This window comes from Microbulbifer sp. VAAF005 (assembly GCF_030012985.1).
Lineage (GTDB): Bacteria > Pseudomonadota > Gammaproteobacteria > Pseudomonadales > Cellvibrionaceae > Microbulbifer.
On the sequence record NZ_CP120233.1, the window covers coordinates 2,287,059 to 2,344,729 of the forward strand.

Consider the following 57,671-nt stretch of genomic DNA (forward strand, 5'->3'; position numbering starts at 1 on the left):
GATTTTTCTCAGTGGATCTGGCCTCATCAGATTCACGTGATTTTAACGACTTACTCATGCAGCTAAACAGCGGTCAGGCTTCGCCAATGATTGGGGATTCAACCCTACTGCCAGCTGCTTTTATCGACACTTCAGAGCCACGAATAGACAGGCAATTTGGGCTGGGATTTTCCGCTCAATTGTCCAAGCTGCCGGTTGGCGAGTGGAGTGGTCCAGTCCGCTCGACCTTCGGCGATCACCTGGTCCTCCTTGAGGAAATCAAGTCCACCCAGCTACCGGCATTGGCTGAAATACGCAGCCGCGTACTAAATGATTGGCAATCCCAGGCGCAAAAGAAGATTCTGCAGGAGCAGTATCTCCAGTACCGTAAAAACTACGAGGTCACTGTCCACAAGCCGGATAACTTCTCAGCCGAGGTTGCCGTCAAGTGATGCACATCCGGCCACTCCTGTTCATTCTACTCCTCAGCTTTACTCCAATACTATCTGCCCACGAACTGCGCCCGGCTTACCTGGGCATCACTCAAGTTAATGCACAATTATTTAAAGTACTTTGGCGATTGCCCGCACAAGGCGATCTTCGCCTCGCTCTGAATGTCCATTTGGACCAAGCTGCCTCCCCCTAAGCCAACCCAGAGCGCAAATAAGTAACGGCTACTACACAGAGTACTGGACCATCCATCACCCCAGGGAGCTACAACAGCTGTCGATTCATATCGATGGCCTACAGAGCACTATGACCGATGCGCTAGTGCGGATCTCCTGGTTAGATGGGCGTGAGCGAGTTATCCGACTGACACCAGACCAGCCAGAATGGACCCTTGACCAACCCACTAGCGAGTTCCAAGTCGCTCAAACTTACTTTGTGCTGGGCGTTGAACATATTCTTCTCGGTGTCGATCACTTGCTGTTCGTTTTGGCTCTGATCTTACTCAAACAAAGCCTTCGCCAGCTGATCGGTACTATCACTGCTTTCACTACCGCCCACAGTATTACCTTGGCAGCTGCCGTACTGGGCTATATCCATCTGCCGTCGGCGCCAGTGGAGGCGATTATCGCCCTCAGTATTTTACTGGCAGCCAGAGAAGCTGTACGCCAGGGGCATGGTGTTTTCAGTTTGACCAGTCGCTACCCTTGGGCAATTGCCTTTGCTTTTGGACTTTTACACGGTTTGGGTTTTGCCGGTGTACTGGGGGAAATTGGGCTTCCCCAGGGGACTATTCCCCAGGCATTACTGACTTTTAATCTCGGTGTGGAAGTGGGGCAATTAGTATTTATCACTGCTGTTCTTACAGCAATCAACTTGTATCAAAAGCTCCTTAAACTCTGGCTAGGGTATGCCATTCGGAACCGCGAACAATACTCTTTCGGGGAGGGTGGAGGTATCGGAATACCAGTCGCTACGGTGGTCGCGTATACGCTGGGGGCCATTGCCTGCTACTGGGTGATTGAGCGCAGCCTGCTTATTGTTTTCCCATAACAGAGAACATTAACCGGCGCCCTGCAAATCACGGGCACCGGTTAATTTAAGGCTCAGTCCTGAAACAAGAGTTCCAGTGGGTAGCCGGTAAAAGGCTTGGTTTTCTCAATCACCAAATGAGAAGTCATACGGGAAATCGCCGCCTCTTCATTGGCCAACAACTGCTCTGAGACTCGATTAAAATCTGCTGCGTCTGGGCAGACGAAATGCAGCATATAGTCGAACTCACCAGACATCTTCACACAGGAAACAATCTGTGGAATATCGCTAATAATACGGCGAAAGTTCTCACTGGTACGGGCATCCTGCCGCTTAAGCGCAACGTTTACATAAAACTCTGCATGCCGAACTTTATCCAGGTTTATCTCGGCAAAGAACTCGCGGATATAGCGCTCACTGGTCAGGCGTTTAACCCGGGCCAGGCAGGCACTTTCCGATAATCCAATTTTTTCACTCAAATTCAGGTTACTTGTACGTGCGTTTGATTGCAGGGCCTGCAAAATACGCAAATTATGCCGGTCAATTTTCACGGAGCTATTTTCTTTTGAATCTGAAAGGGGGCAAGGATAGCGGTATTCGCCGGTGGCATAAACATTACAGCCACCGGCATGGGAAACTTGTCATCACTTCAAAGGCGATTTTGGCGACAACCAGCCTCCCGGCAAAGGCCTAACCGGCCTGGCGGTTACCACTGGTGACGAACTGTTCAATGCGATCCAAGGCCCGCGACAACTCGGCCTCATCAGCCGCCAGGGTGAGGCGAACATGATTCACTGAACTGCTACCAAAGGGCGCGCCAGGCAGTACCGAGACCCGCTCAGCATCCAAAAGGGCTTCAGCGAAGGTTTGCCCGGAGCTGGATACCTTGGAGACATCCACCATAACAAACATCCCAGCCTCAGGGCTGTAGCAACTCAAGCCAGGTATCTGGCCAATCCTCTCAACAATCAGGTCTCGACGCTGCTGATAGGCATCCCGCATCTGCTTCACGAAGTAGCTATCAAACTCCAAGGCAAAGGCTGCAGCCTCCTGGATGAACTGAGGGCATCCAAAAATTGTCGCCCCTGCAAAAGCAATCAAACGATCTACCAGGGGACCACGAGCCACTGCCCACCCCAGGCGCCAGCCACTCATGGCGTGGGATTTGGACAAGCCATCAACCACAACAATATTATCCAGCGACTCCGCTGCTGTACGCAGAGAGGTGTGGCGGCGGGCAAAGGTGATCATTGAATAAACTTCATCACACACCAGCCAAATATTGCGCTCGCGGCAGTATGCCGCCAACTCGCGCAATTGTTCAGGGGTAGCCATCGCGCCAGTCGGGTTTACCGGCGTATTGATCATAACGACCTTGGTCTGCTCGCTGATGGAGGCCTTGATAGCGTCGACATCAAAAGCGAAATTAGTCTCCGCCGGGCAGGTCACCCGTTTTACTGAGAGGCGCAAGGCATCACAAATGGGAACATAGCCGATATACATCGGCTCGGGAATTACTATCTCCTCACCGGGGTTTAGCAGGCAGGCAAGTACTGCGTAGATAGCGTTAGTTCCACCGGGGAAAACAACAACATCATCCGGATTACAGGGGTGGGGAGAGACCTTGCTCTCGATGTCCGCGATAGCCCTGCGCAACATTGGCTCCCCGGCCGCAGGGGAATAGTGGGTGCGCCCCACTCCCAGGCGAGCGCGGGCAAAGTCGAGGATCGGCTCGGGGGTGTCAAAGTTGGGATCACCTACACAGAGAAAGATGACATCCTCCCCTTTATTGGCGAGATCGTGAGCCCGGTCACTCACAGCCCAAACATTGGCGTCCTCACCATTCAAAGCCTCACTTTGCAAGCTGAACCTGGGGATAAAATTTGTCACGTTTTTCACTATTTAGCAGCCATTTATAGGGGCTAAGGTAACAACCATCGGAGTAATCGGTGCCGCTATATGACCGTCAATTTCGCATTAGAGGGAGCTTTTCTCAGGTATTCCCGCAGATAATGCGGGGGCCAGTGTGTTCGCGTGGATCGCGACTAGAAATAGATTTTCAGTCTCAGTTACTCAGGTCGATCCTGGCGCCCCAGAGAGAGCGAGTAATGAGTAAAACTTAAGCAAGGTATCACCCCATCCCACCCCATCCCACCGCATTTGAACACTATTAACCGGAGCCAGGAAAATCCCAGGGCTATGGACAAAGCTTCATTACGATGTTCTTTTTTGATATCCCGTCCGCTCCCCATGCCCCTTTCACCTGACTCGCAGCAATCTCCCTCAAGTTTTCGCTGTATTTAGATTAACTTTAATCTTCAAAGATAGAGGGCAAACTCCAATCCCGGTATAGGTGCAAAACTGGCCCCTTAGCGCCTCTGGATATACTTAGTGTTAACCAGCTTTGATCTTCCGAGACTATCTATTACGGCTTGATTGCGTGTTATCGTTAACACCTAAAAACCAATAAGTAAATTTAAATCATGGATAAGATGAAACAATTACTAACCTTACTTTTGCTCTCCTATTCACTTACGGCAATCGGCACTGAAATTTCTCAGGAAAGGAAGTTGGAGCTTATTAATTCTATCGAGAAAAAGATTGCCTCCAACTATGTCCTGCAAGAAAACCTGGAAGCGATTCACTCTTCATTAGATAAAGTTGCAGAGTCAGAGGCATTCAGACAAGCCACTGATACAGAGTCAGTGGCTGGAATTATTAAATCCGCCTTAACAAAGCATGATAAACACTTTGGCGTAAGCTGGGATGATCCAGAATCTCCCCAACAGCAGCCGAAACACGAGGATTGGTTTAGTAAGCTCAGTAGAAAAAATTCTGGATTTACCTGAGTCGAAGTTTTAGAGGGTAACATCGGCTATATTGATTTCTGGGGGGTTGACCATGTTAACGAGGAGTCCCAAGGTCGAGTGGCTGCAGCTATAGTGTTAATCCAGGATACTAGCGCTATTATTTTGACCTGAGAAAGAATAGTGGTGGTAATGGCTTTATGGGCGGCCTTATCAGCGGTTATCTTTTTGATAAACCCACCCACCTCAATAGCATCCACTGGAAGCCAGCAGGCAATATTACAGAGATTTGGAGTCAGGAAAAGGTTCAGGGTAAAAAGGTAGCAAATACCCCGGTATATATATTAACCAGTAGCGATACCTTCTCAGCAGCAGAGGCCTTTGCGTACTATTTAAAGCACCTGGAGCGTGCAACCATTATTGGAGAGGCTACCAAAGGTGGAGCAAATCCCTGGCAGTACTTCCCCCTTGAGAATGGCTTTAAAATAGCAATCCCTATCGCCAAGGCAGTCAATCCGATTACCAAAACTAACTGGGAGGGGACTGGTGTAAAACCAGATATCGAGACATCCCGGGAGAAAGCATTTTCAACAGCCTATAGGCTCGCCTTACAAGAGGCCAAAATCTCTACTGCACACCCGGAACATTTAAAAGAAATCCAGCAAAAGCTACAAGATTTCGTTAGCCTTTAAATTACCTCACTCTCCTTACAATAAGTATTCAGTCTATTAAATCAGGAGGGAGGCCTAGCCATTAGCTTCCCTTCCCAGATTAATTTAATATCTTACAAACAAAAAACGGCGTTTAAAAATTTTGAAGAACAGTCATTTACATTAAAATCCTATTGTAAACCTCATCTTATTCGTATTATGAGGCAAGTCAGATGTTTCAGTTTACCCAAATTCGTAGACATATCCCTGAGGATCTTGAGGACAGCTTTGCTCGACTCCCTCCAGATGAATATTTAAAATCCCAATATTCATATCGTTATCGAACATATTGCTCAGGATTATATCGTGGCAACTCAATCGAATGGAGCTCTAGTACCATTTTCATGCAAAGTAAAACGATTAACAAATACCTCGGGGATATAGAGCGTCACTACCCCGCACTGGAACCAAGTGCTAGAATATTTTCGCAGAACATTGTAAGGCACCTAGTATCCAGCCAATATATACCGGCAAACGAGTATCAGGTCGGATGCCACCAGATAAGAGTTCGTGCTACAGATGAATTCAACGCTTATCCCACCCCTGAAGGTTTTCACCAAGATGGGTTTGACTATGTAGCGATTAATTGTATTAATAGGAATAATGTCAATGGAGGCGAGTCATTCATCAGCAGCTTGGATGAAAATGAAATTATATTTCATGGCACACTAACCCCAGGAAAAGCTTTAGTTTTGAACGACAGGTCACTCAAACACTACGTAAGCCCCATCACCCCTCTTTTTCCAGGGGAGGCTGTTAGAGATGTTGTGGTAATTACATTACACAGCAATACAATCAATATATAAAAATATGAAGTTTACCCAATCTAGATCACATGGAATTATTTTTAGATTCAAAAGACTGGCCATCCAAATCAGTCTACCTTTATCTCTATACCTAACACTAGCTTATATATTTAAAGCCCCATAAGAAACGGAAGTCCTAGAAATATATCTAGTAGGATTATGTTTAATCCCAGTGCTGACCACACTCTGGCTATTAATATTTAACTCAGGAAAAGGAAAGGTAGACGAGTATAGCCTTGAGTTCACGAATAGTCACATCATCTATAGATCACTCTATGGCAATATAATCATTCCAATGTCAGATAAACTTTCAATTAAAACACACGGCAAACCACCTAACTCCATTTCCATAACGGGACACAACCACTCAGCCCATGTTGATTTAAACCTATTTTCATCACAACAGAGAAAGGAAATTCTTAAACAATGTCATTTTCTAAAAAATAACTGTCAAGATTAACCTTAGATACCACCACCTTCACTGTCTAGAGCCATAACTGCATAAACTCATTAAGGCTCACACTTCTCAATTACAAGAAGTTGATTTTTATCATACAATCTGGAGTTAGCTCTCAGATGGTTAGCATACCCTATCAATTCACCTAGAGCATTAACAAAAAACCTTTTGACTTTTAGATTTACATTTTTATAGTCATCAACAGATTGGAAAGCCCCACTTTCAAAATCAACAAAAGCTCTCTTTAAGTCTGAACTTGAAATACTCTGGGCCATTCGTACCCCTGAGAGAGTTACAATATAGGTACCTTCATCATACTGGCCAATATATAGGGAGCTACATCTCATGGCCCCATTCTCTATATCGTAAAACCCCTCCTCCATATCTAAAAACTGTTTGTAATCACCAAGAATTGTTTTAACCTCATTACAAATATTTTGATCTATTAGAGGCAATAAATCTAATTCTTTCTTATCAACCCCTTGTGTAACAAGCCCATACTCAATTACTGAGCAAAACTTCGCAACCTCTTCTTTATGGATTAAAGACAGCTCTCCATCATCCCCCACTTGAATAGAAAAGGAAAAACTAAACTGATTTAGAAAATCCACTTTCGACAGGAGATGGGAGTTTCCTTGGAACGAGGTTAACCAAGTGCCAAATGCATTAGGATACTCAACCAAGTAGATGCCCGGTTCCACTTCTGCCAAATCAAGTATAAAGCTACAATCGATTGGCTGCCGCTCTGAAGGAGAGCCTGACTTCATTTTAAATATATCTTTTCTTCGTACTTCAAATTTTTGTGAGAACACTCAAATAAATTCTCTTATTAACTTAATATCCGCATCAAGATGCTTGCAAGACCATATAGTAAACCACCAGATAGCGTAGACATTTACCCGTGGCAACCAACAACAAAAACCAAACCAAGCGAATTCTTAGAATACCAGCCATTACAGTAAGGGGATCACCAATAATAGGCACCCAGGAAAAAAACAGGGAGAATACCCCATATTTTTTAAATCTCTGTTCAGCCTTTACAAATTCCTCTTCAGACATTCTCAACCATTTCTTGATCATGCCCAAGCTGGCCCAGTAGCCTAATGCATAATTGAGAAGAGAGCCCGCTACATTCCCAGTAGTGGCGACTATTATCAGGGCCCAAGGGGAGAGGCCCTGGAGCAATAGACCAGTCATTACAATTTCTGAGCTTAGCGGCAGAATGGTCGCTGCCAGGAATGCTGATACGAAAAGCCCCAAAAATCCAAACTCAAGAAAGTACCCCATAATGACGACTCATGCCTAGCTAAACTCGGCATTCCTTCTATCTATACTTATAATTGCGCCACTATAATCGAAAAAAGGGGACATCCCAACAACCCCCCTCATCAGTGTTAGCGATACTAGTCACAAGCCTCTACTTTTTATATTCACCCTTGTTAACACATTTTAGAATTCATAACCTTACACAGACTTACTTAGGCCCAAGTACAGACCCGCTCACCCGAAGTCGAAATCAGTGTCCATCCCATAATCCTCCAGCCACCTTTCAGTTTTGCTATCGACAAGATATTGCAGGCAGCTTTCCTACTCCTTTCTTTTGATTTGGATCGCTGAAAAACAACAAGCGATGTTGCTGAGCCATCTTCTGAAACATAAATTTTCTCTATATATAATCCAGAAAATGGATATGTCTCTAGATCCATAGTTTTACGCAGCTGGCCGATAATTACGGGGATTAAATCGGGATGATTAGACAACCCCGGCTGCTCACCGATAAAAAATAAAGGGGATTGAGCAAAGTACTTCTTCAAACTACTCGGCGGAGATGAACTATTAAATGTGCTGTAAAAATTTTTAATAAGATCAGAGACTTCACTGCGCGAGCTTGCATAAATCTCAGATGAAAAGACAATAAATACGACAACCAACAGCGCCATAGCAATTTTCATGGCTACCACTTCCTATTTTAAGGAGTTTCTGAGTAACTCTGCAATTAGAGGGGACTGACTAAAGGTTGAAGTATAGTTATGCTATTAATTCGCCTGGACTAAAGAAGGGAATCTTACAATCACCAGACGGAGTTATCCTGTGCCAGAGGTAATAGTGGAGAGAAGTATTTACTGCCCTTATTGCGGTGAAATCATAAAAATACTGGTTGATTCATCAGTTTTGCCTCAACAGTACACTGAGGACTGCCAAGTTTGCTGTAGACCTATCGTTTTCTTTGTGGAACTCGATTTAAATGGCGAGCTATCTATCGTGGCTCATACTGAGGATGAAGCGTTCTAAGTCGCATTGTCGCACTCAAATTCACTTCAAATTGGCAAAAACTTCAATGGCTCGCTTCCGTCCAGCCCCCACATCGCAAATCACTTGAGGATAGCCTTGAGTCGGCGGTGGATCGTGTATGGCTTTGTCGCTCAGCTCCTTTAGCTCAGGTACAAATTTTCGGATAAAATCTCCATTGGGATCAAAACGTTGCGACTGACTATAAGGATTAAATACACGGAAATAGGGTGCAGCATCAGTACCCGTGGAGGCAGTCCACTGCCAGCCCCCATTGTTGGAAGCAAAGTCTGCATCAATTAAGCGCTGCATAAAGTAGCGCTCACCCCAGCGCCAATCTATCAGCATATTTTTACTGAGAAATGAAGCTACTATCATACGCAATCGATTATGCATCCAGGCAGTCTCATTTAACTGTCGCATCGCTGCATCAACTATCGGAACCCCAGTCTCCCCCAAAGTCCAACGCTCAAACTGATCCTTATTGTAGGACCAGGGGATTTGGTCAGTTTCCTGCTTGAATGGCCTCCCTTTACTCAGACGGGGAAAGTCCACCAACAAATGGGTATAAAACTCCCGCCAGATTAATTCGCTAATCCAACAGGCCGCCCCATCATCTCCACCCAGCCAACGCCCCTCATTCATATCCAACGCCATTGCTATACATTGGCGAATCGAAACAGCACCACTATTTAGGTAGGGGGATAAGCAGGAGGTACTATCAAGTGCTGGAAAGTCTCTCTCTGCCTGATAAGCAGATATTTTTCCACCGAACTTCTTGAGCCGTTTCAGTGCCGCCTTTTCTCCTGCTTGCCAACCTTTAATCAGGCCTGCATCGTCGATCTTATCTATCGAGTATGTCGACAGTTGCGTTGGAATCTTTTGGCTCAATTTCTGCCCTTCAGATAAAGAAAGCCACTTTCGCCAATGTGCTTCATTTTCCCGGGTAGAAATTTTCCGAGGCTTAGGCAAGGTTTTTACTTCACTATCGGCACACAATTGAATCAGTGCACGCTTGAAGGGGGTAAACACCTTGTAGGGTTCCCCTCCGCCGGTTCTTACTGCTCCCGGTGGAAGCAGGGTGCGGTCACTATAGAATTGAACCTGGACCCCCTCATTTGTCAGTAAATCTTTTACTGCATTATCACGGCGCAACTCATTGAGTGGATATTCAGCATTCGCATAGAGAGCATTGATATTCAGGCGCTCAACTATTTGCTGAAGAACCCCTGGAACCTGAGCAAAAGTAGGAACTTCAACGAAGTACAGCGGTATATTGCGCTCCTCTAATCCATCTTGTAATTCACGCAAACAGGCGATACGAAAAGTCACCAGCGGATTGCCTTCATCCTGGCTCTGCCAGGTATCCGGACAGGCAATAAATACAGCAGCCACCTCCTTACATTGCACACTGGCTTGGTAAAGTGCTGAATTATCATTGAGGCGTAAGTCACTGCGTAGCCATACCAGGCCACGCGGCAAAGTCACTGGGCGGCTCATAGCTTTAAAGACTCCCGCAATTGTGTAACTGCACTCTCTGTATTTCCGGCAAGTACTTTTGTTAAAGGGAGTAGGTTCAGTTCAGTCAAAGCCAAACGCTGCACTTCAATAAAATCACCCGCAAGCCACAGAGGATCAGTCATCCCCTGAACAGCACTTGGTAGCTCACGTTCAAGAATACTTTTCGGCAGAGCCTTGTGGCTATAGCACAGTACTCCCTGAGCACCCAGTTTTTTGACTGTACTTCCAAGCTCCAATAATCCCGCAGGATAAGTCAGGGTAATGACCTCTATTCCCGCGGCAAGGAGTACCGCAATAAACATCTGTATAAATGCCTGTTGGCCCTGAATGCCAATTTCCAGTAAAAGAACACGGGGCTTCGCCTGGGACTTGTCTTTGTCCAGGTTTTTCCTGGCCATACCATTAGCCAGAAGTAGCTGTTCCTTTAACAGAGGCCAGAAAAATATCTGCGCTCCATGGGCTTCAGGTAGGCGAAATCGCTCAAGCCGCACATGCAAAGGTTTCAGCCAGTGCTCCAACAGCAAAGCGGCAGGGAATGAGGAAAACCATTGATCGAGACGGCGGCGCAGCTGGGGTTCTGCAAAGTCTCTGAGAAGACTGGAGGTTTCATCCAGCATAGCCTGCCAATTGTTTTTTCCATCGCCTGTAGTCGCTGGCAACCCCAATTTGTCCTGCTCTCGCGCTAACAAGTTTCGCACTTGACCAATGGAAACGCCCCTGGCGAGGCATTGCAGGACCTTTTCAATCTGCTCGACTTCCTCTTCACTATAAAGGCGATGCCCTTTGCTGGTGCGCATGGGTTTTAGTAAACCATAGCGGCGCTCCCAGGCCCGTAAGGTCACGGGGTGCACCCCGGTCCTCCGAGCTATCTCACGAATCGGAAAATAGTTTTTTTCAACAACTTCTGGGTCGGACATGACGCTCATTATCGAAATTCACATAAACCTAATTCAGCCGGCTCGGCAGCGAGCAAGACTTGGCTGTGGATAAAGTGGTGTGGGCTTCTCGGCAAGTAATGACGGAGCATAGTAAGCACCGCCGAAATCGGTTTATGCCCTTGCCGGTACTCCTCGATAAGCTGGGCTAATTCAGCCCGCTCTTCCCGGCTTAAATAGCCCTTTAAATGCCCCTGGCTGTGCATCAGCGCATTGGTTCGATCCTTGCGCGATGCATGTTGGGAGAGAATATCCATAATCCGCCCACGAATTTCATAAGCGAACTCTTCGGGGGTCACCGCACGAGAGTTGGAAACAAACTGACCCAAGGCACGGGTCAGAGGCTGGCTATGGGCTAGCAAGAGGTACTTATAAGCGGTGTAAAACTCAATAACTTTAGCGGGTCGAGGATCCGGCGATACATAGCGATGCCAGGCATCGTAAGCAAATACTCGGGTTAAAAAGTTCTCGCGAATATCGCTGGCATTCAGTCGCCCTACTTCCTCCATAGGGAGGTGGGGGAAATTCTCTCTCACACGCGCAGCAAATAGACCTGCCGAATGCGCCAGTACACCGCGACCATCTTCTTTGTAATGGGGGGTAGTACGCACACCGCAGCTGGGAGACTTTTGCATCAGGATAAAACCGCGCAACTGCTCGACCTCCGGACTTATCTCGTCTGCGTAAGCTTCAAGGTCCTCTGTCACATCGATATTGGTGTCATCGCGCCCAACTGCGCGCAGGCGATCACTGACAATCAGGTGAATTGGCGGGCGGGGCACTCCCAAGCCTATTGCCACTTCCGGGCAGTAAGCTTGCAGATCAAAGCAATTACCCAGCAGCTGAGTGCAGACTTTGCTGTGCTTATGGCTACCGTTATATCGAACTGGATCACCCACGGCACAGCGGCTGATACCAACGGGAATCTTATGCGGCAGGAATTGAATATTCATAGTCACAAAGTGTGCAGGTAATGGCCTACCTTTTTTATAGTCTGCCACTAAAACTTATACAAGCTTTGCCTTTGTATAAGTTTTTGAAAATCTCCTGCAAGGTAACCGTGGCTTGCGCAAATACAAACCAAAGCTACAATGCAAAGCCGCGTTCATTCCGAGTTTTAGCGCTGCGCGCACTCTTATCGCCAGTCCCCGGTCTGCGATGCGGCCCACACCTCCCGGAAAGTACGGATTAGCTCATGATTCCAGCATTGCGCGAAGTCGACGAGGTTCAGGCGCTCTATTTGCAGTTCTTGCAGGAACTGAAGGACGCAGGTTTCCGTGGCGATACCACCCCCAGTTATGCCAGCCGCACGGTCCTGGCTACCGATAATTCGATATACCAGGTCCTCCCCCAGGCCGTTGTTTATCCCCGCGATAGTCGTGACTTGCAGCTGCTCGCCGAGCTGGCTGACAGGGAGGAGTTTCACTCGGTAGTGCTATCCCCCCGTGGCGGTGGTACCGGTACAAACGGCCAGTCCCTGACCGATGGACTGGTTGTGGATATCTCCCGCCATATGAACCAGATCCTCGAAATCAATGTTGAGAAGCGCTGGGTCCGGGTACAGGCCGGTGTGGTCAAAGATCAACTGAATGCAGCACTCAAACCCCACGGCCTCTTTTTTGCTCCGGAGCTTTCCACCAGTAACCGAGCCACCATTGGCGGCATGATCAATACCGATGCCTCAGGCCAGGGTTCATGTGTCTACGGCAAAACCCGCGATCACGTGCTGGAGTTACACACCGTATTATTGGGCGGTGAGATTTGGCACTCGGCCCCGATCGACGATGAGGAGCTGGCACAAGTTAGTGTCGGGGATAAACGCTCTGCACAGGTTCACCAAGTCTGTGATTCTATCGCGCGTACAAAAGCAGAGTTAATCACAGCAAAGTTTCCCAAGCTCAACCGCTGCCTCACCGGCTACGACCTGGCTCATATTCGCGACGACAAAGGCTTTAACCTCAATAGTGTTCTCTGTGGCTCAGAGGGAACCCTGGGTTTTATCGCCGAGGCAAAACTCAACCTGTTGCCAATTCCCAAATGTGTCGCTCTGGTCAATTTAAAGTACGACCATTTTCAAGAGGCGCTACGCGACGCCAAAGACCTGATGCTGGCCGGTCCCATGTCTATCGAGACAGTGGACAGCAAAGTGTTGCAGCTGGCGATGGAAGATATCGTCTGGCACAGCGTCAGTGAATTTTTCCCAGCGGATGATCGCCCGGTCAAGGGCATTAATTTAGTCGAGTACGCCGCCGATAGCGAAGAGGAATTGGAGCAGGCACTAGCCCAATTTACTGCTCATATTGATGAAGCTATTGGCCAGGCAGGTAAAAGTTTCGGTTATTCCATTGCCCGAGGCCACGCCGAGGTCAATCGAATCTGGGCCATGCGCAAACGGGCCGTGGGCTTACTGGGAAATGCCCAGGGAGAAAAACGCCCAATTCCCTTTGTCGAGGACACGGCAGTACCACCGGAAAACCTGGCAGATTTTATCGCTGAGTTCCGCACGGTATTGGATGAGGCCAATCTCGACTACGGTATGTTTGGCCATGTCGATGCGGGCGTGCTGCACGTGCGTCCGGCAATTGATATGAAAGACCCCCGGCAAGCCGCACAAATTCGTCCGATCACCGATCAGGTGGTCGCCCTCACACAGAAATATAAGGGCCTTTTGTGGGGGGAGCATGGGAAAGGTGTCAGGTCTGAATACGCACCGGAATTTTTTGGCGAGCTCTACCCAGAGCTGCAAAAAATCAAAGCCGCCTTCGATCCTCGCAACCAACTCAATCCGGGGAAAATAGCTACTCCCAGTGATGACAGCCAGCTGCTGAAAATTGACGAGGTATCCACCCGAGGCGAGCGGGACCGGCAAATTCCCGCCCAGGTCTGGGAGGGCTATGAGGAAGGTGTGCACTGCAACGGCAATGGTGCTTGCTTTAACTGGAACCCCGACGATGCCATGTGCCCTTCCTACAAGGCCACTCGCAACCGTATTCACTCTCCCAAGGGGCGCGCCTCTTTAATGCGCGAATGGCTGCGATTGCTCAGCGAAAAAAATGTTGATGCGGTCTCCAGTGCCCAGCGCCTGCGGGAACGCTCCTTTTTTGTCGGACTCCCCAAGCGCATTATCAATTCCCTGGCAAAAACCCGTGGCGAGTACGATTTCAATCACGAAGTTAACGAGGCGATGCAAGGCTGCCTGGCCTGTAAATCCTGTGTGGGGCAGTGCCCGATAAAAGTGGATGTGCCGGAGTTTCGCAGCAAATTCCTCGAACTCTACTACAGCCGCTATTTGCGTCCGCTAAAAGATTACGCCGTCGGTGGGCTGGAATTCCTGATGCCACACCTGGCCAAGCTACCTCAGTTATACAACTGGCCACTAAAACTCAAGCCAGTTTCCTTCCTGATGGAGCGCCTGTTCGGCATGGTGGACAGCCCACTGTTATCGGAAAAAACCTTGAAAGCGACTATGGCGGAGCTGGGTGTGCCTGTCGCCAGTGCCGCCTGCCTGGAGTCCTTGGGCCCGGCACAGCGCAGTCGCGCAGTGGTGATAGTGCAGGATGCTTTTACCAGTTACTTTGATGCCCAAGTGGTTGCCGACATCGTGCGCTTGCTAAAGCAGCTCGATTTTGTCCCCATGCTGGCGCCCTACCGCGCCAACGGCAAACCCCTACATGTGCACGGTTTCCTGCGCCAGTTCCAGAGGGTCGCTGAATTAAACAGCCAGATGCTTAACGACCTCGCCGCCAGCGGTATTCCCCTTGTGGGCATCGACCCCTCAATGACCCTGACTTATCGCTCCGAGTATAAAAAGCTGATGGGCGATGAGGCACCCAAGGTCCACTTGTTACAGGAATGGCTGGCTTCCCAGCGGGAGCACCTGGAACAACAGCGCCACCGCATAGCGCCCGCCAACTTCCAGCTTCTGCCCCATTGCAGTGAACAAACCAATGCCACCGCCTCGGTGAAAGACTGGCAAAATGTTTTCACTGCCCTGGGCCTGGAACTCGCTACCGAGAGCCTCGGCTGCTGCGGTATGGCCGGTACCTATGGCCACGAAGCAGATCACAAAGAGACCTCACGAGTCATTTTCCAGCAATCCTGGGCGCCCCGATTGAACAGTGGCGAAAACCAGTTGGCCACCGGCTATTCCTGTCGTTGCCAGGCCAGTCGCTTTGCAGGCGTATCCTTGCGCCATCCGCTACAGGGGCTACTGGCGCAACTGGATAAATAGGCATTTACTGACGTAAGAGGCCCATAGCTCCGGGTCTCTTACCGTCCACCCAAAGTAGCCTGCGGGAAGTGCCTATGCACAAACATCTCTCAAACCTGCTCATGCTGTTTTATGCACTGCTTGGCATCGCCGTATTGCTAGCAGCAATATCCATAAGCTCAAACTCCGGGAAACAACAATTAGGGCACCATCTATCCCAGGCCCAACACTCCCTGGCATTGGTTACTGAGGCTGAAACCTACGCCCGCACGGGCAACTACGCCGACGCACTGCCACTTTACGAAAAGGCCATCTCCTCGCTGTCCGACTATCCGGATCAACAGCAGGCCCTGCGCTACCGCTACGGTATTGTGCTCAATGCATTTAGCGCCCAAGCGCGACCTGACCTCTACCCCCTTGCCCGCGCACAGTTCGAATCGGTCCTCAATTACCTGGATGAGGGCGCGGTGCTACCGCAGTCCACCGCGAGAGTGCGGTCGGCCATGGCACACACTTACCATCAGCAAGCAGCAACGGAGAAGGAGCACACTCAGCGAGCTCATCTTCTACGCTCGGCTTACCTTCTATATAAGAGTGCAATCCAAGGCCTGCGCGAGCAGGCGGAATGGCAGAACCTTGCCATCACCTATTTCAACCTGGGGCAAGTCTGTGAATGGCAGGGCAATCTGGAGGAAGCCATCATCTGGTTGGAAAAAACGGTGAAGCTGGACATGCAGCACAAGCTGCCGGACCTCCAGGAAGACAGTGACTACTTATCCGCATTGCGCAGCCAGGTGGAACCGATACTGGAAAACCCCGAAACCGCGCTGTAAGTACTGGGGATTCCCTGCACTTTTTAATGTGACGCACCGGTTTTTCCGCTAAAACCTGCTGTTTTTTGTCATATCAGCAATATATGGAGAATAAGTCACAAATAATTTATGAGGAATTTTTTACCGTTCCAGTCATGCTAAGTAATGCCCTCCACCACTCCTAGCACGACTCTTTAGAATGACATCGCTGTCACGCAATTTTTCTCTTTTGAAACCATTTACCAAGGAGCTGGGTTCTATCCGGCCATTTCCTTCTGTACAAAATATATACAGCGCAATTTTATTGTTCTTTATATCTGAAAATTAAGCCATTTTTTTATTTTCTGTAAATAACCCGCCAATTCATACGGCTTTTTCTCGCTTTGCAGGAAAAAGTTGATACCTCAGGAATCGCCGGTAATATAGCCAGCGTTGATTAAATATTGATCAACGATTTCCAAACAAACTTGGAAATTTCACAAGCAGCCCTTGGCTTGTGACCATTTATGACCTGGAGGTAATGGGACATGATGAAACAGACTCTGCGAAATACTGCCTTTTTTATTGCTGCCTTACTCGCTATCGGTGTAAGCGTTAATGCCTCAGCAGCACTTAAGAAAACCATGATTGTTGACGCAACTGCTTACAACTCTGTACCCGGACAAACTGACAGTGATCCCTGGGTAGCAGCTTGGAACAACCGCCTGCGCCCCGGTGACAAAATTATCGCCGTATCCCGTGACCTGGAAAAACACGGTCTGACTAACGGCGCCAAAGTTAAAATTGAAGGTCTGCCTGGCACCTATACCGTGCGCGACCGTATGAACAAGCGTTTTACTAACCGAATCGATGTTTGGATGGAGAAAGACATTAAGAAAGCCCGCGCCTGGGGCAAGAAAAAACTGAAGATTGTTTTTGAACCCGTAAAGTAATTAGACCTAATTTCAACAGAGCTTGTGACCCCGCCCTCCAGCGGGGTTTTTTTATTGTTAAAAGAAATTATATCTAATCCAGAAAAAAGCAATCAGGGTTCCATCTCCATTAAAAACCCTTCTAGCTCTATACAATTTGAATTTCCGATATAAAACAGGCTCGGCTGCTGGTTCTCGGTATAGCGATGTTTTAATCCATCCTCGCCAATTAATATTAAGTATTCTGATTTTACCCAGCGCTCACCCTCCCTGTATTCCGTTAGCCATAAAAGCGATGGCTGCCCCTCGTGACAGAGCCCATAAAACATGCGGGTTTTTTCCACCAGTTTCTTGGTCATGTAATCTAGATAGCGGCCGGGATAGGTATAGCGATCAGCCTCAATACCAATTTTCTCTGGGTTTATCCCCATATCGGCGCGGCCAACTCTCTGTATATAAATTGCCAGGTTCTCGTCGCAATCAAGACAATGGCGCCCGGCAACAATGGCATAACCACTCAATTCGGAGATAAGTCGGGCTTCTTTCAGGTCAGTGGTGAGCAGCTGTCGATTGGAAAGGCGGATGCTCTCTGCGGATACCAGTGGACTTAATACAGTCACCAGCAGAATAAGGTAGCGCAGGTTCATGGGGAGGGTAACCGCAGGTTAGGTAGTACCGCCGGAGACCTGGATTCCACCATTGTCTCGCGGCGGCACTGTGATTGGGTGTGCTGTTACACAGTCGCGATTCCCTTCTCACATTAACCATAGCAGTTTGAACAAATGTCAGCCGACTTTTGCCACAACTCCCGCTGGGAATTGCCAGTCAGCCGATTCATTCTGAAGAGGGCTTACCAGCTGCCATCGGCTTCCTGAACTGGCCCAACAAAGGTAGCGATCCCCTCCTCTTTAAGAGCATCGAGCGCTTCATCCAGCGCTTCCCGCTCAGTCTCAAACGCATCTTCCCACACGGTTGAGTTGTTGTGTTCATCGACGATTTCAAGCAGCCAGCCGCCCTCACCATCTTCGTAAATATCGATCTGGACGGAAACCTCGCCCTCCCGATAGATCTGGCTCAACTCCGATTCTTTCGGTGCAAACTCTTCGCCCATGGGATTCGCCTCGCTGTGACCTTGAAATTTCGGCCAGAACTTTGACAACTTGCGGCCCGACGGTCAACTACAAATCCCTTTTCTTGCAGGTGCGGACCGCCTGCTTACTGTACGACAAGCTCCTTTTTTTGCGATAAAATGCGCGGCGATTTTTTCTGCTCCGGATTTGCGATCCGGCCCGCAACTGAGGAAGTACCATGAACCATTTTGTTGTCTGTGCACTGTATAAGTTCGTTACCCTTGAGAACTTTGAAACGCTTCGCGCCCCACTGCTGGAGGTGATGCAAGAAAACAGTGTTCGCGGCACCCTGCTGTTGGCCCAAGAGGGCATCAATGGCACTGTAGCCGGCTCCCGCGAAGGTATCGACGCGGTATTAGCCCATTTGAAGTCAGACGAGCGCCTCGCCAACCTGGACTACAAAGAGTCCATCACCCAGGCAATGCCCTTCCTGCGCAGTAAAGTGAAGCTAAAGAAAGAAATTGTCACCATGGGTGTAGAGGGCATTGATCCACTGCGCACCGTCGGCACCTATGTCAAACCCAAAGATTGGAATGCCCTGATCAGCGACCCAGAGGTTGTTGTCGTGGACACCCGCAATGACTATGAATTCCAGGTCGGTACTTTCAAGAATTCCATCAACCCGGAAACTGAGACTTTCCGCGAGTTCCCGCAGTACGTAAAAGAGAATATGGACCCGACCAAGCACAAGAAGGTCGCCATGTTCTGCACCGGCGGTATCCGCTGCGAGAAGTCCACAGCCTATATGAAAGAGCAGGGCTTTGAAGAGGTATATCACCTCCACGGCGGTATTTTGAAATACCTGGAAGAAGTCCCAGCAGAAGAATCCCTGTGGGAAGGCGAGTGCTTTGTTTTCGATGAGCGGGTGACAGTCAACCACAACCTGGAACGCGGCAAATATGATCAATGCAATGCATGCCGCATGCCCATCACTGAGGAAGACCAGCAATCTCCCCTGTTCGAGCAGGGTGTAAGCTGCCCGCACTGCCACGACAAGGTGCCTGAAGCCGACCGAGCCCGTTTCCGCGAGCGCGAAAAGCAAATTCAGCTAGCCAAACAGCGCGGCGAAGTACACATTGGCCAGGACGCCCGCGAGCAAACCGTCTCCCGCCGCGAGCAAAAGAGAGAGGAGCGTCGCCGCCAGGCTGAAGCCCAACAGGCGCGCAGCCAGCAGGCCTAACTCCTCCCCTAGAGAGCAAGAGGCTGAGGTACGACCTTTATCTGGGCTAGCCAGGCCTCTGCCTCGGCCTCCACAACGAACTCCCTAGAACTGAGCCTGCACAGGCAGGAGCCGTGGCTGGGCAGCGGACAGGTCCAGCGCCCTCGCGGATGTAACACCGCGATAAATGCCCGTCGCAGTACAGGGTTCTCAGCAATAAAGTGAATAAACTTCTGGTGTTCCTCCAGTGTGGTTTTGCTGCGCGCATAACGCAGGTCGAGTAGTACACGTAGGGGTTTTCGGTGGCGATACTTTTCCACCAGTAGTGCAATGGCTTCTATTTTGTCCTTATACCCCACCGGACCAAAAAAAAGCACACGCGCTATTCCACCCGCCGGCCGATAGCTAATATGAAAATTCATTGATAACAGCACCCGTGCGCTTGTCTTTTTTATTTTTATCGACTACAGCTTCCGCAATGCCTCTTTTTATTGTCTTACCTGTATTGAAAACGCGAAATAAGGCAGACTTTTTTCTCGTACACTCCTGATATTTACTTCTACCTCAACGGCAATCCAACATCCGTATAAAGGGTTTGACGTTTGTCGGCGAAAATACTGCACCTGTAAACCCGTTTTAATACCCTCAGCCCCAACTACATTTAATAAGCGACAAAAAACCTGCAAATACTGCCACCTAAAAATCATAAGCGGTCTATATCGCAAAAAAATATCGGCTTTATGATTTTTAAAACAATAAGTAACTAGTACGATCAAAATACCCCTGTTTTTTACCAGGTAATTCTGTGAAATATTTTGAAAGTTCTAATTTACCCAGAGCGCGACAGAAGTGGGCTATCGCTAAAAGGAAATCTGTACCATAAAACAAGGAACAAACTAGTACGGCTTACTTCAATGAGGGACACCGGGCTGCATCAATATAGAAATATTGGAGCCCGGTAAAAACAGAAAAACAAAGAAAATTATTTCTTTGTGATCAATATCGCGAATGGGTTCAACTTATTTCGATTTCCGGCATATCGCTGTCATCACTGCTGTTTAACCAGATCTGGGCAGCAGCCTTGCGGGCAATTTCGCAATAAAAACCAGCAATTTCACTATCTGGATCGGAAATAACACTGGGCTGTCCGCTATCCACATCGGCGCGGATTTTCTGTGCCAGCGGAAGCTCTCCCAGTAAATGGGTATCGTACTCTGCAGCGATTCGCTCACCGCCACCGGTACCGAAAATTGGCTCGCTGTGACCACACTTGGAACAAGTATGCAGCGCCATATTTTCCACAATACCCAGCACAGGTACCGATACCTTGCGGAACATCTCCACGCCCTTAATGGCATCTTTTAGTGCCAGGTCTTGAGGGGTAGTTACAATTACCGCACCGGCCAATGTAGTTTTCTGTGCCAGCGTCAATTGAATATCCCCGGTACCCGGGGGCATATCCACAACCAGGTAATCAAGCCCATCCCGACTTTCCCCCACAGGGTTTGACTGAGAATCTGGTTGAGCGCGCCGCTGGCCATAGGCCCGCGCCATACCGCAGGGGTCTCCTCGGTCATCAGGTACCCCAGAGACATTGTCTCTATTCCATGGGCCTCTACCGGCACAAAGAATTTCTGTTCTTTCACATGCGGGCGCTGGTCTTCAGTTCCCAGCATGGTGGGCAGGCTCGGGCCGTAGATATCAGCATCCAACAAACCAACCCGGGCACCTTCCGCCGCCAGGGCCAGGGCCAGATTGACCGCAGTCGTGGACTTGCCAACCCCGCCTTTGCCCGACGCGACAGCAACAATGTTTTTTACCTTCGCCAGAGTTTCCGGCGCCCCGGAAGTCGGCGTAGCGGGAATATCGCTGAACAGCTCAAACTGCAACTTAGAGCCTTTGAGGGGCCCGGCTTTCAACAGCGGCTGACAGCTCTCCTCCACCCGCTGGAGCCAATCTGCCTCCTGGCTCGCACACGGATATCCCAGGGTAATCCCGGCGAAAACAGTTTCGTCCTCATACCCAACTTCAATTTCTGCGTCCAAATCATCCAGCGGCAAGCCACTGGCAGGATCATGCAACTGGCCGAGGCACTCCGCCAGTCGCTCCAGTTCAGCCTGAACTTCCTGTGACAGCTCGTCATGATCGTGATGATGATCGCTCACGGTATCTCCCTCTCAGCGCTTCTAGATTGGCTCGCATTGTGTCGGATGACGCGGCCTAACACCAGCCACAGCAGCCAAACAAGGATTCACATAAGCCAGCTTGATCCCTCCACGACATAGTGCAAATCTGCTATATTCCGCGGTCTTTTGACGATCTTCGGCCCACTCTCCGTGAGTCCCTGGCCGCAACCCCACAGCGATGGAAAAACCGATGTCCGATACGCGCAACATTCTCGTCACCAGCGCACTGCCCTATGCCAATGGCTCCCTACATCTGGGCCATGTGCTCGAATATATCCAAACCGATATTTGGGCCCGCTTCCAGCGTGCGCGCGGCAATAACTGCCTGTATATCTGTGCCGACGATGCTCACGGCACTGCAATTATGCTGAAAGCTGAACAACTGGGCCTGACCCCGGAACAGCATATCGCCAATATGCAGGCAGAACACGAGCGCGACTTCGCCGACTTCCTGATTGGTGTGGACAACTACCACTCCACCCATTCAGAGGAAAACCGCGAGCTGTCGGCAATGATCTACCGCCGCCTCAGCGAAAACGGCCACATCGCGTCGCGCACTATTACCCAGGCTTTCGATCCAGAGAAACAGCTTTTCCTGGCGGATCGCTATATCAAGGGAACCTGCCCCCGCTGCAGCACGCCCGACCAGTATGGTGATAACTGTGAAGCCTGTGGCGCCACCTACAGCCCTACCGAACTGATCGATCCGGTATCAGCGATCTCCGGCGCCACTCCGATAGAAAAGGAGTCAGAGCACTTCTTCTTTACCCTGCCCGCATTCACCGAGTACCTGCGCGAGTGGACTCGCTCCGGTACCCTCCAGGATGAAGTGGCCAACAAGCTGGCCGAATGGCTGGAAGAGGGTCTGCAAGAGTGGGATATTTCCCGCGACGCCCCTTACTTCGGTTTTGAAATTCCCGATGCGCCGGGCAAATATTTCTACGTGTGGCTCGACGCTCCCATTGGCTATATGGCCAGTCTCAAAAACTACTGCGACAGCAAAGGGCTGGACTGGCAGGAGTACTGGAAAAAAGACAGCGACGCCGAGGTCTACCATTTTATCGGCAAGGATATCGTCAACTTCCACGCACTCTTTTGGCCAGCCATGCTGGACTCAGCGGACTTCCGCACCCCCAACAAAGTTTGCGTACACGGCTTCCTTACCGTAAACGGCAAGAAGATGTCCAAGTCCCGCGGCACCTTTATCAATGCCCGCAACTACCTGGATCACTTGAGCCCTGAGTATTTGCGCTACTACTTCGCCGCCAAACTGACCGGTGGCGTCGATGACCTGGATCTGAACCTGGACGATTTTATCGCCAAGGTGAACTCTGATCTGGTGGGTAAAGTAGTCAATATCGCCTCTCGCACCGCCAAGTTTGTCAGCAAGTCCGGTGGCAAGCTGGCCGGCGAACTGGCCGACGAACAATTGTGGAACCAATTTGTAGAAGCGGCTCCACGAATTGCTGAGTATTACGAGCAGCGAGAATACGCCCGCGCCATGCGCGACATTATGGCTCTGGCCGACGCCGCCAATGCCTGGATCGCCGACAAGGCTCCCTGGTCCCTGGCCAAGCAGGAGGGCACCGAAGCTGAGGTTCTGGCTATTTGCTCCCAGGGTGTGAATATGTTCCGCGCCCTGATCACCTGGCTCGCCCCGGTATTGCCCAACACTGCACAAAAAGCGGCGGAGTTCCTCAACAGTGAGCTGGATTGGAACAGCGCAACCAAACCGCTGACAGATCACGAAATCAAGAAGTTCAAACCGCTGCTGCAACGGGTTGAGAAAACCCAGGTAGATGCGGTTATGGATGCGGCTGCGGAATCCTTGGCCCAGCTACAAGCGGAAACCAAAGCTGCTACCGGCCCTCTAGCGGAGGACCCCATTGCTGAGGAAATCCAGTTTGATGACTTCGCCAAAGTAGACTTGAGGATCGCCCTGATCGCCAAAGCTGAGCATGTTGAAGGCGCCGGTAAACTGCTGCGCTTAACCCTGGATCTGGGCGGCGAAACCCGCCAGGTATTTGCCGGTATTAAAAGCGCCTACGCCCCTGAGGACCTGGAAGGTAAGCACACCGTTATGGTCGCCAACCTGGCGCCGCGTAAAATGCGCTTTGGTGTCAGTGAGGGTATGGTTCTGGCAGCAGGTCCCGGAGGTAAGGACCTGTGGATACTGGAGCCCCACGAGGGCGCCAAACCCGGTATGCGCGTAATGTAATTTTCCTGCGCTAACGCAGGGAAACTGCAATCAAGCCGGCACACACCAGCCCCACTCCCAGCAGCTGGGGCCTGTGTGCCGGCTCCTTGAGTAACCAGACCGCCAAGCCCACGCCCAGGGGAATACTCAACTGCCTTAGGGCAACTACATAACTCACATTTTCAGTCATTGTCATCGCCAGCAGTACCAGGCCGTAAGTCGCTCCCATCATGGCACCGGTCAGGGCCCCGACCTTCAAATCCCGAAAACTTTGGATCAATGGCGCAGTGCCACTCTGACCCAAGCACCCCAGAAGCAGCCATACACCACAGGCAAGAAACTGCATCCCCAAATAGCTGTAGGCCAGAACAAGCGCAGGGATAGTGCCTCCCGCAGTATCCCCCAGGTAAATCAGCGCCCCTTTATCTGCCAGTGAATAGCCCACAGTGCCAATGGCTGCGACCAGCGCCCAGGCGCAGTCCGCGCGCCAATAAGCTCTCCAGTGCCACTCGCGGAAATACACCAACGGTACCAGCAGGCAGCCAATTGTCACCAACAGCATTCCCACCCAGGCGAGTGGAGGTAGCGATTGCCCCAACAATACCGTTGCCAGTGCAACCAGCAATACCGGCAATGCTCGAGCAACGGGATAGACCAATCCCATATTGGCTCGCTGGTAGGCGAGGGATAAGCCCCCCATATAAATCATTTGAAAAAAACCACTACCGATAAGGAGGATCCAGAAACTTCGCGGGAGCGAATCAACCTGATATAGCAACCAAAAATTTAGCGGTAAAAGAAAAATTCCAACACTGAGAGTCGCGATACAGAAAAAAGCGGGAGTTGGTGTGCGAGACTTCCCCAGTAAATTCCAACCCGCGTGTAGAAATGCAGAAATTAAAACAAGACTGGCAGCGGTAAACGATATTCCCATAGAGGCCCTCTTCAATTGCGACAGAAAGGCCCCGACAAACCAACCGTAGCCACGAATATGCGCAGTTAAGGCCGCTGGCCAGCAAAGTTTTGCATTCCTTCTTCACTGCCGTAGCATGTCCACCACACTGCAAATCTATCGAGGAGATGTCATGCGCGGCGTATTTCTGGACACTTTGACAATGAAGCTTGAGGAGCTGGATACCTCGGCCCTAACAAATAGTCTAGACCAGTGGGACTTCTATGAAACGACTCCCGCCGAAAAAGTCGCGGAGCGAATCGCCGAGGCCGAGGTGGTAATAACCAATAAAGTCATAATAAGCCGCACATTATTGGAGCAAGCCAGCAAATTAAAAATGATTTGTGTTTGTGCAACCGGTACAAATAACATCGATCTCGCCGCCGCACAGGAATTAAATATTCCGGTGTACAACGTTAAAGGTTATGCGGGGGCTTCTGTACCACAGCACACTCTTGCCCTGATCCTGGCTCTTGCTTCCAAGTGGCACCGCTATCACAACGATGTTTTTGCCGGACGCTGGAGCCAATCTACAATTTTTTGCCTGCTCGATCACCCAGTGGTTGAACTCGCAGGAAAAACACTCGGTATCATTGGCTTTGGTGCCCTCGGGCAGAAGGTGGCAAAACTGGGGGAAGCCCTGGACATGCGGGTACTGGTGGCTGAATCATTTAGCGGCACACCCGCTGAAGGCAGGACGCCACTGCAACAATTGTGTGCAGAGTCCGATGTCATCAGTCTGCACTGCCCGCTCACAGAAGAAACCGATCAGCTGGTAGACGAGCAATTCATCGCCGCGATGAAACCCGGCGCACTCCTGGTCAATACGGCTCGGGGCGGGCTGGTAAATGAACAGGCACTGGCGGATGCTTTGCGCAGCGGACACCTTGGGGGGGCGGCACTGGATGTCCTCAGCCAGGAGCCCCCACCCGCCAGTCACCCACTATTGGACAGAGATATCCCCAATTTGATTATCACCCCCCACAACGCCTGGATCAGCCGTGAATCACGCCAGCGCCTACTCAACGGCGTCGTAGAGAATATTGAAACCTGGAAAAGTGAGAGTACCAGCCATCCATAAACAACTCGCTTTTATCTAACCCAAGCCATCTCAGGCATCTGCCGGTCCGAGGACTAAGCCCCTCTGTGAACCCAGGCCGGCTTTTGCCGTTTGAAACCACGACCGGGCCCGAACAGCTGCCAGCCATAGTCCAAGATCAGTAGCAGGGACAGGGACTTTTTTCTGCAAAAATCGAGTGAAAAAAACCCCTTTTTCAAGTGGGAATTACCACGCGGGACTATAGACTTCCTCGGCAATTAAACCCCGAGAGGAGAAACCTGATGGCAACCGCAAGATCTCCACATACGAACTCCAGTAGGGAGAAGCTGCAACAGGCCTATAATCTTGCTGGAGAGGCCGCTTCACAAGCTGCTGGCAGCTTGAAAGAGAGGGCCCGGACCTCTGTAGAGTCCCAGAGACAACGTGCCACCGATGTAATGGAAAAAGCGGAGTCCTCACTTCGGGAGCGCCCCATTCTCGCTGTTGGCTGTGCATTTGTTGTTGGCTGGGCAATTGCGAAGCTCTTTAAGTAACGCTGCTCTCTTTTTTCGACTGGTAAGGACACCCCCTGATGGGCAATGAAAAAAAGTCCCAAGCGTCTGGCGAGAATGCCGATTCCGCTGCGCAGGAGCGCAGCCCGGATCAGTCTTCACCTTCTCCCTCAGGGAAAGACTCTGATGGAGAAGGTGAAAATAGCCTTGAAGCTACCCTCGCTCGCGCCGAGGCAACACTGACCCTACTGACTGCCTGGTTGGCTAATATTCAAAAGCTATTCCAGTTGGAGTTGGATAGAACAATTGCAGCCGGCAAGCGTATTGTTGCCCTGCAACTGATGTTACTGCCTCTAAGTGCGGCCCTCATCGTCAGTCTCTGTGGAGGCGTTGGGCTGATTGCCTACTATTTTTCCCAGTCTATTTATTTGGCATTTCTGGTATTTATTCTTATCCAGGTCGCTATTTTGGCGGGAGCTATCGTTTATCAAAAGAAGCTGGTGCCCCTACTGGGTTTTGAAGAGACCAAGCGACAAGTTAAAGAGGCTTTAAACGATGTCACTGAAGTCTTTAAATAAACAGATCGAACTATGTAGTCGAGACACGGAGCGACAACGGCTCAGTGTGTTGGCAATAGTAAATCGACAACAGCAGGACGTTCAGCAGCGTTTACAGGGAATTCCCCTGCCACTGGTTTTAGGTCTGGCTTTAATCGCCGGCTTCGCGGTGGAAAAATTATGGCAATTGCCCCGCACCTCACAGGTGGTTCAGTTTATGCTGTCTATGAGGCCTTTTTAGCCGGCGCTACTCTTTATATAAATATTAATTCAACGGCCACTTCTAAAAAGAGGGGCACCGGAAAATAACCATAGAAAATAGATACTGGCACATCCTTGTGCCAGCCTTACCCATTAATACCCTGTATTAATCAACATCCTTATCGGTCACTTTATCTTGGGTGTTATTGTCAAAGTCACCGGCGCTGTGGCGCTCATGTAGTTGTTCGCTGGGCTCACCCCAGATTCGATTGACCATTCGTCCGCGCTTTACCGCTGGCCGCTCTGCAATTTCCCCCACCCAACGATTGAGATTTTTATAACTCTGGGTATCGAGAAATTCCGCCGCACTATAAGCTTCATTGCGCACCAGAGCCCCATACCAGGGCCAGATCGCAATATCGGCGATGGTATAAGTCCTTCCCGCCACATACGGATGCTTTGCCAGCTGTTGGTCCAATACGTCCAACTGGCGCTTTACTTCCATAGCAAATCGGTTGATCGGATATTCATATTTTTCCGGTGCATAGGCATAAAAGTGTCCAAAGCCTCCCCCCAGGTAAGGGGCCGAGCCCATCTGCCAGAAGAGCCAATTCAAAGCCTCGGTGCGCTGCTCGGGCGTATGAGGCAATAGGACATTAAACTTTTCTGCCAGGTAGAGCAGTATGGAGCCACTTTCAAATACCCGGATTGGTGGCGTAGTGCTGTGATCCACTAAGACCGGAATCTTGGAATTTGGGTTTGCCTCAACAAAACCACTGCCAAACTGCTCTCCTTCAGTGATACGGACTAAATGGGCATCGTATTCTGCTCCCTCAAACCCGAGTTCCAATAACTCCTCTAACATCACCGTCGCTTTAACCCCGTTCGGCGTAGCCAAAGAATAGAGCTGCATCGGGTGCTGCCCCTGCGGCAGCGCTTTATCATGGGTCGCACCCGCTACCGGCCGATTGATACTGGCAAAAGCGCCCCCGCTTTCCTTATCCCACTGCCAAACCTTGGGGGGAGTGTAGGTTTCGTTCGACATTAAACTGCTCCAACTGAATTTAAGGTTGCTCTCAAGCAAAAACACGCATGCCGCGTCAATATACTGTATTGCCTCTACCCCACGCTTATCACCAAGTACCAAACTGGGTTACCCATCTTGTACCTATCGTTTCAAATTGGCAAAGATACTGCAAATAGTATCCACAAAGGCCTCCACCTTTACTCCAAGTGGGGTCCATTTGATCCAGAGGTGGCCCTTTGTCGGCCCTTTTCCCCTGCCACCCTCCTCACGAGTTGAAGCCCCCAAGCGACTCAACCATAATAGCCGCCCTGCGCGGCATTCGACGGTGCTCACAAGGAAGGTGCTAGTCTCACCTTAACCCTGCCGACGCCATTGCCGCTGTTCGCGCCACTCCGCCCTAGGGCTTTAACCGGACCTGTTATGACCGAATTTGCCGTCATTCTGCTCAGCACCATCTTGGTCAATAATTATGTGTTAGTGCAGTTTCTCGGCCTGTGCCCGTTTATGGGAGTTTCCAATAAACTGGAGACCGCTGTGGGTATGGCCGGCGCTACCACCTTTGTACTTACTTTGGCCTCTATTTGTTCATACCTGGTCAACACCTATCTGTTGGCCCCCTTTGGTATTGAAGATCTTCGCACCATCTCATTTATTCTGGTGATTGCTGTTGTCGTACAGTTCACGCAGATGTTTATCCAGAAGACCAGCCCCTTGATGTACAAGGTGTTAGGCGTTTTTCTACCGCTGATCACTACCAACTGTGCCGTGTTGGGTGTCGCTCTACAGAACACTATGAAAGCGCACACTTTTATACAGTCCACTCTTTACGGATTTGGCGCAGCAGTGGGTTTCTCCCTGGTATTAATCTTGTTTTCCTCGATGCGCGAGCGCCTCTTTGCCGCCGATGTCCCGCTGCCATTTCGCGGCGCCGCAATCGGTATGGTCACTGCCGGACTGATGTCACTGGCATTTATGGGCTTTAGCGGTCTGGTATAGGATTTCGATATGCTGGACTGGATTTCACAAATTTCTTCTCCCCTACTGGTGCTCGGTGGCATGGCATTGGTATTCGGTGCCCTGCTGGGTTTCGCCGCCGTTCGCTTCCGGGTGGAGGGTGACCCGCTCGTTGAGCAGGTCGATGCCCTGTTGCCACAGACTCAATGTGGCCAGTGTGGCTACCCCGGCTGTCGCCCCTACGCAGAAGCGATAGTGCACGGCGATACCATCAACAAGTGCCCCCGGCGGGCAGGCCACTATCAATGAGTTGGCCAATCTGCTGGATATAGAGCCCATGCCGTTGGACGCCGAGCACGGTATTGAAGATGTAAAAAAAGTGGCATTTATCCGCGAGGCAGAGTGCATCGGTTGCACCAAATGTATTCAGGCCTGCCCGGTAGATGCCATTGCCGGCGCCGCCAAATATATGCACACGGTAATCACCGATGAGTGCACAGGGTGTGACCTTTGTGTCGAACCCTGCCCCGTTGACTGTATCGATATGGTTCCCCTGGAAACCGCTTTACAGGATTGGCATCCACACAAGCCCAGCGATAGCTCGGCGCTGATTGCCAGCGATCGCCGCACTATTCAAGAACATACCGGGGGAGGCGCGGTTTGAACCCCGTAGATAGCAAGACCAAGCAAAGAGAGGCCGTTCAGGAGAGACGCGCAGCCCGCGAGGCACAACTAATTGCCAGTGAAAAAGCGCGCGAGCTGCGCCCCAACGACTTCCCCGGCGGAGTGCACCCTCCCGAGAACAAACACCAGAGTACCGGTGAGCCTATAGGAGTGATCCCCCTCGCCGAGGACTTGATCGTACCACTGCTACAGCACTCCGGTACCACCGCCATACCGCTGGTGAACCTCGGTGATAAGGTATTAAAGGGGCAAAAGATTGCCGAAGCCGACGGTTTCATTAGCTGTCCAGTGCATGCTCCCAGCTCCGGCAGGGTTATGGCCATTGAACCCTATCCAGTACCCCACCCTTCGGGTCTGCTGGAGGACTGCATTGTCATTCGCACAGACGGCGATGATGCCTGGTGCGAACTCACCCCGTGCGAAGATTACCTTCAGGTTTCACCGATAGAGCTTCTGGATAAGATCCGCGACTGCGGTATTGCCGGCATGGGCGGTGCAGGGTTTCCAACCGCTGTGAAGCTAGACCCTCACGGCGGCGCCGAAATTGATACTTTGATTATCAATGGCACAGAGTGTGAACCCTATATCACTGCCGACGATATGCTAATGCGGGAGCGTGCCGACGAAATTATCGCCGGCGTGGAAATTCTTGCCCATATCCTCGACCAGCCCGAACGGGTATTGATTGGTATCGAAGACAATAAGCCCAAAGCTATCCGCGCGATGCGCAAAGCTGTCGAAGGCACTCGATTCGATATCGTGGTATTCCCCACAAAGTATCCGTCCGGCGGCGAAAAACAGCTGATTCAAATCCTTACCGGCCGAGAAGTGCCCAACAAAGGGCTACCGGCTAACGTGGGGATTGTATGCCAGAATGTCGGCACTGCTCGCGCGGTATATCGCGCGATTCGGTTTGGCGAACCCCTGATCAGCCGAGTGACGACTGTTGTCGGCAAAGCGCTGGAGCAGCAGCGCAATATCGATGTACCTATCGGCACTCCCATAGAACATATCCTCAAATATCACGGTGTCCATCGCGGCCTGATGCAAAAGGTGATCATCGGCGGTCCGATGATGGGTTATACGATTGACGATCAACGCGCCCCAATCGTGAAAACCACCAACTGCCTACTGGTACCGACCCATGAGGAGCTACCGCCAGCACCGGTGGCCCAAGCTTGTATTCGCTGCGGTTTTTGCGCAGAGGCATGCCCGGCTTCCCTGCTACCGCAACAACTCTATTGGTATGCCCGCGCCGACGAACGGGAGAAGCTACAGGCCTATAACCTGTTTGACTGTATCGAGTGCGGTGCCTGCTCTTACGTCTGCCCCAGTACGATTCCCCTGGTTCAGTACTATCGCGCTGCCAAAGGCGCAATTCGCACTGCTGAAGCGGAAAAAGAGAAGTCCGATCGCGCACGCGATCGTTTCGAATTCCGCAAGTTGCGCCTTGAAAAAGCTGAAAAAGAGAAAGAAGCAAAACGCGAAGCCCGGCGCAAAGCCGCTGAACAAGCTCGCCAGCAAAGGGAACAAAACCCTGAATCTCCGACAGCCAAAGCTGAGAAGCAGGAAGCAGATGTTGTTGCCGCCGCCCTGGCGCGAGTTAAGTCCCGCCAGGAGGACCCTAAGCAGCTTTTAGCCCGCGCCCAGCGTACTTTCTCCAGTGCCGAGAGCCGGGTGGAACGCATGCGTAACAAACTGGAAGCTGCCGATGAGAGCCAGCGCGACCAATTGGCAGCGCAACTCAAGGCTGCTGAAGTGAAATTGCAGGAAGCACAACACAAGTTGACCCTTGCCGAACGACGCGCCGATAGGGATACCACCCGGGAGCCCAACCAGGAAGAAACCAGTGCAGCTGTGCGGGCAATTACCAAAGCCCGTGCCTCCGCAGAGGCGCGGGCCCAGATGAGTGACGCCGACAGACTTGCTGCAGATATCGAAGCACTACGCAAGCGCGTCGCCAAAGCTGAGACTCGCCTGCAAAAGGCTCGTGATGAAGATGATGCCAATCTGGGCGCATTCGAAAGTGCCCTGGAGAAGCTACAAAAGAAACTGGAAGACAAAATGCGCGAACAACAAGCAGCACAGGACGGAAAGCAATAATGTCTCTGATGCGCGCCACCTCCCCTCACGCCCGTTCCGGCAATGACACCACTAAAGTCATGCTACAAGTCGCCGCGGCCACCATACCCGGTGTGCTGGCGATGGTGATTTATTTCGGTATCGGGGTGCTGATCAATATTGCCCTGTGCACAATCACAGCGCTTCTGTGTGAAGCAGCGGTAATGAGATTGCGCGGCAGGCCGGCAGCATTCTATCTGCGGGATTGCAGTGCTTTTGTAACTGCACTGCTGCTCGGTATCGCGCTTCCAGCCTACTGTGCTTGGTGGCTGCCGATAGTGGGCACTGCGGTGGCAATTGTCCTGGCCAAGCATCTTTATGGCGGCATGGGGTACAACCCATTTAACCCCGCAATGGTGGGCTATGTTGTCCTGCTGATTAGTTTCCCGGTAGATATGACCCGCTGGGTGGGAGCTGCAGAGGTTATTGGCGGGACACCCAGCCTGGAAGAAGCCTTCTCTCTGGTAATCGGTAGCTACAATGTCGATGGTTTTACCCGCGCTACACCGCTGGAAATCGTGCGGTTAAACGAGTCAGTGCTTCTCTCCCAGCTCTATGAAATGGAGCCGGTCCTCAATAAAGGCACATTTGCTGGAGTCGGTTGGGAAACCGTCAGCTTCGGATTCCTGTTAGGTGGGCTGTTCTTATTATTTCGCGGCATTATTACCTGGCATGCTCCGGTTGCCATGCTCGCCACCCTCACTCTGATTTCCCTGTTTTTCTACGACAGCGGCAGTTCCTTGTCAGAGGGATCCCCCGTACTGCATTTATTTTCTGGGGCCACCATGTTTGGGGCCTTCTTTATTATTACCGACCCTGTCAGCGGTGCCACCAGTAACCGGGGCCGCCTGATTTTTGGGGCCGGTGTTGGGCTGCTCACTTATGTAATCCGGGCCTGGGGCACTTACCCCGATGCGGTGGCTTTTGCTGTATTGCTGATGAACTTTGCAACACCAACCATTGATAACTACACGCTTCCACGGACCTATGGCCACAAGGGCTCCCGCCGCGCTACCGACCTGGAGGAGAGCTGATGCTTAAACAGTCAATGGCCTCCAATGCCGCCGTTCTCACTCTTATCGCCCTGGTCACTGCAGGTACACTCGCAGTGACCCAGATTACGACTAAAGAGCCGATTGAGAGAGCTATCCGGGAAGCTTCGGCGAAAGCACTACTGGAAATTATCCCATTGGAACGCCACAGTAATGACATGTTGGTAGACACCTATCCAATTCCAAAACCTTACTGGAATCAGCTAGGCCTACAACAAGGTGGAGATATCAATCTCGCGCGGGAAGAAGACGGAAAAGTCTCCGCAGTCATTGTGCCCGCAGTCACACCGGATGGATATTCCGGCCCGATAAAAATACTCGTTGGTGTGAATCGCGATGGCACCATTGCTGGCGTCAGGGTGACAAGCCACACAGAAACTCCGGGGCTGGGCGATAAAGTCGAGCTGAAAAAAAGTAACTGGGTGCTCCAGTTTGACGGCCTGTCACTAAAAAATCCGCCCTCAGCCGATTGGAAAGTACAGAAGGATGGCGGTGTTTTTGATGAATTTACTGGCGCAACAATTACTCCTCGCGCTGTTGTCAATGAAGTACACCAAGTGCTTGAGTTTGTAGCCCAGCACCACGAACAAATATTTAATGCGCCAATGTCCAAGCGAGCAGTAGAGATTGAGAGCTCTGAAATCGACTCGGAACAAGTACCTGCGGCGGTTGAGGAGCAGAACTGATGGCAACTCCCGGCTACACAGAAATCGCCCAAAATGGGCTGTGGAAAAATAACCCCGCGCTGGTGCAATTGCTTGGCCTCTGTCCCCTGCTGGCGGTCACCGGTTCCGTAGTGAACGGCATCGGCCTCGGTTTGGCCACTACCGGAGTTCTCACCTGCTCCAACCTTGCGGTCTCCCTAATCCGACGACAAATTCCGGATACTGTCCGTTTACCAGCCTCCGTTATGATCATCGCCACCTTCGTTACCTGCGTTGAGCTATTGATGAAGGCTTATACCTACGAGCTTTACTTGGTGCTAGGTATTTTTATCCCGCTAATCGTAACCAACTGTGCGATCCTCGGGCGAGCAGATGCTTTTGCCAGTAAAAACCCCGTGCTTCCGTCCCTGGCAGATGGATTTATGATGGGTATAGGTTTCACTGCAGTACTCATCGCCATTGGCGCAGTCAGAGAAATTCTTGGCCAAGGCACGCTATTTTCAGATATGGACTTGTTATTTGGTTCAATGGCAAAAGATTGGGGTATTTCCATTTTTGGCAGTGACTATCCAGGCGTTCTTGTTGCCGTGCTTCCTCCCGGTGCATTCCTTGTCGCCGGCTTATTGATCGCAGCAAAAAACGCCATTGATATCGGTATTGAAAGACATAAAAGCCAGAAAGTTAAGATCATTCCAGGCTCAAAGCGCGTACGTGTTACCGGAAAAATCTCTTAAGATAAGCAGCAGCTAACCAATTTAATTCTGCAATTGAATGGCTATTTATCCTGCCAATCGATTGCAGAACTTAATTTTTTCACCAAAAGCCAAAATGTGAACCCCCTCACTAATCTATATCTTGCGGATTTTTCATCTTTCACTTTTTCAGTATGATGAGATACATCATCAAATCCCCACTTTTTTACATTTATTGCGCTGTACCAGTGCAATATTCGTGTAATCGAATGTAATAGCATTATTCCCTTTTTTTAATTTTGTTTGGCTAGAATGGCACGGCCGACCAGCTTCACCTTGCTATCGGCGCCAACGCAATAAGACAGGGATAATGCTATGACTGTAGACACTGGAAAGTCTGAATTGGTCTACCACGGCCGCCGGGCCCAACGCGCAGATAGCCGTCTGCGGCGCAAGGCGATTCTAGAGGCCACCCTGAGACTGATCGTTAAAGAAGGTATCCGCGGCATCAGGCACCGTGCAGTCGCCCGCGAAGCTAACGTTCCTCTCGCGGCTACTACTTATTATTTCAAAGACCTGAATGACCTGATCAGCGATTCATTTACTTATTTTGTTGAGCAGGGACTCGAGGCTACACGCCAACTGCATGAAGAGAGTTTTAGTGCGGCACGTAATTTATCCGCACAGGAACGGGCATCACATAGCAGTCGTAAACTGCTGATTCAACAATTGACCCGTTTTATTCTTACTCATGTCCGCACCCAGGCTGAAGACCGGGATCGCAGATTGGTTGAACTAGCATTCCGCAATGAAGCGCTTCGCAATGAGCAGCTGACCCGCGCGGTGCGGATGGCCAATCACGCCAGAGAGTCAATGATCAAGGAATTCTTCCAATTACTGGGTCTAGCAGATTCTGAAGCGGCTGCACAAATTGCTCACGGTACGATCCTGAACCTTGAGTATGAAATTTTGAGTGGTGCTATTGCTATCGACTCGCCGCTGTTGGAACGCACCGTCACCTTGATGATCAACGGATTAATTCCAGCGGCAACAGTTGTTGCTGAAACTGCAGCATACGGCTGAATCTTTCTGAATTACTCGTCTCCAGGAAACGGGTATGGAGTTGTCCCCTCCATACCCAACTCCTCTTTATATAGCTCTTTCCAGATAGCTTCCAATAAAGATTAAGTGCAGCTTCCCGGTAGGGAGCTTACCCACTGCTTTAGTAATTCAACGCCCTCTGTATGCACCATGCTTCTACCTAATTCAGGCATCATGGCCCCAGGCGCGGTAGACTCTAAACGAAAATTCAAAATAGAATTTTCAGGCTCTCCCGGTACTATTGCGAATAAATGCCCTCCACTGCCTGTACCCGCAGCAATAGGCGGTTTACATAGCCCAAGTTTGCGCCAATCAGTTTCGCCATGATGCAACATAAGCCCTGAGGTATCTGCCGGCCCAGTGGGATTGTGGCAGTGGCCACAATTGATATCCAAATATGCCCTGGCGCGATCTTCCAGCGACACAGTCGCATCGTAAATATTGGCATTTCTCGGCAAACTTTTCAGATCAGGCAGTCCACGTAAATAGCCAGCCTTTTGCCAAAACAGCAATTGATTTTCTACTCCGCTACGGTAGGGAAAGTCTTTATTCAGATGTCGAGCCTTAGGGCCGAGAGGAGAAATGGCTTTTTCAGTAAACTTTTCTGCATGGCAACCAGCACATTGATTGGCGTCAGGTACTACATAACTAAGGTTTTCCTGCTGTCCGTTCAGGCTAGCCAACTGAAAATTTTTCACATCACCAGCAATCTCAAGAGTTGCCTCAGTCTGCTCTTTATTCCAGACATAGGGCAGCGCCTGCCAATTTTCCTGCCTGCGGATTAAAAGCCGTGTCTCAACGAGACGGACACGATTTAAATCAAGTGCCTGCCCAAAGCGCCCCTCAACATAATCTGTAGAAAAATCATCGGTACGACGAACTACACCAATACTCTCCTGTGGATAGTAAAATGTCTTGCTTAAGATAGTTCCGACAGGGTAATGAAACTGTTCTTCTCCGTAGGTTGCAAAAGCCCCCTCAGGCAGCCAGATAGTTCTGAACTTATGAGCATAATCGGTAAATAACCCCGTATTTAAATCATAAGGTAATGCTCTTTCTGCAGGGAAGAGCACACTTTTCTCCAGCCTCAATAAATTCCATGCACTGAGTTTTTCGGGTACCTCTTCTGCTGGGAATAAATGAACACCCTTTTTGTATGATTCACACCCCGCAAGGCCAATCAATAATATAAGGCTCCAAATAGAGTAGATAAGTTGCCTACTTATTTGATTATTATTCTTCATTAGCTACCTCTATCACTGCCAAATGGTCTTCATTTTCCAGCTTTGAATCAAAGTCTAAAACTACTTTGGCAAGCTTTTCCAAATGACACTGATGAGGTGCTATATCCGTGGATATATTCTTATACTCATTTCCAAAATCTATATTGAGAATTCCTGCAGGTTCGTTATCAATACATAACTTTAATGCCTCAGGTATTTGACCATCCACCAGTTTACTTTGATCAACAACCCCATCCCAAAGAATATCCGGCAGTGTACCTGATATTCCAAACATAGCTAACTTCAGAGCTTTTAACTTAAGATGATCTGGCGATGTACCACCGCCAGAAAAGTTATTGGCATAGATATAAATCCCCTCTGGGTATGGGTCAAAGTCAGCTTGCGTAGACTTATCACTATAGTATCCAGCCGTAAAATAGCTGCTGATCAATATGTTAGCAGTATCATTATCAGAAATATCATTTTCAAAAATCTCCACCCGATCATTCGAGTTAATAACCACCCCAGATCCTGCTGGCACGGCAGCAACTGGCGTGCCCTCATGGCCAAAATTTTTAGTATTATTATTCTTTATCTGGTTATTGTAGATACGTGTACTGTGCCCTGGCTGCGGAAGATTAGGCATATTAAAAACAAGAATTCCCCCAGTATTATTCACAGCAATATTGTTGTAAACATCTGCACCGATCGTATTCTCTACCTCAATACCCGCCACATTAAATTCTGCACGGCTATTGCGAACAATAACATTCCGCGACTGACCGACATAAATCCCTGCATCTGAAGCACCAATAGCTACCACACCATCGATTAAAGTATTTTCAGTCTGTACAGGATAAATACCATAGGCACCATTCTGGGTAGATGGGCCATTGGTCCATTCAACACGAACATCCCTGATGATAATGTTTTTGCCTTCATTAATTTTCAGGGCATCGCCTATGGTATCCTCAATAGCCAACCCCTCAATAATAAAGTTACTGGCATTAACTAATATCCCCTCAGCACCCTGAATTTGCCCCTCAAAGGAGAGGACAGATTTATCCATGCCAGCTCCACGTAGCGTTACCCCATCAATATTCAGGGATAAACTACGATTAATATGGAATTTACCCTCAGGAATAGTAATAACATCCCCGGTCTTTGCAGATATCAGTTTTTTTAATAGTTGCTTTTGAAAATCAACCTTACTGGAACTGTCCTCAACTCTGGATTCAGGCCGTTCAGAACATCCAACGGATACTATTAAAGCCAGAATTACTCCCATATACGCTAAAGTCTTCATAGCCACACCTTTTATATAAATTATTGTCAATTGAGCTACTCAAACCTCAAATTGGCACCTTTGTACCAATTTAAAGGTGAAAACAGGACTAAATACACACTTTGATACTATCCAACCAACACCTCGTTATCAAGGCGCTATTATTAGTACAGAAGACAACCCTAGAGATTCATTTAAGCGCCATACTCCCAAAAACAAAAACCACTTATTGAAATCAAGATGGCCAGCACTTCAATTAAAAAATGTCAGTTTTTGTGTTTTCTTATTTACGTATTCTGCTCACTTGACGCTGCTGCCGAAATGATAGCGATACAGGTCTCTGCTCCTAATGGATCAAACCTCTACACAGAACAACCTATCGATAAAAGTACAGATATCAAAGGAAGCGAGCCTATCTATATCAAGATATCATCAACTCAATATCAAGCGATAAAATGCAAAGGCCCGTGGGGCGCTACAAAGTACAAAAAATGGATGACGGAGGGGCCTGGTTTCAAGCTCTACCAAAGTGATAAGCAGCTGCTCATTCAGGTTGTTGAACACCGGGTAATTAGCGCTGACATGGCCATTAACTCCATGAGCATACATTGCATGGACGCAGAACCTAAACAAGTTATTAAATCAATAGCGGAGATAGTGATCGAAAGATCAATAAATTCAGAAGAAATACTAGAGTTTGATAACGGGTATAAATTATCTTACCAGTACTCAATTACAAAAGGAAAGCCGTAAGTTTAATCATTCAGGAAACTATTCATGCCTGCATAAACTTTTGCGCACTCCCCTTTCACCAAGTCTTCAAGAATCAAAAATGGATGAATCATATCGGAAAAGTGAACATTTTCAGATCTAACACCCACCTCTTCCACTTTCCGGTAGTAAATATCCCCAGTATCCCGGTGCGGGCAAAACTCCACGGTAAAAACTAAGGTTTCAGGAAGAGCTGCCGTAAAATCCATAAAAAGAGGGGATGCTTTTTTCTACACTGCCCCTCAGCAAAATATTGCCCCAAGTACCAAATTGATTTTCGTGCCTCTAAAAAATAGCCTACCGCATTCTCTTCATGGGACCGTAAATGCATGGTGTAATCGAGAACCGGATAAATTAAAACCTGCTTTTTAATCTTAATGCTGTAGTCAAATTGAGCCAGGTGAGACATTGTGGCGGCCAGAGCGCCACCTGCAGAGTCCCCAGCGACAGACAAACTCGGCTGATAATATAAGCCCAATCTATCCAGTGCCGCCCAAACTCCAATAACTGCAGCATAGCAATCTGTTACTGCGCTCGGATAGCGATTCTCAGGGGCCAACCGGTACTCAGGCGCAACAACAATATGTCGAGTCTCCCGGGCAATCTTTCTGCAAATCGGGTCAAATGAATAAACGTTTCCAGCTACATGACCACCGCCATGAAAATAGACAAGAACTGGTAGAACTTCATCGGGATAGGGGACAAAGACTCTTACGGGTACGTCATATCCAGAGGCATAGATAATGCCATCTTGCACCGAGGCAACATCTGGAATATCGGTCACATACTTATCTATAAACTTTGTGGTCGATTCCCGAACATTGATGGGGTTGAACTCAAAGCCCTTCGAGTAGAGCTCTTTCATAGAGCTGTTGAATTCTTCGAGAAACCCCGAAAGGCGGTCATTTACTTTACGCATTGTCGTTACAGCCAGGATAGAAGAGACTTCGCCGTACCCGTGAATATGAGCCCCTTCACCGGGTACGACGTCGATAGCTTGTATCCCCACCACAACAACAGCCCTAAATCTCCTGGCGAAAATGCCTGAAACGACATTTCATCTAGTGATAGCTACGAGCCCAAACTACTCAAGAGGAGTAAAAGACCGGTGCGGATACATAACTCCAGAATAGAACTGTAGCAACCATAATAATGACTGCCATGACGAGTGACACCGTAATAATCGCACTGGCAAAAAGGAAGCCACGCTCTTCAGAAACACCCATCACAATAGGAATTCCCAAATAAAGCAGATAGACGGCGTAAGCAACCGCCAGAGTTGCGAGCAGTATGTCCAGCCACAACACAGGGTAAACCCCTGCAATACCCACAATAAAAATAGGCGTGGCAGTGAAACCCGCTACAACAACGCCTTTAAGGGGGTGAGTTTCGGCTCCGTAAGTCTTGGCCATCCAATGGATGAAATAACCAATAGCAGTGACAGCCAAAACCATTGTGCAATAAAATACGGCAACCAATTCCAAAGCACTTTGTCCCGTAATTCTCACCGGGGTACCAGTGCCAATCGTCCAGCCAACTTGTGTCGTGCCAAAATACCACGCAGCTGCAGGAAGTAATGCCAGAACGATGACATAAGGAACCTGTCTACGCAGATTACGTTCAGAGAGACTGCCAATAAGCTGCCACTGTCTACGTGGTTGCAGCATAAGGCCAAGCATATGGGTCAACATCTCGTTATCCTCAACTGTGCAAGGAACTATAAGCGAGACCTATTAGCTCAAATTGATCTTGGAACTGCTGGTCAAAATGAGGTGTACCGCAATCAGGCCACTCTCAAGCTCCAATTTATTTCTTATTTAACCCCTTCACTTTTAGGTGTTAAGGTCGCACAAGTCAACAAACTCAATTAAATTGGCGGGAATGTTTACGCGAGCGTTTCGCTTGGAAACAAGTAAATAGAAAACACTGCTACAAAAAAACCCGCGAAGGATAAAGCAGGGTTTATGGTGGGGAAAGCTGATTACTAGACCCAGGCAGCCTTGGAAACTGCCCGGGTACGAAGATTCAGTACTTAAACTACAGGCTCAACAGAATGCATCCACCCGTAAGCATCCTCAGAACGCCCCTCCTGAATATCCAGCAGTGCTTGTCGCAAACGCTCTGCAACAGGACCTGGGGCATCGGCTAGTTCGTACCCTCTATCACCATCGCCAATTACGCTGATAGGACTGATTATTGCAGCAGTACCGCAAGCAAAAGCTTCGCTACAGTCTCCAGAAGCTATCTGCTCTAACAGCTCATCAATGGGGATCGCCCGCTCAACAACCTTGTACCCCAATCCCTCCGCAAGCTGGATCAGAGAATATCGTGTGATGCCCTCGAGAATTGAGCCGTTCAACGCTGGGGTATATATAGTGCCATCAATGACCGCAAAAAAATTCATCCCTGACAGCTCATCGATACTCTGCCGATTAGAGGGGCTCAACCAAAGCGACTGATCATAACCTCGCTCTTTAAGGCGGCCGATACTAAGTAGAGAACTGGCATAATTTCCGCCAACTTTGGCATCCCCAGTTCCCCCTACTGCAGCTCGAGCATCTTCTCTCTCAACCCACAAACGCATATTGCCGGAATGGTAGGCTTCCGAGGGACTAGCTATTACATAAAATTCATAGGCATTACTGGCTGAAACCGTTAGGTCCGGCTGGGTTCCCATTAGGAAAGGACGCAGGTACAGGGACTCACCGCTGTTGCTCGGGAGCAGGCCAGCGCAGTAAGCAGTCACAACACGAACGCCATCCAGGAACAGGGACTCAGGAACCGGAGGCATACATAAGCGCTTAGCTGAATATGCCATTCGTGCAGCATTCATTTCGGGCCTGAACAGTGCAGCTCCCCCTCGGAAGTTCGATAGGCCTTCATTCCTTCAAAGCATGACTGCGCGTAGTGAAGTACCTTAGCAGCAGGGTCGACGGTCAGAGGCGCATAGGGGATCAACTCTCCACTACTCCAGCAACCATCCTGCCAAATGGCGCGAAACATTACTGGGGCCATGGCGGTTCCAAAGCCCAGCTTCTCGGGTGCTTCATAGCCCCTAAGGCTTACCGCGATCTCTGGATCGATATAGATACTCACTGAGCTCTCCTCTGAATTCGAATCAGCTGATTATGGCGCTTGTTACGCTGCAATCCAAATAGATCAACCTCTGATACAGCAACAGCAGTAATCTAACCCCAAATTCAGCCTACTTGTTAGGACGATGATCCACCTATTTAGCTTCCGCCATCCTGATGTGGCACCAGCGCCAACCAAGCCACTCGCTACACTTCGCTGCCAAGTCGCGATATCAGACGTAATCAACAAATTTTTGGCATCTACTTACAGTCCCTCACCCCTAATTTGCACTCCCAACTGCTAAACCAAAAGGGTGGTCACAGGCATGCTGGCGCAATGGGCATTAAGTGGCTGAAGTACCCGCCGCAGCTTCCTTCTTGGCACATAGTGCTAGCTATACTGACTAATACGCGGCCAGGCAGGCATTTATAAGCATCCAGTCGCGCCGTCACTGTGAGCTTGAGGATACCCCCTCAATGCGCTCAGGGTCGAGAGAACCACATTCAGGAGAGAACTTCCGCCGTATTCGCTGTTGCAGTGGGCGAGCGGAAATAAGACCCGAAAACTGACAGGTGCAGGTTCCAACCTCAGCTGTTTGGTATTCGGTGAAGCCAAATATGAAACGGAAGTGGTTCAATCGTGACACAGATAGATACCAGCAATTCCTTTGCTATCGGCTTGATGTTTACAGCCACAGCACTGCTGTGTAATGGCGCCCTGGCCGACGATGGCGCACCTGTGGCAGTCCAAACTAATGCACCTCCAAAAGCCTTTATTGAAGCCGCCTCGAAACCACTCAAGAAAACCCCTCGACAGCTAAGGCCCTCCGAGGCTGTCGAAAATTATCGTGAACGTATAGAGGAGCTCGAAGCCCAATATGGTGCTTATGGCGCCGGTATTGATGAACAGCTTTTGGGGCTAGCCACCGCATTACAGAAAGCTGGCGATCATGAGCAGGCTGTCACTGAATTTCGTCGTGCAATGCTGATTAGCAGAGTCAATGAGGGGCTCTATTCCCTAAGTCAAATCCCTATGATCAAGCGCTTGATCGAGAGCCAAATAGCGCTCAACCAATGGGAAGAAGCCAATGACAATCAGCAATACCTTTACTGGCTCTATCAGAAGAATTACGGAGAGAAAGATCCTCGGATGTTGCCAGTAATCAACAACCTGAGCCGGTGGCATTTACAGGCATATGTGGAGGAAAAAGGAGACACTCTATTTGAGCACCTAATTAGTGCAACCAACCTTTACAGCTTGGCTGTTGATATCATTACGAAAAATTTTGGTTCTGCCGACTTGCGTCTTGTGGATGCCCTGCGCGGATTAAAAGCTACTAATTATTATCTCGCTACCTACAAGGGCGAGCCCAATTCACCGGTATTTGTAAACGCCAGTTTTGGTGGCAGTAGCTCTGACTCACACCAGAGGACCAAACTAGACCACTATCGGATGAAAAGTTTTAAAACCGGAAAAAAAGCCATTACTCGCATCGTAGATGTTTACCAGAGAAATCCCAAGTCGCCACCGGCTGCCTCTGCAAAAGCCAAAGTTGAATTAGGCGACTGGTATATGATGTTTAACAAGTGGCACTCTGCACGTCAAACCTATGGAGAAGCTTATAAAGCACTTTGGGATAATGGTGCTTCTAACGAAGAAATAGAAGATATTTTTGGAAAACCCGTAGCTCTACCCTCGCTTCCCGTACTGGAATCGGACAGCAAAACTCTAGCTAACTCACGAATTACGGTCTCCTATGATGTCACCGCTTTTGGCAAAGCAAGAAATATAAAAATATTGAGGGCTTACCCATCCGATAAAGTAAAAATTCGATCAAAAGTTAAAAATATTCTAAAACGCGCCAAGTTCAGACCACGCTTTGAAGATGGAGAGGCGGTGGAAACTCAAGGAATTGTACAGCGCTTTATATTTGACTGAGATACTTATCACCACTCACACAAGCTCGGCCTGGATCCTACGCAAATAGTCAAATAACAACTATTTTTAAAGTTCCACGTCGAGCATTTGCTAAAGCCGGAAAGACGTCCATCGTGTCTCGTCCGGCCACACCGGCAAACAGTCTAGGAGAGAAAGAGATGACACCTCAAGCTGCGGTAGAAAATTTTCACCGCCATAGCTGTTTGTCGAAAGTACTGACATCTATTACCTTGGCGGTCGTTTTGACCAGTGGATGTAAGAGTCAGCAAACTCAGTCGCAGCCACCGGCGATGCCATCCCCTCCATCCTCCAGCTCGTCTTCCAGTTCTACATCGCAGTCGAACAATAGCAGTAGCTCGCAAAGCTCAAGCCAGTCTACGGCGTCGAGCAATGGACAGCCTAGCAGCAGCTCCTCAAGTCAGCCCAGTGCGAATATGCCAACGGCAAGATCAGAGCAGAGCCAATCCACTAGTAGCGGCAGTAGTGGGTCAGAGTCGAGGGATCAGAGTTCACCAGGCGACCAAATGCCAAACCCAGATGGCTCAAATGATCCATCGTCACCAATATATTCCGACCCAGAACAAACCAGTCAAACTCAGGAAAAACCTTCTGACCCTTCATCCGGGGAAGACGGAACTCCGCCCGAGGAAATTGACTTTTCAGAGGAAGAGCAATCATCTTCATCTTCATCTTCATCTTCCAGTAGCAGCTCTGCAGCTGACGGCGCTACTGCAAGTAATTCAAACTCTGGGCAGCCTGGTGGTGGCTCACCACGCTCCGGTAGCGCTCCCAATGAAGCTCCCTCTTCATCGGCAGATCGCGTTGCCGAACTTGAGGGCCAATTTGAATCCACTATGGTCAGCTATGACGGCATGATTTTGCGGGAGCGTGACTTTGTAAGAAACAGACCGGGATCAGCCTCTACAGAAAATGAAGAGGAAGCGATGGATGAAGCTCCTCCGTCAGGAGAATCTCTGGAAGACTTAATTCAATCTGCAGAGGCTGAAATTCCACCAGCGCCCAATGTGGGCCCTACCTCAGGTAAGGGACCAAAAAATAATAACTCCAGTGGCCAAATTACTGGCCCCGGCCTACCTGCCTCAGGTCGTAAAGGTGATTTTGACCACACAGGTTCACAAACTGTTGTCCCTGCCGATATACCCAGTGGTACTGATGATGACGTCGTGGCCCGGCAAATTCGTGAAGCCGCTACACGCGAAACCGATCCCGAATTGCGCGAGAAACTATGGGAAGAGTATCGCAAGTATAAAAGTGCAACGCAGTAGCCTTGGAGAACACCGATATGTCGACCAACCAAAGCACCCGACCGGTAAAATATCAACTCTTCACAAGGGCCATAGCATTTTTACTGACCCTTGTTTTAATCAATGGATGTACCACTACAGAAGTTAGAACCACCGCATTTACTCCCCTGACGATTGAAGATAACAATGTTCCGGAAGAGAGGCTTCTGGATGTCGGCGTCATCCAATTCAATCCGGGGCTCGACGTAGCACAAGCTGATGAAGATGAGCTTGTTTTCCCCGAACTACGCCAAGCAGAATCCCGTTATATGGCTGTCACTCTTGCCGATTCATTACAGTCCAGCCTGGGGTGGGGAGCTGTAAGGGTTATTCCATCGAGCCGCACCAATATTGATGTGACCGTATCCGGGCGTATTTTGCAATCTGATGGAGAAAAGCTGACGGTGGAAATCACCGTATCCGATTCCCGGGGGCAGTTGTGGTTTACCAAGCAGTATTCAGAGAACGCATCCCACTATGCCTACGACCGAAAGCACCCTACTGAAGGAGATGCTTTTCAGGGAATCTATAACCGTATTGCTAACGATATGCTGAATTACCGACAAAATCTTTCAAATCAGCAAATCGTAGAGCTGCGCACAATTTCTGAGATGCGGTTTGCACGGGATTTTTCTCCCCAGGCATTCAATCGCTATTTAACTCAAAGCGCTGAGGGTGTCTATTTTTTAAGTGCTTTACCCGCAGAGAATGACCCCATGTTACAGAGGGTAAGAAAAATACGGGAAAGAGATTATCTGTTTGTCGACACTCTGCAGGAGTACTACGGCACCTTCGCCAAAAGTATGGAAGTTCCCTATCAGGAGTGGCGAGCCCGCAGCTATGAAGAAGTAAGGGAGATGCGAGAGTTAAAGCGCAAAGCCCGCAATCACACAATTATGGGGGCAGCAGCCATTATTGGAGGTATCGCTGCTGCTGGCGCTGGCACTGGAAGCGCCCAGGCAGCTGGGCAGGTTGGAATCGGTGCCGGGGGCTATCTTGTTAAAAGTGCATTTGACCGAAAATCCGATGCCAAGATGCATTTGGAAGCTCTGCAAGAATTAGGAGACTCCATCGAGGCAGAGGTAGAACCGCAAATTGTTGAGCTGGAAGATCGCACTATTACCCTCACAGGTACTGTTGAAAATCAGTATCGGCAATGGCGGGAAATTCTCAAGGAAATCTATGAAGCCGAAACTGGCGCAGTCAGTAACAGCATTTAAATTACGTTAGAGGTACCCAAAAAGCACGCTAATCAATGTGATTAGTTATTACTGAATACCCAACATCTTCACTGGGTCATTGAATAACACGGCGGAATCACTATGCAGCACCGCGATAATTCCAAGGAAGATACAGTTCATATAGAGCCCGCAGAATTCACATTCGGCGGAGAGGAAAGCTCTAAATCCCCTAAGTCAACGACTGCTAACGCTATTCATCAACGGGAGCAAAGGTCCTACTGGCCCGCCGTTCTTGGGGTGATAATGGTAAGCGCACTGGTCGGTGTATTTTGGGGGCTTCCTCAGGTTGTAAAACCACCAAAGCGTTCAGCCGATACAACTGTCTCCGTACAGCCTGGAAACAGCGCAGCTGTGGAGAGCAACCAAAAATCTCCTTACAGCGATGCAGAAATAATGCAGCAGCGTAGGGAGGTTCAAAAGGTTCTCCAGGAAATTCTTGAAATCAAAGATGAGCTCAAAGATCGAAAGGTAGAAGTATGGGCTTTTGAAGAATTCTACTCTGCTGAAGACTTGGCTCTAAAAGCCGATGAAATTTATCGCAAACGCAATTTTATGGCAGCGCTCGAAAAATACCGGGAATCACTCCAGGCATTAGAGTACCTGAAAGATAGTATTCCCGAGCGTATTGAAACACATATTAGTGAAGGTAATCGAGCTCTCAACCAAGGGCATAAGGACTCCGCCAGCGATGCTTTCAAGATGGTATTAACCATATCCAATAACCATCCCAGAGGCCTGAAGGGTATTGAGCGAGCCGACAAACTCCCCCTCGCTTGGTGGCACTTAACTCAAGGAACAAAGGCATTTAAACAGGCCAAATTGGATTTGGCTCAGGAACAGCTCAAAAAATCTCTCGCGATAGACTCAGAAACAACCGATGCTCAGAATCTATTGGCAAAGGTTGAGGGTGCAATTACAGAAAGGGATTACCAAAGCGCGATGTCATCTGGCTACGGTGCAATTGCCGAAGAAAAATTTGAATCGGCAAAATCCTATTTTCATCGAGCAAAAAACTTAAAGCCCACGGCAAAAGCCCCCGATATTGGCTTAGCACAAGCACAAAATGAAGCCGACAGAGTGCAAATAGAAAAACTCCTCCAACAAGCACGCATGGAAGAAAGCAAGGAAGAATGGCACAGAGCCCTAAAAAGTTATACAGACTTGGTCAAGAAGGACTCTAGCCTGGTGGACGCAATAACAGGTAAGGCTAGAGCTGCTGCCAGAGCAAAGCTGGATGACCAGTTAAAAGACTTAATTCAAGATCCACTAACCCTTGGCGAAGGTAAAAGGAACTATTTTGCCCGACAAGTACTAACAGACGCTCGCAAACTCAATACTAAAACCCCAAGGCTGCAAAGACAAATTGAAGACCTTGAAAATGCCCTGACACAAGCCCTGATCCCCTTACCGGTTAAATTCAAGTCGGATCGAACCACTAGTGTCACCATTTACCATGTAGGGAAATTAGGTAATTTTGACCAGAGGGAAATCGCGCTGAAACCTGGGCGCTATATCGCCATTGGTACCAGAGAAGGTTACCGAGACGTTCGCCAAGAGTTTGTTGTAAAACCAGGTAAGCCCACAACGGAAGTTGTTATCCAATGTGCCGAAAGAATAAATGGTGCCAATAATAGTTAAATGAGAGAACCCAGACAGCAGCATAAACTCTAAAAATAAGATTTTCCGTAATGAGCTCCGATGACAACAGACACCTCGTTGAGCTGAGCGAAACGAGGTGTTCTGTGACAAACACCCTATAAATCCCCATGCAGATTACGCCAGCAAGCTAAGCTTTCTGCAGATAGAAAATTGTGTACCCACCTTTGGTCAGGCTGACTGAGCATAAAGCGATGCGTGCCAAACCAATGCCATTGCGAAAAATCTATAAGTACCAGCAATAGGGAAACATAAATGACAGTGAAGGAAGCAGTACCTGTCCAGGATGAAAAGCCGCCAGTTCAGGAACAAAGCCTGATTGAGCCAGTTGGATTCACCCCGGTACAAATAAAATCTACCCGCGCGCGACTCTTTCTTTCTAAGCGAGCATTGATTGTCGCAGGTTGCCTTTTACTCGCTATTTTTGCACTCAGCTATCTGATTATGGCGCGGTCATTAATCTTTGATACCAACCCGGTTGATGCCCGCATCAAGGTCAGTGGGTTCGCTATTCCTCTGGGCGATGGACATTTGGTTTTACCTGGTAATTATCAATTCACGATCAGTGCTGACGGCTATTTGCCCCAGAGTGGCGAAGTCGAAGTAAAACGTGACGGGCACAGTCGCCACTCCATTTCCCTGGAAAAACTTCCCGGCCACCTACAGGTTAAAACAACGCCCCCTGTACCAGTAAAAATCCTTATTAATGGACGGGAAGTACCCAATAAAAATGGTCTTGTGGAAGCAATCAACGCAGGTCCTATGCGTGTGACTGTCCTATCAGACCGGTACTTGCCGTTCACACGTGAAATAAATGTTGAAGGGTTAGACAATACCCACACACTGGAGGCCGCACTTCGACCGGCCTGGGCCAATATCACCGTCAGCAGCAACCCTCCCGGGGCCACGGTCACAGTTGAAGGAAAAGTTCTCGGCAGAACACCACTGACCACTGAATTAGTTCAGGGCGACAGAACCGTATCCATTTCACTGCCTGAACATAAAACTGTCGATATTCCTGTCGCTGTTACAGCCGGTGTCGATCAAACGCTAGCAACCGTCAGCCTGGGACCCGCTGATGGACTTTTACGCGTTGTTACCACCCCAGAGGGAGCGGGAGTGACAGTCAACGGAGAGTTTCGCGGTCATACCCCACTGGAACTGGAATTGGCCTCCGGCCACAGGCATAGACTTCGCTTCTTCAAGGATGGCTACGCCTCTATTGAGCACACAGTTGACCTCGGTGCTGGAACACAGCGGGACCTGAATATAAACCTAAATGCTGTGTACGGCAGGGTTCACGTCAGTAGCGTCCCTCCAGATGCAGAAGTTTACATTGATGGTCAATACGCCGGGAACAGTGGACAAACTTTTAACCTGCCAGCTCGCAGCCATAACATTGTCGTACGCAAACAGGGCTACCAGGAATTTGACACTCGTGTCATTCCCAGCACGAAACTGGAGCAAACTGTCAGAGCGGTACTGCTTACATCCGAACAAGCGCGCTGGAGAGAAACCCCATCAACTTTGCGTCACGCAGCTGGCGGCACCATGAAACTCATGCGCCCCAACGCCGTATTTACCATGGGATCATCCCGGCGAGAACAGGGGCGGCGGGCAAACGAGGTTATGCGTCAGGTATCTCTAAATCGGCCTTTCTATATTGGGACCACTGAAGTTACTAACCGGGAATATCGGCGTTTCAAGCGCCTGCATACCTCAAGCCATATAAATGGTGTCAGTCTCGACAATGACAATCTGCCAGTTGTAAATGTCAGTTGGGTAGAGGCAGTGCTATTTTGCAATTGGCTCAGTGAAAGAGACGGTCTCACACCGGTCTATTTGACGGAAGCCGGGCGTGTTGTCGGCTTTGATGGCGCAGCCAACGGTTATCGTTTACCGACTGAAGCCGAATGGGCCTGGGTTGCACGATACGATCAAGGCACCATGAAAAAATTCCCTTGGGGAAATGAGCTACCAATAAAGAGCAATTCCGGAAACTACGCAGATACTACTGCCACAAAACTAGTTCCTGCAGTCCTTCGCACCTACAGTGATCGTTACGCAGCTACCTCACCGGTAGGTAGCTACAGTCCTAATGCTTTTGGTATTTATGACTTGGGTGGAAATGTCTCTGAATGGATTCACGATCTATACACGATAGGGACCGGATTATCCCGACGTATCGAAGAAAACCCTGTCGGTCCAGAGGATGGGGACTTCCATGTAATCCGTGGTTCCAGCTGGCGTCATTCGGGGTTGACTGAGTTGCGCCTCTCCTACCGTGATTACGGAGAATCCGCTCGTAATGATATTGGCTTCCGCCTTGCCCGCTGGGTGAATTAGGAGACTAGTGTGAAATATTTATTACTTACTTTACTGCTTCTATTTATCAACTTTGCGTACGCAGAAGATGAAAACAAGCCGAAAGAGAACCAGCAAACAGCGGCAGTAATTCCCAAGAAAGAAGCACCAATAACTAGGAATAAAAGTAATTCAGATGACTATAAGGCCTCGGAAGAAATCTCCGAAGACTTATCGGTTTCCTTTCCCGTAGATATATAGAAATAGCTTCTAGCGAGTATCGCCATGAAATTTAAATCATCGGATTTTGTCTTCCAGGTCTTTGCTCTTCTGGGGTCTATTATTTTGGTCCACGCGATTTATGTCGCCATTATTCGCCCTAATGCAGATGCGCTAATTGAGGAGCAACTGGCGAGGGAGGCCGCTGGGGAAACCTACGTTCAACAACGCTCTATCTACATTGTGATGCGCGACTATGAGCAAGAGGCCTGCTTTGTTCTGATGTTGTGGGCAATGGCCATTATGGGACTAAAGGCACAGAGAAGCATTCGCGAGCGAAAATTACTGGACAAAGCTCTACTTAATATCAGCGAGGGAACTCCTATTCTTCCCGAGGATACCCGTGATTTATCCCGCCCGATACAAGCCCTTCCTGAAGAGGAACGACGATATTTAGTTCCCAGGGCACTACTCACCGCCCTGCAGCGATTCGGTTCTACTAAGAATGTCGCCGCCGTTTCCAACTCTGTAAAAGAGGTTTGCGAAACTGAGGGAGACAGACTCGACTCTGAGCTGGCAATGGTTCGCTATATTACGTGGGCTATTCCATCTATCGGATTTATTGGCACGGTACGAGGTATCGGCGAAGCATTATCACAGGCGCATCGAGCCGTAGAGGGGGATATAGCTGGCGTGACGGTAAGTCTGGGGGTCGCGTTTAACTCTACCTTTATCGCCCTGGTAATTAGTATCGTCATTATGTTTTTCACTCACCAGCTACAACTCATGCAGGAGCGTCTGGTGTTGGATACACAAAGTTACTGTGACAACCGCTTACTGCGTTTTCTGAAAATCAGCTAGCGGTTTTACCTGAATAAGTCGTAGCGAGGAATAAACCCATGGGACAAGGCGTCCTGGAAATAAATGACTGCGGATTACGTGTATTTTCAAATACTAACGAAGTACTGGAAAGTCCTGGAATTGCAGTTATTGAACACAATAAAATTCATATTGGTACCTCAGCTCAAATGCGTGCCAGGAGCCATCCGACTCAGGTTAACAACCAGTTTTGGAGAAGACTGAGCCTCGAGTCACTAAAGTCAGAAAATCAACGCTGCCGCCACCATGCCGACTTGGTCTACTGCCACCTTCAGGAAATCGCGGAGCACTGTGACCTTCCCGATGAAATTGTTCTCGCTGTTCCCGGCAATTTTACCCACGAACAACTGGCTTTACTCCTGGGGGTTATTAAAGTTAGCGATATCAATATCGTAGGTATTGTTGATGCAGCAACCGCGTGCCTGGGTAATTTGGCTCCTGCTGGAATCCAGCTGCATATCGACCTACAACTCCACCAGACACTGGTAACAAAGATTGCTGTGGATAAGCAAGCCACGGTGAAAACGGTAGAAACTGTTGCCGACGCAGGACTACACAACTTCCAGGAATCCTGGGCTCGCGTATTTACCGATGCATTTATTATGCAGTGCCGATTTGACCCTCTCCATTCAGCTGAATCAGAACAGCAACTCTATGATTTGATGCCCCAGTGGACTGATCGAGCGATGCGTCACGGAGAAGTTCTAGCTGAACTTGATGATCGAACAGCAAAGATCAGCCTGCGGCAGCTTCAAGATGCAACAACCCCTCTCCTATCCCGTATACGAGCAATGATTGAAAACCTGGAGGAAAGTCAAAGTGTGAGTTTTATCTCCCATCGCTGGGCTGATATCCCAGGGGGAATTCAGCTTGCCCAACGTGTACATCTTCTCTCAAGAGACTCCATTGCACATGCCATCAATCATCGCTGGAAAGAATTACGCAGTGATAGCAGTACATTGAAACTGATCAACTCTGTCACTGCCCTCCCCCTAGCGAGGTCAAGGTGCATGTAGAGAAATCCTCAGAAACCGTAGCGACACATTTACTTTTTGGACACAAGGCACTGGCCGCCCAGGAACCTCTATTCGTTTTCTGGCATGACGAGAAATTTCAAGTCACCCCAACACCACCGGAGCACCCTGCCGCAACAGTCACAAATCATGCCGGCAGACTTGCTTTGCGGGTGGATGCTGGAATTCAGCTCACACTCAATGGAAAAGAGATTGAGTCACCCGTTAATCTCAACGCCGGCGATACAATTGGAGTTGCAGATTATCAAGATGTGATAACTGCGATTAGCGTGGAGCGATATGGGGCGTAAAAAGCGTCGTTTTTCCACATTTAGCCTGTCCTTCCTCGATATCATGTCCTGTGGTTTTGGGGCAGTAGCGTTAATTTTTCTTATTATCAAACACGGCTCCGATCACCAAGTTGAAGTAGAGACTGAAGATCTCACTGCCGAGGTGAACCTTCTGGAAGAGGAGGTGGAATTTGGACAGGAACACTTAGTTCAAGCCAGAAATACTCTGGATGTCGTTAGTGATGAACTGGTTGAGGCTCAAGGGCTTGCCAGACGCATTTTGGAGCAAATAGAGGAAACCAAAGGCAATATCGCTGAAATCGACAGTATCGATGAAGAAGAGGATATCAAGAGGCTACAAGATAAACTCAAAAAACTGGAGCAGGCGAAAAAGAACCTTGAGGAAGAAAATAAAAAGCTGGGAAATAACGTTCGCAAATTTGTCGGTGATGGAGATCGTCAATACCTCACCGGCCTGCGCCTAGGCGGTAATCGCATCCTGATACTATTGGATTCATCGGCGTCTATGCTCGGCGACGAGCTTATTAAAATAATACGCGCCCGTAACATGTCTTCACCGGTAAAACGCAAAACTGAAAAATGGCGCAGGGCCGTCAGCACAGTCTCCTGGCTTACTGCTCAGTTTCCCAGGGATAGCCAATACCAGATCTATACTTTTAATACCTCTTTTCGTGCCGCAATAGCCGGTACAGAAGATCGCTGGCTCAATGTGGATGACCGCGACCAGTTGGACCAGGCTATCAAGGGGCTAGATGAAGTAGTGCCGGAAAATGGTACCAGTCTAGAGAGAGTATTTAACGCTATTAACGCTATGACGCCACTGCCCGACAACATTATTCTCATTACCGATGGGTTACCGACCCAAGGGATGAGTGCGCCCAGAAAACCCACTATTTCGGGTAGAGACAGGCGCAGTCTATTCAAGCGCGCGGTTAAAGTGCTCCCCAAGAATATCCCCATCAATGTCATTCTTGCCCCTATGGAGGGGGACCCATTTGCGGCTAGTGAATTTTGGAAGCTGGCGATGCAAAGCAAAGGCTCTTTCCTTGCACCTTCGAGGGACTGGCCATGATAGGAGCACAAAAAAAGCGTCGCCAGGAGGAGTTCAGCATTTCTTTCCTGGATGTTATCTGCTGCGGATTTGGCGCAATTGTTTTGCTGCTGATGATCGCCAAGACTGCAGAACCGATTGTATTAGAGGAAGCTGAAGTAGACCTCGAAGGGCAGGTATTGGAACTACAGCAACAGCTGGGGGAAATCCGTGGTGAGACCACAGTTATCAACCGGGATCTAAATTCAAAGCGAGAACAAATCGATATCGAGCGCAAGAGAATTGCCAACCTGCGCGGTGAGTTGGAAGCACTTCAAGCGGAATTTGCCAGTAAAACCGAAGGGCAAAGTGAGGATGGCAAACTCAAAGGTGAGCTGACCATTGCACTACAATCCATCACTGATGAAATGCGTCGCCTACTGGGCGAGAACTACCAGCGTAAAAACAATGTTATTGGCGGAATCCCTGTCGACAGCGAATACATTCTCTTCATTATCGACACCTCCGGCAGTATGTTTAATTACGGCTGGGACCGAATGATGGCGGAGATGGTCAATACTCTAGACCTTTATCCCAATGTTAAAGGTATCCAGGTCATGAATGATATGGGGGACTATATGTTCTTCAATTATCGAAACAAGTGGATACCTGATACCCCAGGACGCCGCCAAGCGATATTAAAGCGGTTGAAGTCCTGGAATCCTTTTAGTAACTCCAGCCCTGTTGAAGGTATCCAGAAAGCCGTCCGCAGCTTTTATGATCCCAGTAAGAAAATCAGTATTTATGTGCTTGGCGATGAATTCACCGGAAAATCAATCCGCAGGGTTATGTTAGCTGTCGAACGGGTAAATGCTAAGCACGGTGAGGGAAAACGAAATATCAGAATCCATGCAGTAGGATTCCCTGTACAGTTCTCTCGCCCTCCACACCTACAAACCACAGGACTGCGCTTTGCGGCCCTTATGCGCGAACTCACCTATCGAAATGGCGGCACTTTCGTGGGGTTGAATGACTTTCGCTAGTTAAATGATTCAAGGAGGAACATATGAGGTATAGGTCGACTTCTTTTGGACACCTAAAGGTACTTATTCTTGTAAGTTTCTTCCTGGGTGCTTGCAGTCATACAGTACAGGTGGATGGCAATTACCCAGCCCCAATAGGCGATCAATTGCCAATAACAGTAGGCTTCTACCTCAGTGAGGACTTTAAAAGTTTCACTTATAAAGAAGACAGTGAAGATCGTGAAGAATGGAATATAAGCACAGGCAGAGCACAAAAAAATCTTTTTGAAACAGTATTGGGTTCCATGTTTACCGATACCGTATCTCTATCCAGTTATCCACAAGAAGTCCCCGCCAATGTCGAACTGGTGATAGTTCCAGAAGTGCGAGAGCTGCAGTTCACAATGCCCAGAGAGACAAGGGTCAATATTTTTGAGGTATGGATTAAATACAACATGACCGCATTTGACCCCAGTGGCGGGCAGGTTGCCAACTGGGTAATAACCGCTTACGGAAAAACCCCTACCGCATTTTTACAATCCCAGGAACAGGCATTAACTCAGGCGATAAATATCGCCCTGCGCGATGCCGGAGCAAATCTCTATACCGGGTTTGGGAAAGTTCCTGAACTACAGGCCTTTCTCTCTGGGAAACGCCGATCGCTATCACTGAGAGAAATCAAGGTGAAAGCCAAAAAGGCTGAATAAGAGGAGTAAATCGTGTTCAAGCCACTTCTAGTTGCAGCGATAATCTTTATTAGCGGTTGTACCACTGTCGTAATTGATGAGTATCGACGCTCCGATGGTGAGCTTGCCGAAGGAGATTCCGTCGTCATCCTGGGCCGCCGTCACTCCAGTGAATATGAAACAGAGCCTGATTTAATTGCCTGTGTTGGTAGAGAACTACACAACCCTGAGTTAGGTGTAAACATTATTCCAGAGCAAGACTTTGTCGATTTTATGTACCCCTGGTTTGAACCCAGGACAGCACCTATGCATGTTCGCTCCCTAGATCGCCTGATGGAAAATGAAAGTGTGCGTGAGCGAATGGAAAACTATGGAGTGAAGTACATCGTCTGGATTGATGGTTCAACAGAGACCACAGCCAGTGCCGGCTCTATCAGCTGTACCATCAGTACCGGCGGTGCAGGGTGCTTTGGCTTTGGGACCTGGGATAAAGAATCTGACTACGAAGCGGCAGTATGGGATTTCAGGGACCGCGAACTATCTGGGAAACTTAGTGCAGATGCCAAAGGAACCTCCTATATGCCCGCGATCGTGGTTCCAATACCACTAATCGCCAGGGTCCAGAATAATGCCTGTAAAGGAATGGCGCTGCAGCTCCAACAATTCTTGATGCCAGCAGTAACACCCAGTTCATAAAAATTAAGACGCTACAGGAGGCCAGGGGTAATGAAATTTATCGAGCGTGCTTTTGCCAGCGCTATCCTAATACTCAGTGCAGGCTGTGCATTTAACCCTGCCACCAATAAGCCTGACCTGGTTCTAATGTCAGAGGACAAGGAGATCTCCATCGGTAAGGAGATGCATGAAAAGCTGATAGAGAGCACTCCGATCTATAAAGACCCAGTCCTAACCGCTTATGTCAATCATGTCGGGCAAAAAGTTGCCGCCGCCAGCGACAGACCGGATATCAAGTACCAATTTACGATCATCGACAGCCAGGATATCAACGCATTTGCCCTTCCCGGTGGGTATATCTACATCAACCGAGGCCTTCTAACTTACCTGCACTCAGAAGCTGAAATGGCCGCTGTACTAGCTCATGAGATTGGCCATATCACCGCCCGCCATGCGGTAAGGCAAAAAACAGCTGCGACCGGAGCCAGTGTTGTATCAGTATTGTCAGTTTTGGTTACCGGCAGTGGTGTAGTTGGGGATGTTGCAAACTTATATAGCACCGCTGCTGTGAAGGGCTACGGCCGCGAGATGGAACTGGAAGCGGATCGCTTCGGCGCCCAGTATATGTTCAACGCTGGTTATGACCCCCAGGCCATGATCAATGTTATTGGGCTGTTAAAGGATCAGGAGACATTTGCCCGGCGCCGTGCCCGTATTGAGGGCAAGAAACCGCAAACTTACCATGGTGTTTTTGCATCTCACCCGAGAAATGACCTTCGCCTACAGGAAGTTGTAAACGCTGCGGGCCAGCTTCCCGAAGATAACAAAGAAACCAAAGTAGAATACTATCGGGAAAAAACAGATGGCCTTGTATATGGACAAAACACACAGCAGTCCACTAAAAATCGCTACAATCACAAGCGGCTGGGTTTCTCCCTTTTATTTCCCGATGGCTGGTTGGTAGAAAATCAACGTTCAGCCATTGTCGGCTCTGCACCTGATAAAAGTGCACAAATTACCATTACAGTTACCCAACGCGATGGCAACCAGCCCGCTGATATGGCTCTGCGCTCAGAGTTCGATCTACGACAACTGGAAAAAGGGGAGAAACTCAATCAATATCGACTTGAAGGTCATACCGGAAAAATTCCACCGCTTGAAAAAGAGGATGCAGATCCAGACAGAATTGCGGTAATTTTTTATGGTAGCAGACAATTTGTACTGCAGGGGAAAGTCACAAATGATGAAGACTCAGATCCAGAAGCTATTGATAAATATGACAATTTATTCCTGACCAGCATTAGAAGCTTCAGGCCGCTACGACAAACTGACATTGTAGAAGAGAAGGACATCAAACGCTTGCGCTACGTCCAGGCCAATGAAAAAACTACCTTTGCCTCCCTGGCAAAACATATGGAAATCGGCGAATATGCAGAGGAGCAATTACGCCTGTTAAATGGTTATTATCCCCGAGGAGAACCCAAGCCCGGAGAATGGATAAAGATCGTTCAATAATTTTATAAGAATCAGCCCCTAATCCTTTTTCTATCACCCTCCAAAATTTTGGAGGGTTAGTGTCTATCTGAAAATAAAAGATAATAATAAGGAGTAAGTGATGAACGGCATGATGATGCAATCCCAGCTCATCCTCACCGGTATTATGAAGCATGCTCTAAGCAACTCACCGGATAGTGAGATTGTTTCAGTTACCTTGGATAACCCCGATTTTCGTTATAGCTATCAACAAGCTTTTGAGCGAGTCTCGCAATTGGCAAATGCACTACAAAAGCTTGGAGCCAATGATGGAGATCGAATTGGTACTCTTGCCTGGAACGATCACCGACATTTTGAACTCTACTACGCAACTTCTTGCAGCGGGCTCGTTTGTCATACC

56 protein-coding genes and 3 pseudogenes (2 of these 59 cut by a window edge) are annotated in these 57,671 nt (G+C 49.1%); 39 read left to right on the plus strand and 20 right to left on the minus strand.

The window, feature by feature from the left end; genetic code table 11:
* The 3 genes from P0078_RS10040 to P0078_RS10050 form a co-directional block, all read left to right on the plus strand.
* A protein-coding gene (locus tag P0078_RS10040; RefSeq protein ID WP_282934244.1) for a hypothetical protein crosses the window boundary here: on the plus strand, positions 1 to 66 show its end. Its footprint begins 426 nt before the window's first position; only the last 66 of its 492 coding nucleotides appear in the window; its start codon lies off the left edge, out of view; the stop codon is at positions 64 to 66.
* A complete protein-coding gene (locus P0078_RS10045) occupies positions 57 to 431 on the plus strand; it encodes a peptidylprolyl isomerase (RefSeq protein ID WP_282934245.1) in 375 nt (124 codons plus the stop codon). The genes P0078_RS10040 and P0078_RS10045 overlap by 10 nt, the downstream gene beginning before the upstream one ends.
* Positions 432 to 735: 304 nt before the next feature.
* On the plus strand, positions 736 to 1,479 hold the full coding sequence (locus P0078_RS10050) for a HupE/UreJ family protein (protein ID WP_282934246.1): 744 nt from the start codon (positions 736 to 738) through the stop codon (positions 1,477 to 1,479).
* A gap of 53 nt (positions 1,480 to 1,532) precedes the next feature.
* Here P0078_RS10050 and P0078_RS10055 read toward each other — a convergent pair whose 3' ends face one another.
* Entirely contained in the window at positions 1,533 to 2,009 is a 477-nt protein-coding gene (locus P0078_RS10055) for an Lrp/AsnC family transcriptional regulator (protein ID WP_108731811.1), read from the minus strand.
* 139 nt (positions 2,010 to 2,148) lie between these two features.
* Positions 2,149 to 3,348 (minus strand): pyridoxal phosphate-dependent aminotransferase, encoded by a 1,200-nt coding sequence (locus tag P0078_RS10060; protein ID WP_282934247.1) that lies wholly within the window; start codon positions 3,346 to 3,348, stop codon positions 2,149 to 2,151.
* Positions 3,349 to 3,941: 593 nt separating this feature from the next.
* On the opposite strand from P0078_RS10060, the gene P0078_RS10065 reads away from it, so the two are divergent.
* The 3 genes from P0078_RS10065 to P0078_RS10075 all read left to right on the plus strand — a co-directional run bounded on the left by P0078_RS10065 (position 3,942) and on the right by P0078_RS10075 (position 5,781).
* Positions 3,942 to 4,307: a hypothetical protein gene (locus tag P0078_RS10065; RefSeq protein ID WP_282934248.1), complete on the plus strand. Its 366-nt coding sequence runs from the start codon at positions 3,942 to 3,944 to the stop codon at positions 4,305 to 4,307.
* Between the two features lie 128 nt (positions 4,308 to 4,435).
* The gene (locus P0078_RS10070; RefSeq protein WP_282934586.1) at positions 4,436 to 4,957 is read left to right on the plus strand and encodes a S41 family peptidase; all 522 of its coding nucleotides are present in this window, start codon (positions 4,436 to 4,438) and stop codon (positions 4,955 to 4,957) included.
* 191 nt (positions 4,958 to 5,148) lie between these two features.
* Positions 5,149 to 5,781 (plus strand): 2OG-Fe dioxygenase family protein, encoded by a 633-nt coding sequence (locus P0078_RS10075; RefSeq protein ID WP_282934249.1) that lies wholly within the window; start codon positions 5,149 to 5,151, stop codon positions 5,779 to 5,781.
* Positions 5,782 to 6,291: 510 nt separating this feature from the next.
* Here P0078_RS10075 and P0078_RS10080 read toward each other — a convergent pair.
* From P0078_RS10080 to P0078_RS10090, 3 genes are all read right to left on the minus strand, one after another.
* Positions 6,292 to 7,050 carry a hypothetical protein gene (locus P0078_RS10080; RefSeq protein ID WP_282934250.1) on the minus strand — a complete coding sequence of 253 codons (759 nt, stop codon included), beginning with the start codon at positions 7,048 to 7,050 and terminating at the stop codon, positions 6,292 to 6,294.
* 34 nt (positions 7,051 to 7,084) lie between these two features.
* Positions 7,085 to 7,525 carry a YqaA family protein gene (locus P0078_RS10085; RefSeq protein WP_282934251.1) on the minus strand — a complete coding sequence of 147 codons (441 nt, stop codon included), beginning with the start codon at positions 7,523 to 7,525 and terminating at the stop codon, positions 7,085 to 7,087.
* A 191-nt stretch (positions 7,526 to 7,716) separates the two neighbouring features.
* Entirely contained in the window at positions 7,717 to 8,190 is a 474-nt protein-coding gene (locus P0078_RS10090) for a hypothetical protein (RefSeq protein WP_282934252.1), read from the minus strand.
* Positions 8,191 to 8,344: 154 nt separating this feature from the next.
* Between P0078_RS10090 and P0078_RS10095 the strand changes: the two genes are divergently transcribed.
* A complete protein-coding gene (locus P0078_RS10095; protein WP_238152202.1) occupies positions 8,345 to 8,530 on the plus strand; it encodes a CPXCG motif-containing cysteine-rich protein in 186 nt (61 codons plus the stop codon).
* A 21-nt stretch (positions 8,531 to 8,551) separates the two neighbouring features.
* On the opposite strand, the gene P0078_RS10100 is transcribed toward P0078_RS10095, so the two are convergent.
* From P0078_RS10100 to P0078_RS10110, 3 genes are read right to left on the minus strand one after another with little or no spacing between them, the layout of a single operon-like run.
* Entirely contained in the window at positions 8,552 to 10,027 is a 1,476-nt protein-coding gene (locus tag P0078_RS10100; RefSeq protein WP_282934253.1) for a cryptochrome/photolyase family protein, read from the minus strand.
* Positions 10,024 to 10,965, minus strand: coding sequence for a MerR family transcriptional regulator (locus P0078_RS10105; protein ID WP_282934254.1), 942 nt, complete (start codon positions 10,963 to 10,965; stop codon positions 10,024 to 10,026). Before P0078_RS10105 ends, P0078_RS10100 begins: the two co-directional genes overlap by 4 nt.
* 8 nt (positions 10,966 to 10,973) lie before the next feature.
* Positions 10,974 to 11,936 carry a YbgA family protein gene (locus P0078_RS10110; protein WP_108731802.1) on the minus strand — a complete coding sequence of 321 codons (963 nt, stop codon included), beginning with the start codon at positions 11,934 to 11,936 and terminating at the stop codon, positions 10,974 to 10,976.
* A gap of 242 nt (positions 11,937 to 12,178) precedes the next feature.
* Between P0078_RS10110 and ydiJ the strand changes: the two genes are divergently transcribed.
* From ydiJ to P0078_RS10125, 3 genes are all read left to right on the plus strand, one after another.
* Positions 12,179 to 15,214 (plus strand): D-2-hydroxyglutarate dehydrogenase YdiJ, encoded by a 3,036-nt coding sequence (gene ydiJ, locus P0078_RS10115; RefSeq protein WP_282934255.1) that lies wholly within the window; start codon positions 12,179 to 12,181, stop codon positions 15,212 to 15,214.
* A 74-nt stretch (positions 15,215 to 15,288) separates the two neighbouring features.
* On the plus strand, positions 15,289 to 16,026 hold the full coding sequence (locus tag P0078_RS10120; RefSeq protein ID WP_282934256.1) for a tetratricopeptide repeat protein: 738 nt from the start codon (positions 15,289 to 15,291) through the stop codon (positions 16,024 to 16,026).
* Between the two features lie 506 nt (positions 16,027 to 16,532).
* Positions 16,533 to 16,937, plus strand: a complete 405-nt coding sequence (locus P0078_RS10125) for a 3D domain-containing protein (RefSeq protein ID WP_238152122.1) — start codon at positions 16,533 to 16,535, stop codon at positions 16,935 to 16,937.
* Positions 16,938 to 17,029: 92 nt separating this feature from the next.
* Here the strand turns inward: P0078_RS10125 and P0078_RS10130 are convergent, their stop codons facing one another.
* Entirely contained in the window at positions 17,030 to 17,563 is a 534-nt protein-coding gene (locus P0078_RS10130) for a hypothetical protein (protein ID WP_282934257.1), read from the minus strand.
* Between the two features lie 203 nt (positions 17,564 to 17,766).
* On the minus strand, positions 17,767 to 18,027 hold the full coding sequence (locus P0078_RS10135; RefSeq protein WP_108731798.1) for a hypothetical protein: 261 nt from the start codon (positions 18,025 to 18,027) through the stop codon (positions 17,767 to 17,769).
* Between the two features lie 197 nt (positions 18,028 to 18,224).
* Between P0078_RS10135 and trhO the strand changes: the two genes are divergently transcribed.
* Positions 18,225 to 19,226, plus strand: coding sequence for an oxygen-dependent tRNA uridine(34) hydroxylase TrhO (trhO, locus tag P0078_RS10140; RefSeq protein WP_282934258.1), 1,002 nt, complete (start codon positions 18,225 to 18,227; stop codon positions 19,224 to 19,226).
* A gap of 8 nt (positions 19,227 to 19,234) precedes the next feature.
* Here trhO and P0078_RS10145 read toward each other — a convergent pair whose 3' ends face one another.
* Both P0078_RS10145 and apbC read right to left on the minus strand, forming a co-directional pair.
* Entirely contained in the window at positions 19,235 to 19,627 is a 393-nt protein-coding gene (locus P0078_RS10145; protein WP_282934259.1) for a hypothetical protein, read from the minus strand.
* A gap of 592 nt (positions 19,628 to 20,219) precedes the next feature.
* Positions 20,220 to 21,370: pseudogene (apbC, locus tag P0078_RS24770) on the minus strand (iron-sulfur cluster carrier protein ApbC).
* Between the two features lie 211 nt (positions 21,371 to 21,581).
* Between apbC and metG the strand changes: the two are divergent.
* Positions 21,582 to 23,609, plus strand: coding sequence for a methionine--tRNA ligase (gene metG, locus P0078_RS10160; RefSeq protein WP_282934262.1), 2,028 nt, complete (start codon positions 21,582 to 21,584; stop codon positions 23,607 to 23,609).
* A 10-nt stretch (positions 23,610 to 23,619) separates the two neighbouring features.
* On the opposite strand, the gene P0078_RS10165 is transcribed toward metG, so the two are convergent.
* Entirely contained in the window at positions 23,620 to 24,522 is a 903-nt protein-coding gene (locus tag P0078_RS10165; protein WP_282934263.1) for an EamA family transporter, read from the minus strand.
* Positions 24,523 to 24,673: 151 nt separating this feature from the next.
* Here P0078_RS10165 and P0078_RS10170 point away from each other — a divergent pair, with 151 nt between their 5' ends.
* The 4 genes from P0078_RS10170 to P0078_RS10185 all read left to right on the plus strand — a co-directional run bounded on the left by P0078_RS10170 (position 24,674) and on the right by P0078_RS10185 (position 26,889).
* Positions 24,674 to 25,621, plus strand: a complete 948-nt coding sequence (locus P0078_RS10170; protein WP_282934264.1) for a D-2-hydroxyacid dehydrogenase — start codon at positions 24,674 to 24,676, stop codon at positions 25,619 to 25,621.
* Positions 25,622 to 25,881: 260 nt separating this feature from the next.
* Positions 25,882 to 26,133, plus strand: a complete 252-nt coding sequence (locus P0078_RS10175) for a hypothetical protein (protein WP_282934265.1) — start codon at positions 25,882 to 25,884, stop codon at positions 26,131 to 26,133.
* A 38-nt stretch (positions 26,134 to 26,171) separates the two neighbouring features.
* A complete protein-coding gene (locus P0078_RS10180; RefSeq protein WP_282934266.1) occupies positions 26,172 to 26,669 on the plus strand; it encodes a hypothetical protein in 498 nt (165 codons plus the stop codon).
* Complete coding sequence (locus P0078_RS10185) at positions 26,647 to 26,889, plus strand: hypothetical protein (RefSeq protein WP_282934267.1); 243 nt, start codon at positions 26,647 to 26,649, stop codon at positions 26,887 to 26,889. Before P0078_RS10180 ends, P0078_RS10185 begins: the two co-directional genes overlap by 23 nt.
* 126 nt (positions 26,890 to 27,015) lie before the next feature.
* Here the strand turns inward: P0078_RS10185 and yghU are convergent, their stop codons facing one another.
* Entirely contained in the window at positions 27,016 to 27,894 is an 879-nt protein-coding gene (gene yghU, locus P0078_RS10190) for a glutathione-dependent disulfide-bond oxidoreductase (RefSeq protein ID WP_282934268.1), read from the minus strand.
* A gap of 402 nt (positions 27,895 to 28,296) precedes the next feature.
* Here yghU and rsxA point away from each other — a divergent pair, with 402 nt between their 5' ends.
* From rsxA to P0078_RS10225, 7 genes and pseudogenes are all read left to right on the plus strand, one after another.
* A complete protein-coding gene (gene rsxA / locus P0078_RS10195; RefSeq protein ID WP_108731788.1) occupies positions 28,297 to 28,872 on the plus strand; it encodes an electron transport complex subunit RsxA in 576 nt (191 codons plus the stop codon).
* 9 nt (positions 28,873 to 28,881) lie between these two features.
* A pseudogene (rsxB, locus tag P0078_RS10200) lies at positions 28,882 to 29,494 on the plus strand (electron transport complex subunit RsxB).
* 71 nt (positions 29,495 to 29,565) lie between these two features.
* Complete coding sequence (rsxC, locus tag P0078_RS10205) at positions 29,566 to 31,617, plus strand: electron transport complex subunit RsxC (protein ID WP_282934587.1); 2,052 nt, start codon at positions 29,566 to 29,568, stop codon at positions 31,615 to 31,617.
* Positions 31,617 to 32,669, plus strand: a complete 1,053-nt coding sequence (locus P0078_RS10210) for an RnfABCDGE type electron transport complex subunit D (RefSeq protein WP_282934269.1) — start codon at positions 31,617 to 31,619, stop codon at positions 32,667 to 32,669. The genes rsxC and P0078_RS10210 overlap by 1 nt, the downstream gene beginning before the upstream one ends.
* Positions 32,669 to 33,373: an electron transport complex subunit RsxG gene (gene rsxG / locus P0078_RS10215; protein WP_282934270.1), complete on the plus strand. Its 705-nt coding sequence runs from the start codon at positions 32,669 to 32,671 to the stop codon at positions 33,371 to 33,373. Before P0078_RS10210 ends, rsxG begins: the two co-directional genes overlap by 1 nt.
* The gene (locus P0078_RS10220; protein ID WP_282934271.1) at positions 33,373 to 34,086 is read left to right on the plus strand and encodes an electron transport complex subunit E; all 714 of its coding nucleotides are present in this window, start codon (positions 33,373 to 33,375) and stop codon (positions 34,084 to 34,086) included. The genes rsxG and P0078_RS10220 overlap by 1 nt, the downstream gene beginning before the upstream one ends.
* A gap of 333 nt (positions 34,087 to 34,419) precedes the next feature.
* Positions 34,420 to 35,127, plus strand: a complete 708-nt coding sequence (locus P0078_RS10225; RefSeq protein ID WP_282934272.1) for a TetR/AcrR family transcriptional regulator — start codon at positions 34,420 to 34,422, stop codon at positions 35,125 to 35,127.
* Between the two features lie 101 nt (positions 35,128 to 35,228).
* Here P0078_RS10225 and P0078_RS10230 read toward each other — a convergent pair whose 3' ends face one another.
* Positions 35,229 to 36,389 carry an SO2930 family diheme c-type cytochrome gene (locus tag P0078_RS10230; protein WP_282934273.1) on the minus strand — a complete coding sequence of 387 codons (1,161 nt, stop codon included), beginning with the start codon at positions 36,387 to 36,389 and terminating at the stop codon, positions 35,229 to 35,231.
* Positions 36,379 to 37,674 (minus strand): parallel beta-helix domain-containing protein, encoded by a 1,296-nt coding sequence (locus P0078_RS10235; RefSeq protein WP_282934274.1) that lies wholly within the window; start codon positions 37,672 to 37,674, stop codon positions 36,379 to 36,381. Before P0078_RS10235 ends, P0078_RS10230 begins: the two co-directional genes overlap by 11 nt.
* A gap of 219 nt (positions 37,675 to 37,893) precedes the next feature.
* Between P0078_RS10235 and P0078_RS10240 the strand changes: the two genes are divergently transcribed.
* Positions 37,894 to 38,406: a hypothetical protein gene (locus P0078_RS10240; RefSeq protein WP_282934275.1), complete on the plus strand. Its 513-nt coding sequence runs from the start codon at positions 37,894 to 37,896 to the stop codon at positions 38,404 to 38,406.
* Between the two features lie 2 nt (positions 38,407 to 38,408).
* Here the strand turns inward: P0078_RS10240 and P0078_RS10250 are convergent.
* From P0078_RS10250 to P0078_RS10265, 4 genes and pseudogenes are all read right to left on the minus strand, one after another.
* A pseudogene (locus P0078_RS10250) lies at positions 38,409 to 39,343 on the minus strand (alpha/beta hydrolase).
* Positions 39,344 to 39,512: 169 nt separating this feature from the next.
* A complete protein-coding gene (locus P0078_RS10255) occupies positions 39,513 to 40,115 on the minus strand; it encodes a Yip1 family protein (protein WP_282934278.1) in 603 nt (200 codons plus the stop codon).
* Positions 40,116 to 40,456: 341 nt separating this feature from the next.
* On the minus strand, positions 40,457 to 41,257 hold the full coding sequence (gene ilvE / locus P0078_RS10260) for a branched-chain-amino-acid transaminase (protein ID WP_282934279.1): 801 nt from the start codon (positions 41,255 to 41,257) through the stop codon (positions 40,457 to 40,459).
* Complete coding sequence (locus P0078_RS10265; protein ID WP_282934280.1) at positions 41,254 to 41,520, minus strand: hypothetical protein; 267 nt, start codon at positions 41,518 to 41,520, stop codon at positions 41,254 to 41,256. Before P0078_RS10265 ends, ilvE begins: the two co-directional genes overlap by 4 nt.
* A 618-nt stretch (positions 41,521 to 42,138) precedes the next feature.
* Here P0078_RS10265 and P0078_RS10270 point away from each other — a divergent pair.
* From P0078_RS10270 to P0078_RS10340, 15 genes are all read left to right on the plus strand, one after another.
* Positions 42,139 to 43,437 (plus strand): tetratricopeptide repeat protein, encoded by a 1,299-nt coding sequence (locus tag P0078_RS10270; RefSeq protein WP_282934281.1) that lies wholly within the window; start codon positions 42,139 to 42,141, stop codon positions 43,435 to 43,437.
* 524 nt (positions 43,438 to 43,961) lie between these two features.
* Entirely contained in the window at positions 43,962 to 44,723 is a 762-nt protein-coding gene (locus tag P0078_RS10275) for a hypothetical protein (protein WP_282934282.1), read from the plus strand.
* A 17-nt stretch (positions 44,724 to 44,740) separates the two neighbouring features.
* A complete protein-coding gene (locus P0078_RS10280; protein ID WP_282934283.1) occupies positions 44,741 to 45,961 on the plus strand; it encodes a hypothetical protein in 1,221 nt (406 codons plus the stop codon).
* Positions 45,962 to 46,063: 102 nt separating this feature from the next.
* Complete coding sequence (locus P0078_RS10285; RefSeq protein ID WP_282934284.1) at positions 46,064 to 47,620, plus strand: hypothetical protein; 1,557 nt, start codon at positions 46,064 to 46,066, stop codon at positions 47,618 to 47,620.
* A 273-nt stretch (positions 47,621 to 47,893) separates the two neighbouring features.
* Complete coding sequence (locus tag P0078_RS10290; RefSeq protein ID WP_282934285.1) at positions 47,894 to 49,984, plus strand: PEGA domain-containing protein; 2,091 nt, start codon at positions 47,894 to 47,896, stop codon at positions 49,982 to 49,984.
* 9 nt (positions 49,985 to 49,993) lie between these two features.
* Positions 49,994 to 50,203 carry a hypothetical protein gene (locus tag P0078_RS10295; protein ID WP_282934286.1) on the plus strand — a complete coding sequence of 70 codons (210 nt, stop codon included), beginning with the start codon at positions 49,994 to 49,996 and terminating at the stop codon, positions 50,201 to 50,203.
* A gap of 24 nt (positions 50,204 to 50,227) precedes the next feature.
* On the plus strand, positions 50,228 to 51,022 hold the full coding sequence (locus P0078_RS10300; protein ID WP_282934287.1) for a MotA/TolQ/ExbB proton channel family protein: 795 nt from the start codon (positions 50,228 to 50,230) through the stop codon (positions 51,020 to 51,022).
* Positions 51,023 to 51,060: 38 nt separating this feature from the next.
* Complete coding sequence (locus P0078_RS10305; protein ID WP_282934288.1) at positions 51,061 to 52,056, plus strand: hypothetical protein; 996 nt, start codon at positions 51,061 to 51,063, stop codon at positions 52,054 to 52,056.
* A complete protein-coding gene (locus tag P0078_RS10310; protein ID WP_282934289.1) occupies positions 52,047 to 52,364 on the plus strand; it encodes a hypothetical protein in 318 nt (105 codons plus the stop codon). Before P0078_RS10305 ends, P0078_RS10310 begins: the two co-directional genes overlap by 10 nt.
* Positions 52,354 to 53,436, plus strand: coding sequence for a vWA domain-containing protein (locus P0078_RS10315; RefSeq protein WP_282934290.1), 1,083 nt, complete (start codon positions 52,354 to 52,356; stop codon positions 53,434 to 53,436). Before P0078_RS10310 ends, P0078_RS10315 begins: the two co-directional genes overlap by 11 nt.
* The gene (locus tag P0078_RS10320; RefSeq protein WP_282934291.1) at positions 53,433 to 54,437 is read left to right on the plus strand and encodes a VWA domain-containing protein; all 1,005 of its coding nucleotides are present in this window, start codon (positions 53,433 to 53,435) and stop codon (positions 54,435 to 54,437) included. Before P0078_RS10315 ends, P0078_RS10320 begins: the two co-directional genes overlap by 4 nt.
* 23 nt (positions 54,438 to 54,460) lie before the next feature.
* Positions 54,461 to 55,123, plus strand: a complete 663-nt coding sequence (locus P0078_RS10325) for a hypothetical protein (protein WP_282934292.1) — start codon at positions 54,461 to 54,463, stop codon at positions 55,121 to 55,123.
* Between the two features lie 12 nt (positions 55,124 to 55,135).
* The gene (locus P0078_RS10330; RefSeq protein ID WP_282934293.1) at positions 55,136 to 55,798 is read left to right on the plus strand and encodes a hypothetical protein; all 663 of its coding nucleotides are present in this window, start codon (positions 55,136 to 55,138) and stop codon (positions 55,796 to 55,798) included.
* Between the two features lie 30 nt (positions 55,799 to 55,828).
* Positions 55,829 to 57,292, plus strand: a complete 1,464-nt coding sequence (locus P0078_RS10335) for a M48 family metalloprotease (RefSeq protein ID WP_282934294.1) — start codon at positions 55,829 to 55,831, stop codon at positions 57,290 to 57,292.
* 100 nt (positions 57,293 to 57,392) lie between these two features.
* A protein-coding gene (locus tag P0078_RS10340) for a long-chain fatty acid--CoA ligase (protein WP_282934295.1) crosses the window boundary here: on the plus strand, positions 57,393 to 57,671 show its 5' portion. 1,353 nt of this gene lie beyond the right edge of the window; the window shows 279 of its 1,632 coding nt (coding positions 1-279); the start codon lies at positions 57,393 to 57,395; its stop codon lies off the right edge, out of view.

Coding starts and splice junctions, on each gene's coding strand:
- P0078_RS10120 (WP_282934256.1), top strand. CDS start 15,289: ATGCACAAACATCTCTCAAACCTGCTCATGCTGTTTTATGCACTGCTT.
- P0078_RS10315 (WP_282934290.1), top strand. CDS start 52,354: ATGGGGCGTAAAAAGCGTCGTTTTTCCACATTTAGCCTGTCCTTCCTC.
- P0078_RS10100 (WP_282934253.1), bottom strand. CDS start 10,027: ATGAGCCGCCCAGTGACTTTGCCGCGTGGCCTGGTATGGCTACGCAGT.
- P0078_RS10075 (WP_282934249.1), top strand. CDS start 5,149: ATGTTTCAGTTTACCCAAATTCGTAGACATATCCCTGAGGATCTTGAG.
- P0078_RS10130 (WP_282934257.1), bottom strand. CDS start 17,563: ATGAACCTGCGCTACCTTATTCTGCTGGTGACTGTATTAAGTCCACTG.
- P0078_RS10175 (WP_282934265.1), top strand. CDS start 25,882: ATGGCAACCGCAAGATCTCCACATACGAACTCCAGTAGGGAGAAGCTG.
- P0078_RS10290 (WP_282934285.1), top strand. CDS start 47,894: ATGACAGTGAAGGAAGCAGTACCTGTCCAGGATGAAAAGCCGCCAGTT.
- P0078_RS10180 (WP_282934266.1), top strand. CDS start 26,172: ATGGGCAATGAAAAAAAGTCCCAAGCGTCTGGCGAGAATGCCGATTCC.
- P0078_RS10050 (WP_282934246.1), top strand. CDS start 736: ATGACCGATGCGCTAGTGCGGATCTCCTGGTTAGATGGGCGTGAGCGA.
- P0078_RS10325 (WP_282934292.1), top strand. CDS start 54,461: ATGAGGTATAGGTCGACTTCTTTTGGACACCTAAAGGTACTTATTCTT.
- P0078_RS10185 (WP_282934267.1), top strand. CDS start 26,647: ATGTCACTGAAGTCTTTAAATAAACAGATCGAACTATGTAGTCGAGAC.
- trhO (WP_282934258.1), top strand. CDS start 18,225: ATGAACCATTTTGTTGTCTGTGCACTGTATAAGTTCGTTACCCTTGAG.
- rsxG (WP_282934270.1), top strand. CDS start 32,669: ATGCTTAAACAGTCAATGGCCTCCAATGCCGCCGTTCTCACTCTTATC.
- P0078_RS10335 (WP_282934294.1), top strand. CDS start 55,829: ATGAAATTTATCGAGCGTGCTTTTGCCAGCGCTATCCTAATACTCAGT.
- P0078_RS10135 (WP_108731798.1), bottom strand. CDS start 18,027: ATGGGCGAAGAGTTTGCACCGAAAGAATCGGAGTTGAGCCAGATCTAT.
- P0078_RS10240 (WP_282934275.1), top strand. CDS start 37,894: ATGGCCAGCACTTCAATTAAAAAATGTCAGTTTTTGTGTTTTCTTATT.
- yghU (WP_282934268.1), bottom strand. CDS start 27,894: ATGTCGAACGAAACCTACACTCCCCCCAAGGTTTGGCAGTGGGATAAG.
- P0078_RS10230 (WP_282934273.1), bottom strand. CDS start 36,389: ATGAAGAATAATAATCAAATAAGTAGGCAACTTATCTACTCTATTTGG.
- P0078_RS10105 (WP_282934254.1), bottom strand. CDS start 10,965: ATGTCCGACCCAGAAGTTGTTGAAAAAAACTATTTTCCGATTCGTGAG.
- P0078_RS10170 (WP_282934264.1), top strand. CDS start 24,674: ATGCGCGGCGTATTTCTGGACACTTTGACAATGAAGCTTGAGGAGCTG.
- rsxA (WP_108731788.1), top strand. CDS start 28,297: ATGACCGAATTTGCCGTCATTCTGCTCAGCACCATCTTGGTCAATAAT.
- P0078_RS10210 (WP_282934269.1), top strand. CDS start 31,617: ATGTCTCTGATGCGCGCCACCTCCCCTCACGCCCGTTCCGGCAATGAC.
- ilvE (WP_282934279.1), bottom strand. CDS start 41,257: ATGAATGCTGCACGAATGGCATATTCAGCTAAGCGCTTATGTATGCCT.
- P0078_RS10300 (WP_282934287.1), top strand. CDS start 50,228: ATGAAATTTAAATCATCGGATTTTGTCTTCCAGGTCTTTGCTCTTCTG.
- P0078_RS10235 (WP_282934274.1), bottom strand. CDS start 37,674: ATGAAGACTTTAGCGTATATGGGAGTAATTCTGGCTTTAATAGTATCC.
- P0078_RS10220 (WP_282934271.1), top strand. CDS start 33,373: ATGGCAACTCCCGGCTACACAGAAATCGCCCAAAATGGGCTGTGGAAA.
- P0078_RS10285 (WP_282934284.1), top strand. CDS start 46,064: ATGCAGCACCGCGATAATTCCAAGGAAGATACAGTTCATATAGAGCCC.
- P0078_RS10275 (WP_282934282.1), top strand. CDS start 43,962: ATGCCAAACCCAGATGGCTCAAATGATCCATCGTCACCAATATATTCC.
- P0078_RS10305 (WP_282934288.1), top strand. CDS start 51,061: ATGGGACAAGGCGTCCTGGAAATAAATGACTGCGGATTACGTGTATTT.
- P0078_RS10065 (WP_282934248.1), top strand. CDS start 3,942: ATGGATAAGATGAAACAATTACTAACCTTACTTTTGCTCTCCTATTCA.
- P0078_RS10045 (WP_282934245.1), top strand. CDS start 57: ATGCAGCTAAACAGCGGTCAGGCTTCGCCAATGATTGGGGATTCAACC.
- P0078_RS10125 (WP_238152122.1), top strand. CDS start 16,533: ATGATGAAACAGACTCTGCGAAATACTGCCTTTTTTATTGCTGCCTTA.
- P0078_RS10085 (WP_282934251.1), bottom strand. CDS start 7,525: ATGGGGTACTTTCTTGAGTTTGGATTTTTGGGGCTTTTCGTATCAGCA.
- ydiJ (WP_282934255.1), top strand. CDS start 12,179: ATGATTCCAGCATTGCGCGAAGTCGACGAGGTTCAGGCGCTCTATTTG.
- P0078_RS10145 (WP_282934259.1), bottom strand. CDS start 19,627: ATGAATTTTCATATTAGCTATCGGCCGGCGGGTGGAATAGCGCGTGTG.
- P0078_RS10110 (WP_108731802.1), bottom strand. CDS start 11,936: ATGAATATTCAATTCCTGCCGCATAAGATTCCCGTTGGTATCAGCCGC.
- P0078_RS10225 (WP_282934272.1), top strand. CDS start 34,420: ATGACTGTAGACACTGGAAAGTCTGAATTGGTCTACCACGGCCGCCGG.
- P0078_RS10320 (WP_282934291.1), top strand. CDS start 53,433: ATGATAGGAGCACAAAAAAAGCGTCGCCAGGAGGAGTTCAGCATTTCT.
- metG (WP_282934262.1), top strand. CDS start 21,582: ATGTCCGATACGCGCAACATTCTCGTCACCAGCGCACTGCCCTATGCC.
- P0078_RS10090 (WP_282934252.1), bottom strand. CDS start 8,190: ATGAAAATTGCTATGGCGCTGTTGGTTGTCGTATTTATTGTCTTTTCA.
- P0078_RS10165 (WP_282934263.1), bottom strand. CDS start 24,522: ATGGGAATATCGTTTACCGCTGCCAGTCTTGTTTTAATTTCTGCATTT.
- P0078_RS10255 (WP_282934278.1), bottom strand. CDS start 40,115: ATGTTGACCCATATGCTTGGCCTTATGCTGCAACCACGTAGACAGTGG.
- P0078_RS10280 (WP_282934283.1), top strand. CDS start 44,741: ATGTCGACCAACCAAAGCACCCGACCGGTAAAATATCAACTCTTCACA.